The sequence below is a fragment of the Mesorhizobium sp. P2_F8 genome (assembly GCF_056403655.1).
Genome location: NZ_JBFUFB010000002.1, coordinates 618773 through 676443, shown reverse-complemented (window position 1 = coordinate 676443; position 57671 = coordinate 618773). Strand labels below are relative to the sequence as shown.

Annotated in this window: 43 protein-coding genes (2 of these 43 running past the window's edge); 20 read left to right on the top strand and 23 right to left on the bottom strand. The window is 60.7% G+C overall.

The window, feature by feature from the left end:
* The 3 genes in view from AC1DZP_RS06860 to AC1DZP_RS06850 are tightly spaced (at most 13 nt apart) and all read right to left on the bottom strand, a layout consistent with a single transcriptional unit that may run on beyond the window.
* Positions 1 to 168, bottom strand: partial view of a WD40 repeat domain-containing protein gene (locus tag AC1DZP_RS06860; RefSeq protein ID WP_477225797.1) — the 5' end (the start) only. 957 nt of this gene lie to the left of the window's left edge; only the first 168 of its 1125 coding nucleotides appear in the window; it begins with the start codon at positions 166 to 168; its stop codon lies beyond the left edge, outside the window.
* Positions 169 to 181: 13 nt separating this feature from the next.
* A complete protein-coding gene (locus AC1DZP_RS06855; RefSeq protein WP_477225798.1) occupies positions 182 to 505 on the bottom strand; it encodes a hypothetical protein in 324 nt (107 codons plus the stop codon).
* On the bottom strand, positions 502 to 975 hold the full coding sequence (locus AC1DZP_RS06850; RefSeq protein WP_477301045.1) for a hypothetical protein: 474 nt from the start codon (positions 973 to 975) through the stop codon (positions 502 to 504). Before AC1DZP_RS06850 ends, AC1DZP_RS06855 begins: the two co-directional genes overlap by 4 nt.
* 555 nt (positions 976 to 1530) lie before the next feature.
* Here AC1DZP_RS06850 and AC1DZP_RS06845 point away from each other — a divergent pair.
* The 8 genes from AC1DZP_RS06845 (at position 1531) to AC1DZP_RS06810 (ending at position 10514) form a co-directional block, all read left to right on the top strand.
* Entirely contained in the window at positions 1531 to 3204 is a 1674-nt protein-coding gene (locus AC1DZP_RS06845) for an aromatic/alkene/methane monooxygenase hydroxylase/oxygenase subunit alpha (protein ID WP_202351141.1), read from the top strand.
* A gap of 56 nt (positions 3205 to 3260) precedes the next feature.
* A complete protein-coding gene (locus AC1DZP_RS06840) occupies positions 3261 to 4322 on the top strand; it encodes a 2Fe-2S iron-sulfur cluster-binding protein (RefSeq protein ID WP_477301043.1) in 1062 nt (353 codons plus the stop codon).
* A 47-nt stretch (positions 4323 to 4369) separates the two neighbouring features.
* Positions 4370 to 5428, top strand: coding sequence for an aromatic/alkene monooxygenase hydroxylase subunit beta (locus AC1DZP_RS06835; protein WP_477301041.1), 1059 nt, complete (start codon positions 4370 to 4372; stop codon positions 5426 to 5428).
* A gap of 16 nt (positions 5429 to 5444) precedes the next feature.
* Complete coding sequence (locus tag AC1DZP_RS06830) at positions 5445 to 5816, top strand: MmoB/DmpM family protein (RefSeq protein ID WP_095080699.1); 372 nt, start codon at positions 5445 to 5447, stop codon at positions 5814 to 5816.
* 74 nt (positions 5817 to 5890) lie between these two features.
* On the top strand, positions 5891 to 6913 hold the full coding sequence (locus AC1DZP_RS06825; RefSeq protein ID WP_477301039.1) for an amidohydrolase family protein: 1023 nt from the start codon (positions 5891 to 5893) through the stop codon (positions 6911 to 6913).
* A 5-nt stretch (positions 6914 to 6918) separates the two neighbouring features.
* Entirely contained in the window at positions 6919 to 7716 is a 798-nt protein-coding gene (locus AC1DZP_RS06820) for an iron-sulfur cluster assembly protein (RefSeq protein WP_477301037.1), read from the top strand.
* Positions 7717 to 7793: 77 nt separating this feature from the next.
* The gene (gene groEL / locus AC1DZP_RS06815; protein ID WP_477301035.1) at positions 7794 to 9425 is read left to right on the top strand and encodes a chaperonin GroEL; all 1632 of its coding nucleotides are present in this window, start codon (positions 7794 to 7796) and stop codon (positions 9423 to 9425) included.
* Between the two features lie 45 nt (positions 9426 to 9470).
* The gene (locus AC1DZP_RS06810) at positions 9471 to 10514 is read left to right on the top strand and encodes an NAD(P)-dependent alcohol dehydrogenase (RefSeq protein ID WP_095080707.1); all 1044 of its coding nucleotides are present in this window, start codon (positions 9471 to 9473) and stop codon (positions 10512 to 10514) included.
* Positions 10515 to 10623: 109 nt separating this feature from the next.
* Here AC1DZP_RS06810 and AC1DZP_RS06805 read toward each other — a convergent pair whose 3' ends face one another.
* The 3 genes from AC1DZP_RS06805 to AC1DZP_RS06795 all read right to left on the bottom strand — a co-directional run bounded on the left by AC1DZP_RS06805 (position 10624) and on the right by AC1DZP_RS06795 (position 14216).
* The gene (locus AC1DZP_RS06805; protein WP_477301033.1) at positions 10624 to 12702 is read right to left on the bottom strand and encodes a sigma-54-dependent Fis family transcriptional regulator; all 2079 of its coding nucleotides are present in this window, start codon (positions 12700 to 12702) and stop codon (positions 10624 to 10626) included.
* Positions 12703 to 12786: 84 nt separating this feature from the next.
* Positions 12787 to 13260 (bottom strand): hypothetical protein, encoded by a 474-nt coding sequence (locus tag AC1DZP_RS06800; protein WP_477301031.1) that lies wholly within the window; start codon positions 13258 to 13260, stop codon positions 12787 to 12789.
* 239 nt (positions 13261 to 13499) lie between these two features.
* Complete coding sequence (locus tag AC1DZP_RS06795; RefSeq protein ID WP_167391939.1) at positions 13500 to 14216, bottom strand: class I SAM-dependent methyltransferase; 717 nt, start codon at positions 14214 to 14216, stop codon at positions 13500 to 13502.
* A 253-nt stretch (positions 14217 to 14469) separates the two neighbouring features.
* On the opposite strand from AC1DZP_RS06795, the gene AC1DZP_RS06790 reads away from it, so the two are divergent.
* On the top strand, positions 14470 to 16440 hold the full coding sequence (locus AC1DZP_RS06790; protein WP_477301029.1) for a sulfotransferase family protein: 1971 nt from the start codon (positions 14470 to 14472) through the stop codon (positions 16438 to 16440).
* 48 nt (positions 16441 to 16488) lie between these two features.
* On the opposite strand, the gene AC1DZP_RS06785 is transcribed toward AC1DZP_RS06790, so the two are convergent.
* From AC1DZP_RS06785 to AC1DZP_RS06775, 3 genes are read right to left on the bottom strand one after another with little or no spacing between them, the layout of a single operon-like run.
* The gene (locus tag AC1DZP_RS06785) at positions 16489 to 17259 is read right to left on the bottom strand and encodes a glycosyltransferase family 2 protein (RefSeq protein WP_477301027.1); all 771 of its coding nucleotides are present in this window, start codon (positions 17257 to 17259) and stop codon (positions 16489 to 16491) included.
* 51 nt (positions 17260 to 17310) lie between these two features.
* On the bottom strand, positions 17311 to 18222 hold the full coding sequence (locus AC1DZP_RS06780) for a UbiA family prenyltransferase (protein ID WP_477301025.1): 912 nt from the start codon (positions 18220 to 18222) through the stop codon (positions 17311 to 17313).
* Positions 18219 to 20972 carry a hypothetical protein gene (locus AC1DZP_RS06775; protein ID WP_477301023.1) on the bottom strand — a complete coding sequence of 918 codons (2754 nt, stop codon included), beginning with the start codon at positions 20970 to 20972 and terminating at the stop codon, positions 18219 to 18221. The genes AC1DZP_RS06780 and AC1DZP_RS06775 overlap by 4 nt, the downstream gene beginning before the upstream one ends.
* 227 nt (positions 20973 to 21199) lie before the next feature.
* Between AC1DZP_RS06775 and AC1DZP_RS06770 the strand changes: the two genes are divergently transcribed.
* On the top strand, positions 21200 to 21904 hold the full coding sequence (locus tag AC1DZP_RS06770) for a sulfotransferase (RefSeq protein WP_477301021.1): 705 nt from the start codon (positions 21200 to 21202) through the stop codon (positions 21902 to 21904).
* 16 nt (positions 21905 to 21920) lie between these two features.
* Here the strand turns inward: AC1DZP_RS06770 and gmd are convergent, their stop codons facing one another.
* On the bottom strand, positions 21921 to 22961 hold the full coding sequence (gene gmd / locus AC1DZP_RS06765; RefSeq protein ID WP_477225808.1) for a GDP-mannose 4,6-dehydratase: 1041 nt from the start codon (positions 22959 to 22961) through the stop codon (positions 21921 to 21923).
* Between the two features lie 86 nt (positions 22962 to 23047).
* Here gmd and AC1DZP_RS06760 point away from each other — a divergent pair, with 86 nt between their 5' ends.
* Together AC1DZP_RS06760 and eglC are read left to right on the top strand one after the other, a co-directional pair.
* On the top strand, positions 23048 to 25624 hold the full coding sequence (locus AC1DZP_RS06760; RefSeq protein ID WP_477225809.1) for a glycosyltransferase: 2577 nt from the start codon (positions 23048 to 23050) through the stop codon (positions 25622 to 25624).
* Positions 25625 to 25856: 232 nt separating this feature from the next.
* Positions 25857 to 27248 carry an endo-1,3-1,4-beta-glycanase EglC gene (gene eglC / locus AC1DZP_RS06755; protein ID WP_457154574.1) on the top strand — a complete coding sequence of 464 codons (1392 nt, stop codon included), beginning with the start codon at positions 25857 to 25859 and terminating at the stop codon, positions 27246 to 27248.
* Positions 27249 to 27313: 65 nt separating this feature from the next.
* Here eglC and AC1DZP_RS06750 read toward each other — a convergent pair whose 3' ends face one another.
* On the bottom strand, positions 27314 to 28774 hold the full coding sequence (locus AC1DZP_RS06750; RefSeq protein WP_457154575.1) for a caspase family protein: 1461 nt from the start codon (positions 28772 to 28774) through the stop codon (positions 27314 to 27316).
* 191 nt (positions 28775 to 28965) lie between these two features.
* Here AC1DZP_RS06750 and AC1DZP_RS06745 point away from each other — a divergent pair, with 191 nt between their 5' ends.
* The 4 genes from AC1DZP_RS06745 (at position 28966) to AC1DZP_RS06730 (ending at position 36059) form a co-directional block, all read left to right on the top strand.
* Positions 28966 to 29691, top strand: coding sequence for a hypothetical protein (locus AC1DZP_RS06745; protein ID WP_477225811.1), 726 nt, complete (start codon positions 28966 to 28968; stop codon positions 29689 to 29691).
* Positions 29692 to 29932: 241 nt separating this feature from the next.
* Positions 29933 to 33430, top strand: coding sequence for an autotransporter (locus tag AC1DZP_RS06740; RefSeq protein ID WP_477301019.1), 3498 nt, complete (start codon positions 29933 to 29935; stop codon positions 33428 to 33430).
* Positions 33431 to 33685: 255 nt separating this feature from the next.
* The gene (locus AC1DZP_RS06735; RefSeq protein WP_477301017.1) at positions 33686 to 34795 is read left to right on the top strand and encodes an OmpA family protein; all 1110 of its coding nucleotides are present in this window, start codon (positions 33686 to 33688) and stop codon (positions 34793 to 34795) included.
* Positions 34796 to 34814: 19 nt separating this feature from the next.
* Positions 34815 to 36059, top strand: a complete 1245-nt coding sequence (locus tag AC1DZP_RS06730; protein WP_477301015.1) for a caspase family protein — start codon at positions 34815 to 34817, stop codon at positions 36057 to 36059.
* Between the two features lie 30 nt (positions 36060 to 36089).
* On the opposite strand, the gene AC1DZP_RS06725 is transcribed toward AC1DZP_RS06730, so the two are convergent.
* Positions 36090 to 36668: a DUF6931 family protein gene (locus AC1DZP_RS06725; protein WP_477301013.1), complete on the bottom strand. Its 579-nt coding sequence runs from the start codon at positions 36666 to 36668 to the stop codon at positions 36090 to 36092.
* Between the two features lie 191 nt (positions 36669 to 36859).
* Here AC1DZP_RS06725 and AC1DZP_RS06720 point away from each other — a divergent pair, with 191 nt between their 5' ends.
* Complete coding sequence (locus AC1DZP_RS06720; RefSeq protein WP_095080743.1) at positions 36860 to 37396, top strand: OmpA family protein; 537 nt, start codon at positions 36860 to 36862, stop codon at positions 37394 to 37396.
* Positions 37397 to 37432: 36 nt separating this feature from the next.
* Here AC1DZP_RS06720 and AC1DZP_RS06715 read toward each other — a convergent pair whose 3' ends face one another.
* The 8 genes from AC1DZP_RS06715 to tagH all read right to left on the bottom strand — a co-directional run bounded on the left by AC1DZP_RS06715 (position 37433) and on the right by tagH (position 52001).
* A complete protein-coding gene (locus AC1DZP_RS06715; protein WP_477301011.1) occupies positions 37433 to 39079 on the bottom strand; it encodes a caspase family protein in 1647 nt (548 codons plus the stop codon).
* A 205-nt stretch (positions 39080 to 39284) separates the two neighbouring features.
* A complete protein-coding gene (locus AC1DZP_RS06710; protein ID WP_477301009.1) occupies positions 39285 to 41615 on the bottom strand; it encodes a M23 family metallopeptidase in 2331 nt (776 codons plus the stop codon).
* A complete protein-coding gene (locus AC1DZP_RS06705; RefSeq protein ID WP_167391941.1) occupies positions 41612 to 42022 on the bottom strand; it encodes a DUF1036 domain-containing protein in 411 nt (136 codons plus the stop codon). Before AC1DZP_RS06705 ends, AC1DZP_RS06710 begins: the two co-directional genes overlap by 4 nt.
* Positions 42023 to 42130: 108 nt before the next feature.
* The gene (locus AC1DZP_RS06700) at positions 42131 to 44602 is read right to left on the bottom strand and encodes a serine/threonine-protein kinase (RefSeq protein WP_477301007.1); all 2472 of its coding nucleotides are present in this window, start codon (positions 44600 to 44602) and stop codon (positions 42131 to 42133) included.
* Between the two features lie 5 nt (positions 44603 to 44607).
* On the bottom strand, positions 44608 to 45381 hold the full coding sequence (locus AC1DZP_RS06695; RefSeq protein ID WP_477301005.1) for a PP2C family protein-serine/threonine phosphatase: 774 nt from the start codon (positions 45379 to 45381) through the stop codon (positions 44608 to 44610).
* A gap of 130 nt (positions 45382 to 45511) precedes the next feature.
* Positions 45512 to 49072 (bottom strand): type VI secretion system membrane subunit TssM, encoded by a 3561-nt coding sequence (tssM, locus tag AC1DZP_RS06690; protein ID WP_477301004.1) that lies wholly within the window; start codon positions 49070 to 49072, stop codon positions 45512 to 45514.
* Positions 49073 to 49094: 22 nt separating this feature from the next.
* A complete protein-coding gene (gene tssL / locus AC1DZP_RS06685; RefSeq protein WP_477301002.1) occupies positions 49095 to 50606 on the bottom strand; it encodes a type VI secretion system protein TssL, long form in 1512 nt (503 codons plus the stop codon).
* Positions 50607 to 50939: 333 nt separating this feature from the next.
* Positions 50940 to 52001: a type VI secretion system-associated FHA domain protein TagH gene (gene tagH, locus AC1DZP_RS06680; RefSeq protein WP_477301000.1), complete on the bottom strand. Its 1062-nt coding sequence runs from the start codon at positions 51999 to 52001 to the stop codon at positions 50940 to 50942.
* A 249-nt stretch (positions 52002 to 52250) separates the two neighbouring features.
* Here tagH and AC1DZP_RS06675 point away from each other — a divergent pair, with 249 nt between their 5' ends.
* The 3 genes from AC1DZP_RS06675 to AC1DZP_RS06665 are packed head-to-tail and all read left to right on the top strand — an operon-like array spanning position 52251 to position 56126.
* A complete protein-coding gene (locus AC1DZP_RS06675) occupies positions 52251 to 54578 on the top strand; it encodes a type VI secretion system Vgr family protein (RefSeq protein ID WP_477300998.1) in 2328 nt (775 codons plus the stop codon).
* Between the two features lie 10 nt (positions 54579 to 54588).
* Positions 54589 to 55017: a DUF6484 domain-containing protein gene (locus tag AC1DZP_RS06670; protein ID WP_457155069.1), complete on the top strand. Its 429-nt coding sequence runs from the start codon at positions 54589 to 54591 to the stop codon at positions 55015 to 55017.
* Positions 55017 to 56126: a HEAT repeat domain-containing protein gene (locus tag AC1DZP_RS06665; RefSeq protein WP_477300996.1), complete on the top strand. Its 1110-nt coding sequence runs from the start codon at positions 55017 to 55019 to the stop codon at positions 56124 to 56126. Before AC1DZP_RS06670 ends, AC1DZP_RS06665 begins: the two co-directional genes overlap by 1 nt.
* On the opposite strand, the gene AC1DZP_RS06660 is transcribed toward AC1DZP_RS06665, so the two are convergent.
* The 3 genes in view from AC1DZP_RS06660 to AC1DZP_RS06650 are tightly spaced (at most 22 nt apart) and all read right to left on the bottom strand, a layout consistent with a single transcriptional unit that may run on beyond the window.
* Positions 56104 to 57066 (bottom strand): type VI immunity family protein, encoded by a 963-nt coding sequence (locus AC1DZP_RS06660; RefSeq protein WP_477300992.1) that lies wholly within the window; start codon positions 57064 to 57066, stop codon positions 56104 to 56106. The genes AC1DZP_RS06665 and AC1DZP_RS06660 overlap by 23 nt on opposite strands.
* Positions 57067 to 57088: 22 nt before the next feature.
* Positions 57089 to 57640: an SMI1/KNR4 family protein gene (locus tag AC1DZP_RS06655; RefSeq protein WP_477225824.1), complete on the bottom strand. Its 552-nt coding sequence runs from the start codon at positions 57638 to 57640 to the stop codon at positions 57089 to 57091.
* Positions 57633 to 57671, bottom strand: the end of a protein-coding gene (locus AC1DZP_RS06650; RefSeq protein ID WP_457155189.1) for a DUF4150 domain-containing protein. It continues 906 nt past the right edge of the window; 39 of the gene's 945 nt are visible here — the last part of the coding sequence; its start codon lies beyond the right edge, outside the window; it ends in the stop codon at positions 57633 to 57635. Before AC1DZP_RS06650 ends, AC1DZP_RS06655 begins: the two co-directional genes overlap by 8 nt.

Here is a 57671-nt window from a genome sequence, read left to right as displayed (position 1 = left end):
CGGCTCGTGATCCGCGACCGCGGCAATGGCGACGGTGCCGTCGACGGAGGTGAAGGCGACAGCCGAACCGTCGGCGCTGAAGCGCAGATCGGCGATCGCCGACGGCCGCTGCCAGCCGCGGGCCAGAAGGTCGAACAAGGTCAGGTTCTGCATCGTCTGCTGGTTCATGCCATCTCTCCCGTCAGTTCTCGTTCGCCGTTGCGGCAAGCCGGCGATCAACGTCCTCGATGTCGCCTTCGGCCGCGACGATGCGGTCCTCGCAAGCCGTGCATGCCTGCATGATCACCGCAGCACTTCGCTCTGCCTCATGCAAATCCTGCACCAGTTGCGCGTTGGCGCCGCTTCTGCCGATTTCCAGCTCTAGGCGCAGTACGTCCATTTCGATGCCGGCGCGTTTCTGGTTGAGCCGCATCGCTTCGGCGGTGAGGGCGGAGACTCCGGCGACGAGATCAAGCCGGCGGGCAAGCAGCGCGTCACGCCTGGCAGTATCGGGTCCGCCGGTCATTTCTCGCTCCCCAAAGGCCCGGGTGGCTTTTCGAAAGCCGACAGCAATTTGGGCAATGCGCCGGCCTGTGATTGGAACTGTCTTTCGGCCGTCTCGATGTGGCTCTTGAGCTGGTCCCAGATATCGACGCGGATCATCGATGTCGTGTCGCCGGTCAGCCGCTCGATCTCGTCGACGCGGAACTGGCGTGTCAGCGAAACGCCGGAAAACACGAAGTCGCGCAGCAGGATCGCATGGTTTTCGATGAACAGATGGATCATCGGATGCGTCTCCGTGGTGACGCCGCCGGCGGCAAGCTCGGCCCGGATGAAGTCTTGGAAATGGCTCTGCAGGCGGTGCTGGCTCTCGCCCATGAAACGCATGACAAAGACCAGATCGCGGGGCATCAGCTTGACAAGATCGCCGGTGACGCCGTCGGCATGGCTGGACATCGGTCGAGGCGGCCCGCTCCTGTCCTTATCGTTCGGCATGGTCTCTCTCCAGCGCCAGGCCCGCACATGGGCCGTTGGCATCAAATAGTAGAGAAAGACGAAGAATTAAATAGTGACCTGAGATTTTTGGTATTTGTTGCAGCTGCTAACTAGATATATTGCAGTTGCGAATATATGATTAATATTACAGTCGTAAGTTACATCTGTAAAATAACGTTACAGTTTGCCGTCCGCTCATACGCCGAAAAGATGGCGATCTTGTTTTAGGCGCTGGCCGCCGACCTCGTTTTCAAACTGGCACGACGCTTGCTTTGATTATTTTCACAAGAAGCCCATCGCGCTTGGCGCGGTGCCAAAAGAACGAAGGAACGGAGGAAGCAGCGTTTCGATACGCCCATCGCACATGCGGTTGGCGTCGCGGGTCTCTGCCAAAACGCCTCGAAAACCTTTGCCGCGATCCACTTGAATGGCCGGACCATGAGTCGCGCCTGAATGCGCAACCCTTTGTCATGCCGTTCGCACTCTCACTGGCGGTGCTTTGTGCCGCTTCATGCCGGGGTCAAGGGACCCACGGCCCAAACCTGGTGGAGGCTTATGACCATGACGTCTCTGACGCTCAACAAGATTACCTCGCAACGCGGAATTTCCGTCGGCGAGGCGACCAAGAAGATTGCCGATCTCGGCTGGAATCCTTCCTACGTACAGGAAGCGATGACATTTCCGACCGACTACAAGATTAACAAGACGCCGCGCGATCCGATGAAGCAGGTCCTGCGGTCCTACTTCCCGATGCAGGAAGAGAAGGACAACCGCGTCTATGGCGCGCTCGATGCGGCATTGCGCGGCGACATGTTCCGCAACGTCGAACCGCGCTGGGTCGAGTGGATGAAGCTCTTCCTTGCCATCATTCCGTTCCCGGAAATCTCCGCCGCCCGCTCGATGGCGATGGTCGCCCGTATCGCACCCGGCGAGGAACTCCGAACCGGTTTCACCATGCAGATGATCGACGAGTTCCGTCACTCGACCATCCAGATGAACCTGAAGAAATGGTACATGGAGAACTACATCGATCCGGCTGGCTTCGACATCACCGAGGAAGCTTTCGGAAAGTGCTATGCCACCACCATCGGCCGCCAGTTCGCCGAAGGCTTCATCACCGGCGACACGATGACCGCCGCCTGCATGTACCTGACCGTGGTGGCCGAAACCGCCTTCACCAACACGCTGTTCGTTGCCATGCCTTCGGAGGCCGCCCGCAACGGTGACTATGCGCTTCCGACCGTCTTCCTGTCGGTGCAATCGGACGAGAGCCGGCATATCGGCAACGGCCACTCACTCTTGATGGCGGCGCTCAAGGAACCGGAAAACCACCTGCTGCTCGAGCGCGACCTGCGCTACGCCTTCTGGCAGAACCACGCGATCGTCGATGCCGCCATCGGCACCTTCATCGAATACGGCACCACCAACCGCGACAAGAACAAGGAGTCTTACGCGGAAATGTGGCACCGCTGGATCTATGAGGACTACTACCGCACCTACATGCTGCCGCTCGAGAAATACGGCATCAAGGTCCATCACGACGACGTCCAGGCCGCTTGGGAACGCATCACCAAGAAGAACTACGTCCACAAGGTCGGACAGTTCTTCGCGGTTGGCTGGCCGGTCAATTTCTGGCGCATCGAAGCCCAGACCGACAAGGACTTCGAGTGGTTCGAGCACAAATATCCCGGCTGGTACGCCGAGTTCGGCGACTTCTGGAAATGGTACGCCAAGCTCAGCCACAAGGGCGAGAAGGTGCTGCTGTTTAACAGCGACGTCGGCTACGTCTATCCGCACCGCTGCTGGTCCTGCCTCGTTCCCTGCCTGATCCGCGAGGACATGGTGGTCGGCGAGATCAACGGCGAACTCTACACCTTCGCCCACGAGCTCGATCGCTGGACCGCCACGGTCGCCTTCGCCGACGAGTATCAGGGCCGTCCGACACCCGCGATGGGCCGCTTCAGCGGCAAGCGCGAGTGGGAGACGCTCTATGACGGCTGGGATCTGGCCGATGCCATCAAGGACCTGAACTTCGTCCGCTCCGACGGCAAGACGCTGGTTCCGCAGCCGCATCTGCGCTTCGACGACAAGGAGATGTGGACGCTCGACGATGTGCGCGGCAACACGCTCGGGTCGCCGCTCAACGCGTTGCGTGCCATGTCGCCCGCGGACCGTGAGAAGCACCTGGCGGAATACCGGGCCGGCTTCACGATCAATCCCTGCAACTGATCAGGCCAAAGGGGGGGGCGGGTTCGTCCCGCCCCTACCTTTCACTGGAGGTCCGTATGTCGGAAACCCACACGGTCAGGCTCAGCCCAGTCGACGTCGAATTCGAGGTCGAGAATGGCGAGACGGTGCTCAACGCCGCATTCCGCCAGGGCATCGCCCTGCCGCACGGCTGCAAGGAAGGGCAATGCTCGGCCTGCAAAAGCGTGTTGCTCGAAGGCGAGGTCGACATGCTGAAATACTCGACCTTCGCACTGAACGAGATGGAGAAGGAGAGCGGGCACGTCCTGTTGTGCCGTTGCATCGCCTACTCCGACCTGGAAGTCGAGCTTCTCAACTACGACGAGGAGATTCTGGCGAAAGCGATCGCCGTGAAAACGTACAAGGGCCGGATTGCTCGCATCGAGCAGCTGACCCACGACATTCGCGGCATCGAAATCGAACTCGGCTCCCCGATGAAGTTTTGGGCGGGGCAATATGTCGACATCACGGTTACCACGCAAAAAGGGGAGACGATTACGCGCTCGTTCTCCATGGCAAATACGCCGGACCAAACCCAAAAACTCTCCTTCATCATCAAAAAATACCCTGAGGGAAAGTTTTCGGGAGAACTCGATTCCGGAGGCATTAGGGCCGGAGCCGAAGTCACCGTCGTCGGACCCTACGGAACCTGTTTCCGCCGCGACGAACGGCAAGGACCCCTGATCCTGGTCGGCGCCGGATCGGGCATGTCGCCGATCTGGTCGATCCTCAACGACCACCTGAAGAGCGGCGAGAAGCGTCCGGTCTATTTCTTCTACGGCGCCCGCACCCGCAACGACCTGTTCTATCTCGACAGGATCGCCGAGCTGGTCGGCAATCATTCCGACGTCACCTTCATTCCCGTGCTGTCGCACGCGAGTGACGACGCCGAATGGCAGGGCGAACGCGGCTTCGTGCACCAGAGCGTCGACGCCAAGCTCAAGCAACTGGCGGTCGACGGGCAGGGCGATGTCCATGCCTGTGGGCCGCCGCCAATGATCGATGCGCTGCAGCCGGTCCTGTTCATGAACGGGTTCGAAACGGAGCGGATCTTCTTCGACAAGTTCACCACATCGGCAGGTGCAACGCCGGCCCATTGAGGGCGGCCGTGCCAAGCCAACCACAACTGCAACAAGGGAGAGAGACTATGCCTGCAACCTCGAGTTCAGTCGGATCCGGAGCCGCCGGCGCGGCGATCTTCGCCGATTCAGATAGCCGGAAATACCGGTATTTCGACCCGAAAGGCCAGCGCGCCACCCACTACGAGGACATGACGGTCGACGTTCAGCCCGATCCGGAGCGCTACCTGATCCAGGACTGGATCATCTCCTTCGCCGACGGCAAGGGCGCCTATGTCAAGCAGAACACCGCCGCGCAGAGTTCCAACTGGCATGCCTTCCGCGCCCCCGACCAGGAATGGGAGCGCACGCACTACCAGCGCCAGTCGAAGATCGAGACGATGGTGCAGAGCGTCATCAACAATGCCCGCAAATCGGGCGCGCCGAAGACCTTCGACAAGGCGTGGGTCAAGATCCTGCAGACGCAGCTCGGCGCCTGGAAACACGCCGAATTCGGGCTCGGCACCTCGCTGATGCAGGCGCAGCGCTACGGCTACACCCAGATGATCAACAACGCGACGCTGACCAACTCGTCCTACAAGCTCAGGCTTGCCCAGGACATCACGCTCTACCTTGCCGAGATCGGCATGGACCTTCCCGGCTGGGACGACGAACTCGGCAAGAAGGCCTGGCTCGAGGACAAGAACTGGCAAGGCACGCGCGAAGCGGTCGAAACCATCATGGGCGCGACCGACTATCTCGAACAGTATTTCGCCATCAACATCGTCTTCGAGCCGCTGGTGGGCGAAGTGTTCCGCTCCGGCTTCCTGATGCAGATCGCCGCCGCCAACCACGACTTCATCACGCCGGCGGTGATTTCGGCCGCCGAGGCCGACTACGAGCGCAACCTCGCCAACACGATCGACCTCATCCACATGCTCGCCCATGACGAGAAGCATGGCGCGGCGAACAAGAAGCTCTTCCAGGGCTGGGTCAAGAAACACGGCGCGCTCGCCGACAAGGCAGCCACCGGCCTGCAGCCGATCTGGTCGATGCCGCATTCCAAGCCGGTTGCGTTCGCGGATGTCCGCGCCAAATCCGAGGAGCGGATTGGCCAGATCCTCGGCGAACTCGGCCTCAAGCGCTGAAACAGGAGAATTTGTCATGTCACTAGCAGCACGCGACGCAACCCATTCCAACATCTTCAAGTCGATGAAGGACATCACCTTCGAGCAGACGATTTCGCATCAGTGCGGCGTCACCATGAACGACTCGGTCGAGGCTCGCGCCATCGCCGAATTCATGGGCCAGAAGCCGGGGGTGACCATCACCTACCAGCCGGCGCTGATCCGCATCGACGGCGACGGCAAGCTGATCTTCAAGATGGACGCGATCGGCGAATATCTCGGCCGCGAGATTTCGGCCGAGACCTTCGAGGTCAACACCTCCACCCACTACGGCCGCATGGTTCGCGTCGACGACAACACCGTGATCCTGTTCGGCAACATGGACGAGATGTTCGAATACATCGAATAGCCGCTACGAAAATCCGGCGCGCCGCGCGAGTGCGGCGCGCCGAACCGATCAACGCGATTGCTGCGGAGGCAACAATGTACAGGACACCGGAAGGCAAGGACATTTTCGTGGTCGACGGCCACACTCATTTCTGGGACGGCAGCCCGGAGAACCAGAAGAATATCCACGGCAAGCAGTTCATCGAGTGCTTCTATGCCTATCACACGGGCCTGAGCCCGAAGGACCAGCTGTGGGAGAAGAGCAAGTTCGAGAAGTACAGCGCTGACGATCTCTATCGCGACCTGTTCATCGACGGTCCCGACGATGTGGCGATCGTCCAGTCGACCTATCTCAAGGACTTCTACAAGAACGGCTTCAACACGATCGAGCGCAACGCCGAGGTGGCCAAGCGCTATCCCGAGCGTTTCATAGTCAACGGCGCCTTCGATCCGCGCGACGGCGAGAAGGCGCTTGAATACATCCACTTCCTCAAGGAGACCTACAACGTCAAGGGCGTGAAGATGTACACGGCCGAATGGAACGGCGCTTCCAAGGGCTGGAAGCTCACCGATCCCGATGCCTACAAATGCTTCGAACTCTGCGACAAGCTCGGCATCAAGAACATCCACGTCCATAAGGGCCCGACGATCATCCCGCTCTCGAAGGACGCCTTCGACGTCCATGACGTCGACCACGCGGCGACGGATTTCCAGAACCTCAACTGGATTGTCGAGCATTGCGGCCTGCCGCGCCTCGACGATTTCTGCTGGATCGCGACGCAGGAAACCAACGTCTATGGCGGCTTGGCGGTTGCGTTGCCGTTCATCCATGCGCGCCCGCGCTATTTCGGCGAAGTCATTGCCGAGCTCTTGTTCTGGCTCGGGCCGGAGAAGATCCTGTTCGGTTCCGACTACGCGATCTGGACCCCGCGCTGGCTGGTCGACAAATTCTGGGCCTATCAGATCCCGCAGGACATCGCCGCCGAACGGGGCGTGCAGCTGACCGACGAGATCAAGGAGAAGATCCTCGGCCTCAACGCCGCGCGTCTTTACAACATCGACGTCGAAGCCAAGAAGAAGGCGCTGGCCAGCACGCCCTTCAGCATCGCTGCGGAGTAGGGGCCATGGCAACCGCCAGCGTTTCCGGCAGCCGCGAGAAGGAACTCTGGCGGCGCCTTGACGAAGTTAACGACCCGGAACTCGACGAAGCCATCACCGAGATGGGCTTCGTCGAGCGGGCAGAGGTGATGGGCGACGGCAGCGCCGAGGTCGACTTCCGCCTGCCGACCTACTGGTGTTCGCCCAACTTCGCGTTCCTGATGCTGGACGGCGTCCGCAAGGCGCTCGACCAGCTCTCCTGGGGGCCTTCCTATCGCGTCAAGCTGCACGACCACATGTTCGCGGAGGAGGTCAATCGCGGCATGGAAGCCGGCAAGACATTCGGCGACATCTTTGCCGTGCTTGCCGAGGACCAGGATCTCGGCGCCTTGCGCGAGACCTTCGGGATGAAGGCCTTCAAGCGGCGCCAGGAGGCGGTTTTGCGCGGCCTGCGGCTGCACGGCCTGACCGATCGGGAAATCCTCGGCATGGACCTGCCGGCATACGACGTCGCGCGGTTCGAGCCGGGCGAGGCGGCCAAGCAGAAGCCGAGATACAGGGCGGCCCTGCTCGAGCGGTTTCCCGATCGCCGGGCGGACGATCCCGTCTTCGTGACCTGGGAAGGGCAGCCCATACCGCCTGGCGCACTCGGTGCCCACCTCGACGAGCTGCGCGGTGTGCGCATCAACATGGAGTTCAACGGCGCGCTGTGCCGGGGGCTCAAGCAGACCAGATACAAGGAGCTGGATGTGGTCGACGGCGAACCGACGCTGGTTGATTTCATTCTGGATCGCGTGCCGGCCAGGACCGCACCGACCGCCTGAAGCAGAGCTGACAGCAACGGCCTCCCTTGCACGAGGCCCCTAACCAACAACCCGCCCGTAAGGCGGAAGGAGGAATCATGCCCAAGATAATGCTTCACAATTCCGAGGCCCGCCGTGCTCTCGCCCGTGGCGTCTTCCGGCTCGCCGCCGCCGTCGAGCCGACGCTCGGCCCCAAAGGCATGAACGCCATGATCGACCGGCCGATCGGCACGCCGATGGTGACCCGCGACGGTGTCAGCATCGCCTCCGAGATCGAACTGCACGACCGTTTCGAGAACATGGGGGCGCAGGTCGTCCGCGAAGTGTCGATGCAGACCAACGAGATCGCCGGCGACGGCACCACGACGGCCATCGTTCTGGCCAATGCACTGATCCAGGGCGGCGTCGAGGCGAATGAGCGCGGGGTGAAATCGGTCGATCTGTGCAAGGGTATCGACCTTGCCGTGGCGGCGGTGGTGGCGGCGCTCAAGGCTTCCGCCAAACCCGCCAAGGGCAACGGCATCCTGGCCTCGGTCGCCAACATCGCGGCGACCAATACCAAGCTTGGCGCGCTGGTGGCGGAAGCCCATCAGCGGGTGGGCGCCGAAGGCGTCATTACCACCGATTTCAGCGTCACCACCGAGACCACGCTCGATGTCGTCGAGGGCATGTCCTTCGAACGCGGCTACCTCTCGCATCACATGGTGACCGACCAGGAGAAGATGGAGGCGGTGCTAGAACGGCCCTACATCCTGATGACCGACCTCAAGATCAAGGAGCCCGGGCAGCTCGATGCGGTGCGCCGCATTGCCGACGCGGATGGCCGGCCGCTGCTGGTCGTGTCCGAGGAAATGTCGCCGGAAGTGGTGGTGACGCTGCTCGGCAAGCAGGGACCGGGACGGTACCTGGTCGTCCATCCGCCGGAATATGGCCACTGGCGCAAGGCGATGATGGAGGATCTGGCCATCATCACCGGCGGCAGGGTGATAGCCCGCGATCTCGGCGGCCGGCTCGAGGACGTCACCGCCGAGGATCTCGGGACGGCCGATCGGGTGAAGACCAGTTCGTCCTACACCTCGATCATTCGCGGCGGCGGCGACCCCGGCGCAATTGCTTCGCGCCGCGCCCAGGTGCAGCGTCAGTATGAAGCCTCCCAGCCCAACATCGACCAGGACAAGCTGCGCGAACGCCTGGCCAAGCTCTCCGGCGGCACCGCGATCCTTTACGCCGGCGGTGTCACGCCGGTCGAGCAGAAGCGGACCATCCAGCTGATCGAGGATTCCTTGAATGCGGTGCGCGCCGCGTCCGAGGAGGGCGTCGTCGCCGGCGGTGGTTCGGCGCTCGCGCAGATCGCGCCGTTGCTCGACAAGGTCGCGATCGGCGTCGATGGCGATGTCGCCGAGGGCGTGCGCCTGGTGCGCTCGGTCCTGTCGCGGCCGCTGTGGCGCATCGCCGCCAATGCCGGCGCCGATCCCGAAGCGGTGGTGGTCGAGGTCACCCGCATCAATGGCGGCTATGGCTACAACGCCTCGACCGGCGCGTATCAGAACATGTTCGAGGCAGGCATCATCGATCCGGTCCGCGTCACCTACACCGCGCTCGCCAACGCTGCTTCCGTGGCGACGCTGATCCTGACCACCGAAACGCTGATTGGCGATCTCGCCGAGGATGAGGATCCGACGGCCGGACCGGCGCGTGGCGGCGGCTCGGAAAAACTCGGCCGCGCCTGAAGCAACATTGCAACGCAACGATTTCGACGTTGAAAGGACACGACGATGAAAGCTGCCAGACTCTACGAATACGACCCGAAGATGAATGTTCGGCTCAAGATCGAGGAGGTCAAAGCGCCGACGATCACCGCGCCCGACGAGGTGATCGTGCGGGTCGGCGCCGCGGGCCTTTGCCGCACCGATTTGCACATCATCGAAGGGGTGTGGAAGCCAACGATGGACCCTGAAGGCACGCTGTTGCCCTATATCATGGGTCACGAAAATGCCGGCTGGGTCGAGGAGGTCGGCAGCGGCGTCCGATCGGTCAAGCGCGGCGACGCGGTGATCTGCCACCCCTTCCGCTCATGCGGCATCTGCCTCAACTGCCGCCATGGCGAGGACATGTACTGCGACAACGGCCAGTTCCCCGGCCTTGGCATGAATGGTGGCTTCGCCGAATATTTCATCACCAGCGAACGCTCGCTGATCAAGCTGAATGCCAACATCACGCCGATTGAGGTGGCGCCGCTGGCCGATGCCGGCATCACCGCCTACCGCGCCGCCAAGCGCGCCGCAAAACTGCTGCGGCCGGGGAGTTACTGCGTGCTCCTCGGCATAGGCGGGCTTGGCCATATCGCTCTGCAATCGCTGCACGCGATTTCGGGTTGCCGCATCATCGCCGTCGATCGCGAACCTGCAGCGCGGGTGCTGGCCAAGGACCTTGGCGCCGACTTCGTCCTCGATGGCGGCCCAAACATTGTCGAGGAAGTCAGCCAGATCACCGGCGGCGGCGCGCATGTGGTGATCGATTTCGTCGGTGAACTCGGTGTCGAGAACATCTGCTGGAAGATGGTGCGCAAGGGCGGGCAACTGTTCGTCGTCGGCTATGGCGGCAACATCAACGTACCGACCGCGCATCTCGTCATCGAGGAGATCAACATCGGCGGCAGCCTGGTCGGCAATTTCACCGAGCTTGTCGAACTGATGGAGCTCAACGCCGACGGCAAGGTGAAAATGCACTACACCGAATACAATCTCGCCAGCATCAACACAGCGCTCGACGATTTCAAGAACCGCCGATTCACCGGCCGTGGTGTCATCGTTCCCTGAAGGCGATTTCGGTCGCCGAACTTTCCCCGACCCGCGGCGCGAATGCCGCGGGTTTTTTGCCGATGATTGGATCTAGTGCATGTCGCCCAAAAGTGACCCGCGACGCGCTTTAGAGGAAACCGCGCCGGATGCCGTATTGGCCGAGTTTGCGATAAAGCGTCGGCCGTGAAATGCCGAGCCTCAGCGCGACCTTGCTGAGATTGCCGCCCTCCGAGACAAGCGCATTCTTGATCGCCTGGCGTTCTCCATCCTCGAATGTACACACGGGTGCTTCGAGCATGGTCGTGGGATGGTCGCTGTGCATGACCATTGCGTTGCGGTTGCCCGCACTGATTTCTTCGGGAAGGTCCTGGAGTCCGATCGTGCCGTCGCGCGCCAGTATGTGCAGGCGCTCGACCATGTTCTTCAATTCGCGCACATTTCCCGGCCAGCGATAGGCCAGCAGCGCGTCGAGTGCTTCATTTGAAAACTCCAGGGGATCAGTGCCCGCCAGTTTTGCGATCTGGCGATTGAAATGCTCGACCAGCAAGAGCACGTCGTCGCCGCGCTCACGCAGGGCGGGCACATGAATCGAGACCGCGCCGATGCGGTAATAGAGATCGCTGCGGAAGCGTCCGGCCGCGACTTCCTGCTTGAGATCGCGATTGGTCGAGGCGACCAGTCGCACGTCCACCGGCCGGCCCCTCGAGTCGCCGATGCGGTGAACCACGCGCTCCTCAAGGACACGCAACAGGAAGGGCTGGATTTCGAGCGGCAACTCGCCGATTTCGTCAAGGCTGAGCACACCGCCATTGGCGAGTTCGAAGATGCCCGGCTTGCCGTCCCGCGAAGCTCCGGTAAAGGCTCCGCCCACGTGACCGAACAATTCGCTGCCGAACAGCTCCTTGGTGATTGCGCCACAGTTCATGGCGATGAACGGGTCGTTTTCGGTGCGCCGGCTGCCGGCATGGACAAGCCGCGCAAACAGCTCTTTGCCTACACCGGTTTCGCCTTCTATCAACAGCGAGGTGACACCGTTCGATCCGGCCACCCGGGAAGCGACATCGACGGCGGCCAGCAATTTTTCGCTTTCGCCGATGATCATCGCCGCGGCTGCCCGCAGGTGTTTGTCCCCCTCCCGACGCATCACCGTCATGCTCGAGACGGCCGGTACGGAGGGAAACACCAGAGCCGCGCCACGAAGGTCGCCATCCAGCTTCAGCGGCGTGACATGGCAGGATCGCAGGTGCGCCGGCAGCGCGTTGGCAAGATCGGTCTCCGAGCCGGAGGCCGGCAGGTTCATGAGCCAACGTCCGCGGCCCGGCTCCATTGGGCCGTCCATCATCTCCGTCGCGTCACCGTTGGGCACGTTGTTGCAGAAGATCGCGCGGCCACGATGATCGACGATCACCAACCCGTCTTTCCGGCGGTAGCTGGGTGCCGAGGAAATAAACGCCTCGAGCAGGCGCGTGCGCTGCTCCTGTTGCTGTTCGGCGAGAGCCTTTTCGATTTGCCTGGCGGTGGCGGCGACGAGCGCCGTGTTATGCGGCCGGAAGATCGGCGAATAGCCCGACAGGTCGACAACGCCGATGATCTTGCCGTCCAGCGGATCGCGGATCGGCGCGCCGGCGCAGGTCCAGGATTTGATGCCGGCACAGAAATGTTCGGCCGCGTGAACGAAAATCGGTTCGCCGGTCCACAGCGCGGTCCCAATGCCGTTGGTTCCAACGGCATCCTCGTTCCATTTGCCGCCGACTGCCAGATGGATGTCCATGCCGTCATGCAGTGTCTTCTTGTCGCCGATGGCGTCGATCAGCACGCCATCGCTGTCGGCAAGCACCAGCATCGCTCCCGTTCCGTCAAGCAACTGGCCAAGCGACGCGAATGACCGCCTCGCCGCCGAGAGCAGTTCGGCATTGGCGCGGGTCAGATATTCGATCTCGTTCCGATCGCTGTTCAGCGGCGCTTCGATGCCCTGCGCATTGATGCCGCCGGTGGCGCTGCGGTACCAGGAATCGTGGATCAGCGAGCGGACGTGGACCGGATCGCGGGCGCATGTCGGCTCGTCGGAAAGAAAACTCTCCCAGGCGCGCATGGTGGCGCGCTCGTCATAGTCGATGTTGTCCAGGATCAATTGTCCGGTGGCCATTGAAGCGCGCGCCGGAAGTGCATCGGTCTTCATCTGATCGGGGCCGTTCGCGTGTCTCATTCAGCCATCACAGTACCTTTGAGGTATGCCATTTCTGTATGCTGTCGCGGATTGGACGTGCAGGGGACGCCCGAACGCCGGTCGTCAGTCGATGCCGAGTTTGGCACCGATGTCGGCGGCAAGCTGGTCTTCGGTGTAGGTCGCGGTGAGCCGGGATCCATCGAGCTCGGCTAGGACCTGGGCGATGGTTTCGTCGACGGGCGAGAAAAAGCCGTTCTGCTTCGTTGCCAGGACGAAGATCTGGTCTCCGTCCCGGTTGCGGATGTCGCCGATATGATGAAGCTGGCGGCCGGTGTTCTGATCCTTGGAGATCACGCGGCCGTTCATGGTGACACGGATGGACGGGCTCGCTTCGGAGGCGGTTGCCGCGCTGCCGCCGACATGGATGATCAGGCCTTCCGCCTTGGGTTGCTGGCGTGGCTGCCTGGAAGCTGAATAGCCGCCGCCGCTGATCTGGTCGGCAAGGCGAACGATGGTCGAGCGGTTCTGCTCGATCAGCCTTTTGACCTGGACGTCCTCGCGCCGCGGGCCATCCCGCTTGGAGATGATCTCAACCATGAATCCTCCCAGATTCGCTCGGGCTTGGCCGAGGGTACGGCTCACTTCTTGTTCTTTTGAGGTGAGCCTACACCGCCTCGGTGAGGTTCGCCATCGATAACATATAGCACCAGAGTTCCGGTCGCTGGTAGCAGGTGGCTGCTACACATTTGGAAGCGGACGACAAACGATAGATGACTTCAGGGTCGCCTGTGGGAGAGTCCGTGCGGCCGCACTGATCGATGTTGGCTGCCGATCCCTCAGGTGGGTACGAGCCCATAGGCAAGGCCCATCTTCGTCCTTGCCATGGTGGTTGATGACGCGTCCACCAGAAGGCGTTTGCCCCAGCTCTCGTCCCGATCGATTTGAAAGCCGACGTCGCGCAACATGGCAAACAGGCATTCCCTGTTGGGGACCCAGAAATTGGTGATGTCGCCGGCAAGTGTCCCTGCTTCGTAGTACTGCGCGACCGCGACGCCGGGCATCAGCTCCGGTTCGAACTGCGTTTCAACAAGCAGGCGGCTCCGACAAAGCTGCGCAACGATGTTCAGCGCGCGCATCATGTCGGGCAGATGGTAAAGAACACCCAGAAACAGCACGATATCGAACTCACCAATATCGGAGCCGGGGATGTCGTACAGGTTCATCTGCCTGTAATCGAATTCCAAACCGGTAAGTTGCTCCATGGCTTCGAATCCATGGCCATTCTTGGCCCGATAATCGACCACCGTTACCTGTGCTCCGCGGCGAGCCATGTTCATCGAAAAAAAGCCGTCCGACGGGCCTATGTCCAACACCTGCAGGCCGGTCATATCTTTAGGCAATCGCAGTTTTTCGAGCAGGAACTGGGGATCGTAGGAGCCCGGCGTGACCACGCCGGGGTACACTTCAAATTTGTGGTGCCAATGCGGCACCTTTGAAACGATCGCCCGGGCTCTGTCTTGGTCACCGGAGGTCACTGGTGCTCTGGAGTGCATCTCTCTAATCTCCAATCCAAGTCCTGCTTCTATCAGGAGACAAAAATTTGCCCCGAACATCACATGCCGGTTATGTGCGCCAGGCGGCGACTATGCATGCGGGGTCCATCGTTGCCAACAGTTCAACTGATGTCCCCGACGGCAATCGGGAGCACATGGCGCCGTCCCTCCGTAGGGTTCGATCGCCTTTAGGTGCCGGACGCGTATCCTTGGAACTCTTATGACCAGCAGAACCGCCATAGTTGTCGTCGGGATGCACCGCAGCGGCACATCCGCGCTGGCGCGCATGCTCAGCCTTCTCGGTGCCTCCCTGCCGCGCAACCTCAATCCAGCGGGACTGGGCAACGAGATCGGCCATTGGGAGCCGGAAGCCGCCGTGCGCCTCAACGACCAGATCCTGGACCTGGCGGAATCGCCCGTAAACGATGTCCAGGGACCGTACGGCGAATGGCTGCAACGGCCCGCGGCACAAGCCTTCATCGACAGGTTGAAAGATCTGATCGTCGATGAATATGGCGACGACCCGCTCTTCGTGCTGAAGGATCCGCGGATCTCGCTGCTGTTTCCCTTGTGGCGCGCCGCCCTGGCCAAACTGGGAATACGGTGCGTCGCGGTCGTCATCTCGCGCAATCCAATGGAAGTCGCGCTTTCGCTGGTGAAGCGACAGAGCCTGGCGGGTGACTGGCAATCCTGGCCTCTGGATCGGGGGGGCCTGCTGTGGTTGCGGTACAATCTGGCCGCCGAAGAACACACGCGCGACCTCGACAGGGCGTTCTGCGACTATTCGACGTTGCTGGACGACTGGAGCTCGGTCGCCCGCCGCCTCGGCGATGAACTCGAGATCGCGTGGCCGAAATCCATCCCGGATGCCGCTGCCGAGATCGACGGCTTTCTGTCGCGGGAGCTGCGGCACCATCAAGAACCGGAGGATCTGGATTGCCGTCAGGGCGTGTGGTCTGCATGGATCGCGCCGATCTTTTCCGAACTGCGTGGCGCTGCCGAAGGCCGCGAGCCTGATCCGGCCGTTTTCGGCGCGGTGAAGCAGTCATTCGACGATGTCTATGCCGGCATTCAGCATCCGCCTGCGCCGCCGCGATCGTCAGGCCGCCTACGCGTCATGCGTCGGGGCGCGGGCCAGCGAAAAATATGCCTTGTCGGCGACCTGTTTTGGAAGCCTGTCCAGGGTGACGGAGCGGCGAGAGCCGCGGTTGACGCTGCCATAGCCGCCGGCGTCGACGTTTCCATCGTCGACATCGGCGCGTTCACCGAGGCAGACGAGAATGCCTTCGCGGCCTTTGCCGAAAGCCATTCCTTCGACATCGAATATCTCGACGCAGACGGCCCGCTGGCCCAGCCGTCCTTTCTGGCTTCAACGATCCAGTTGTTGAAACACCTCCGCGCCAAGCATTTCGACGCCATTCTTTTTCAGGACCGGGATGGCCTTGGCCATGCCAGCGCCGTGGCGAAGCAGACCGGACTGACTTTCGACGATGCGTCCCTGGCCGTTGTGGCCGTGGGAAGCGCCGACTGGATCAGGCAGCAGGAAGGCGAATTTCCATCAAGCCTGGTGACGATTGGCATCGAGCATCTGGAAAAAATCGAACTCGAGCGAAGCACCGCCCAGGCGATCATCGCCGCCAACAGCAATGCCGTGAAGGGCGAGGTCGGTCGATATGTACACAGCTTGCAGGTCGCCCTGGAAGAGCGATCGAAAGATGCCAGGGAGGCAGCGCGTTACGCGAACTCCCTGGAAGACACATTGGCCCAGTTGCGGAAGGCGAACGAGGCCGCGGCCGAATACGCCAGAAGCCTCGAACAGTCCCGGGCCCAGGCCGAGGAGACCGCCAGCGGCGATGCCCTGAAGGGCGAGGTTGGCCGATATGTGCACAGCTTGCAGGTCGCCCTGGAAGAGCGGTCGAAAAATGCCGAGGAGGCGACGCGTTACGCGAGATCCCTGGAAGCGACGGTGGCTCAGCTGCGGGAGGCGAATGACGCCACGACCGAATACGCCAGAAGCCTAGAACAGTCGCGGGCTCAGACCGAGGAGGCGGCGCGTTACACGAGCTCCTTGGAAGACACAGTGGCCGAGTTGCGGCAGGCGAACAAAGCCGCGACCGAATACGCGAGAAGCCTCGAACAGTCGCGGGCTGAGACCCAGGAATATGCCACGACCCTTGCGGCAGAACTGGAGAAAATCAACTCGGCTGCCGAAAGCGGACGGTGAAGAGCTCAGCGTTTGCGGCGCATCTCTTGGTGCGCCGCCGTCGGTGGTTCAAGAAAAGAGCCGGAAGCGGGCGAGATACCAGATTGCCTTGACGCCATCGCGCCATCCGATTTTCTTGCCTTCCTCGTAGGTGCGGCCGAAATAGCTGATGCCGATCTCGTAGATCCGCCAGCGGCCGGCAAGCGCGATCTGGGCGCTGAGCTGAATTTCACAACCAAAGTCGTTGCAGGTCAGACGCAGCCGGCTCATGACGTCTCGCGTGAACATCTTGTAGCAGCACTCGATGTCCGTCAGCGTCTGGTTGTAGAGAAGATTGAACACCAGGGAGATGAAGCGATTGGCCAGATAATGGTGGAAATAGAGCGAGCGATGAGGCCGGCCGTAGAAGCGTGAGCCGTAGACGACATCTGCAACTTTTCGCCTGACGATAAGGTCATACATAACGGTCCAATCCGCAGGATCGTATTCAAGGTCTGCGTCCTGGATGACAATGACGTCGCCCTTGACGGCCGCCAGCCCGGTCTGCAGCGCGGCGCCTTTTCCGCTGTTTCTGTCGTGATGGAACACGCGCACCGTGACCGGGGCACCTCCCGGTTCCTCGGTGAAGACCAGACCTCCGTCGATGTCGACGGTCAGGGACGTGGCACGGCGAGAACCGGTTGGAAAATTGGCCTTGAGCCACTCAAGGGTGCCGTCGGAGGAGCCGTCATCCACGATGATGATTTCCTTCGCCACGGCGGGAAGTGCTGTGCTCACCATCGCCAACACGTGCGGCAATGTGACTGCTTCGTTGAAGACCGGTACGATTACGGAAAGCATGGAACCTCGAGGCCGGAAAGTCGCCTGTTGTGTGGAACCCGACACTGCCGGCTAGGACAAAGCGACCATCGCGATCATAACGATGCCAATGGTGGCGAAGAGCGCACGGTAACACCGTTGCAGTCGATAGAGGCTCTCGGGCGTCAGGCCGGCCAGCATCGCACGGCGCGAAGCCCACAGATGTACCGGAATGAATGCGGCGGCAAAGACGAGGCCGAACGGAACCAATCCGAGCACGGCCAGCGCGACCATGAGCGCATATGCCGAGATAAAAAGCACGAGGCCTGCGACAAAACTCCTGGTCTTGCCAAACGCCACGGCGTTCGTCCGTATGCCGTTGAGCAAGTCGACGTCATAGTCGCGCGCCTCATGCGTGAAATGACCGGCGGTGAATACCAGCCCAAAGAAACAACTGACGACGAGGCCCTGTGCGTTGATCGCGCCAAAAGCCGCATAGCCGAGCAGGAAATGCATGCAACCGCCGACAAAATGCAGAGCCGAGCTGAAGAGCGGCGCACCCTTCAGATGCAGGGGCGGGCTGGAATACAAGGCGCTTAGCCCTGCTACCGTTATTGCAACAACGAGTGCCCTCGTATTTATCAGCCCAAACAGGAGCAGACTGATAGCCAGCAATGAGCCGGCAAGATAGCCGACTTCCCTGCGCGTCAGGCCTTTTGCCGCGAATGTTCGGCTGGCTCGGTCCGGATCTTTGAGATCTCCGTCGATTCCCGACCAGTCGTTGAGGACGAACACGTGAGCCATCAGGCACAGGTTGCCGGCGATCAAAATGGCTACGGTCAGCGCATGGCTCGCTGACAGCGCTCCGATCGAAAGGACCGCACCGATGATCGGCGTGGCCTGAAGCGCAGCGACTTCATCGAAACGGATGCAAGAGAGCCAACGGGACAGCTGTGTCGCCCGGGGGCGACTTTGATCGACTGTGTCGCTCGCGATTTGCGTCACTTCTCACCACATTTTTGTTCCGGGCCGCCGGAACCACAAGGAAGCTTTGATAGCATACGTTCGTTCTCGAAATAGAGCCGCAACCACAGCGCATATCCGAAATCTTGCGACCAATAGAATCGTTTCACCGTCGCGGTAAGGTCATTGTGATACAGCAGCGGAGGCGTATCGCTCATCAAGGAAAAGTCATCCGCAGCGATATCGGCCAGCAGTTCGGCCGTACGCTGATAGGTAGCATATGAGCCGGCATGGCTTTCCATCTGCCGAAGCTGGTCGGCGGCGCGCAGCCAGATCTCTTGGCCGGGAATGTCGGTTCGCAATTGCGCCTGTGGGAATTGCGGCAAGCAGCCGGCCTTTTCCAGCTCCGCCAACCGCAGATTTATCATGAGCGGCGCACCGGCGTAGTAGACCCAGATATCGTCGTCGCCCTCCTTTTTCGAGAGCGCTTCGCACAGCGATCGCGCGGCCGGTTTGTCCACCTGTTCGAGAAACAGGAATATGTGCATCTGGATTCCAACATCCGCCGGATTGGCGTCGCGTCCGGGATCGAGGCATTGGTATTTGTCCCGTGGCGCAAGCCAGGTCTTGTAGAGTCCGTCAGGCCGTCTGAACTGGGTTATCGTGGCAAGCGCGGGTTGCAGCAGTTCGCTTTTTTCGCTCGGCGCGACCCGCCATGCCAGGGCGGTGTCATCGGAATCGGGCGTGATGGCGCAGCCAAGAGTGCCGATCGTCGGCGCATCTGGTCGACCGTGATATCGAACGAGACCGCTCGGCTCGATCTGAGCGGCCAGGAACTGGCGCGCCCTTGCAAGCATGTCGCTTGCGCCGGCGGCTTCGGCCACGGGGCCGGCGACATCAAGCATGACGGCGTTGAGATAGGTATTCATTTCCTGGCGCGGCTGCTCAAATCGCGTTGCGCTCGTATAGGAGGTCAGCCAATAGCCGCCGGCCTGCTGATGGCTTGCGAGCATTTGCCGGGCGCGCCGCGCCGCACTTGGAAGATCAGTCACATGCTCAAGCGCCTCATTGTCCGGCGCCAGGACGAAGGAGGTCTGCTTCATGAGACGCGGCTCGCCGCCCTCCGTGGCGCGCACCAGCACCGCCAACAGATGCTCACCCGGGCCTACCTGGTCGATTGGAATGGTAACGCGCCAGCCAGCCGGGCTCGCCTGGCCCATCGCCTTCTCGACATCGGTCCTGGCAAAGAATTCCTGCGTTGCGGCGCCCCATTGGCCATCGATCAGCACGGCGACGTCGCTGGGGGAGTGGTTGTTGGTGAGCGCCCATCCGAGGACCTCAAGCTGCCTGCCTGCTGCGCCGCCGGTGCCTTGACCGGCAGGCAGGACATTCACCGCATCGATGTTGCCATGCAGATCGACGATCAGGTCGGCCTGGACATGCGGGTGACGGAGTTCGGCGACAAACGCTGCGTTGTGGACGTCCCAGGCAGGTTGCATTCTGCCCGGTCCGTGAGCGGTGACGATGGGCGTGTCGGCGATGCCGGTATACCAGAAGGCGCCGATCGTCTGGATCGAGATCGCCACGAGCGATGCAAGTCCGAATGCCACACGCCCGTTCCGGGACAGAGCCTTCACGACAGGTGGAAGCATCCACATCAGCATGGGCAGCATGTCGGTGAGCCATCGGGGCCCCCAAGAGATGCCCTGCCGCCAATCGATCATGGCGTAGAACGACACTTGCACGATCATGGCGCAGCCAATGGCTATCGTCAGCCCTCGTCCTGAGCGCTCAAGCACGACGCGACGACAAAAAATGGGAACGAACAGCAGGAACGGGGAGAAGACGAAGAGCCCTCGGGTCGGACTGACAAGAAGGCCTGCGATGCCGCCCGCTATGTCGTGGTTGAAATCGCCGGGCCGAACATGCAGCGCGTAGGCCCCCGCGATATTGCCGACGATCATGAGATTATAGGCCAGGGCCAAAGCGACGGGGACCATGCCCGACAAGACGAAAAACGGTCTTATCCGGCCAGCCCACCACAGGCCGTAAATACCCAGACCTGCCGCCAATATGGCATCGGGCTGGCGGTTGGCCGCGATAAGCCCACAAAGCAGTCCTGCGAGAACGATCCGCAATGCCGTGGCCGGTCCGGTGAGCAAAAGCATGGTGGCCACGACCAGCAGCTGGGCGAGCCCATGCATCCAGAGGGCCTGGCTGCTGATGACCCATGTCGTCGTGCCAAATGCGTAAAGCAGGCTCAGAATGGCGGCCAACCCTTCATCGGTCCGCCGCCGCAGGAGCAAATAGAGCAAACCGACAGACACCGCCGCCAGCGAAGAAGCGCAGAGCTTTTCCATGATCCGGGCGACTTGGTCGAACAGCAGCGGATCGGCATCATGGTGGTTCAGATAGATGACTGCCGGCAGATAGAACGGGGAGAGGATGACAGGAACGACAATGGGAAATTTCGATACATATCGGTCTCCCCCAACCTTCAGGATCCAATGAGCAGTGCCATCCTTCTCTGGCGTTGCCGGAGGCTTTCGTCCTTGAGCCACCGTGGTTAGAATTGGATTCAATGTCAGGCTGTGATTCTGCCAGATTGAAAAGGGCAGGTAGCGCGCCGCATAGCTGTCCGCCGCTGTGATCGACCGCATATTTGCGTTGTAGACCAACAGGGAGAGGAGCCCAAGCACCAGCGCCATTGCGACATCGCGAGCGCGAATGCGCCGGAAAGCCGGCGTCGAAATTGCCTGGCTATGGACGTGGGCCGTAATTGCCGCGGTCACCAATAATTTTCCCCATCAGACTTTCCATCGAAGCTCATAGTGGCGCGCGCGGTGCTCGACAATGATCGCCATGGCGCGTCAACAGGAACATTAGGAATGTTGAAGCCAAGCCTGGTCGCCGGCTTTCCCGGGAGGCAAGATTGCCAGCGTTGAGGACGCCCACGTCGGGGCGGGCAAACCTGATTGGTATCGGCGCGCCGCGCACTGCCACCAGCAGCCTTGCAAGGATGCTCGGCGCCACGCGAGACGTCTTTGTCCCCGAGGAGAAGGAAATCAACGGCTTCGGTATCGACGATGACGTAACCGAGGCCCGATACGATACGCACTTCGCTGAGGCGGCGGTCGACCACCGCTATCTCGCCGACATTTCGCCCGTCTATCTCTCAAGCGCGCAGGTGGCGGAGCGCATAAGATCTTACAATCCGCAAGCAAAGATCATAGCGACTCTGAGAGAGCCGGTCAGCCGTGTGATCTCGCAGTACCGGCACATGAAGGGAAAGATCGACGCATCGCTGGGGCCGGAACTAAGCCTGGACATAAATTCGTATATCAGGAATGGCTTGATTGGGTTCGCCAGTCATAGAGCGCAGGATAATTCCTGGTATTCTGCGTCCATGAACATCGAACATTCTTTCTACGGCAGGCATCTGCGCCGCTATTATCAATCCTTTCCGCGCAAGCAAATACTGGTCTTGATCTATGAGGACCTGATCCGCCCGCACCCGGTCCGCGAGAAGGGGGCATGGGAGCAGCAATTGCAGCAATTCCTCGGCGTCAGGGTGAGCCAGAAGTACTGGGACAATCGCGCGGAAGGCTTCGAAACGGAAATCGCCGACGACGTTGCAGGCGATCTGAAAAAGCTGTTCGCGACCGAAGTTTCCATGGCCAGCGACCTGACCGGTCGCGATCTGGTTGGGCTATGGGGGTACTAGAGCGTCCCCCGGTCTCCTAAAACCCGGAAACGTGGTTCGAGGAGACCCGATGCATATCGACCTCCACCATCTCGGCGACCAGATCCTCCAGTCCAACCGTGGGACTCCAGTCCAGAACTTCTTTCGCAAGAGAAGGGTCGCCGACAAGAAGGTCGACTTCCGAGGGTCTGTAGAAAGCCGGATCGACGGATACAACGACGTTCCCGGTGGCTCGGTCTATGGCCATCTCGTTGTGCCCCGTTCCTTGCCAGTCCAGGGAGATGCCGCAGGCGCTCGCGGCCAATTCGACAAAATCGCGAACGGTGTGCGTTCTTCCGGTCGCCACCACGAAATCCATCACAGTCGTCGTTTGCAGCATCCTCCACATCGCGTCGACGTAGTCCCTGGCGTGGCCCCAATCTCTTTTCGCCTCCAGATTTCCGACCCGCAGCGGCCCTTCGCCCCTCAATGCGTATTTGGCCATGCCAAGCGTCACTTTTCGAGGGAGAAACTCCACGCCCCTTAAAGGCGACTCGTGATTGAAGAGGATGCCGCTGCAGCAATGCAGCCCGTATGCTTCCCGGTAGTTCACGACAGTCCAATGCGCGAACAGTTTGGCGATGCCGTAGGGACTGCGCGGATAGAAAGCGGTTTTTTCGGACTGCGGAACCTCTTGCACTTTTCCGAACATTTCGGACGTTGAAGCCTGATAGAATTTCGCCGTGGGGACAACGGTCCTGACGCCTTCAAGCAATCTCAATGCACCGATCCCGGTGACCTGGGTTGTGTAGATGGGCTGTGTAAAGGAATCGCCCACAAAGCTTTGAGCCGCGAGATTGTAAATTTCGTCGGGCTTGATCTTCTCCAGCACCGCACGCACGTTTGAATCTTCGGTCAGTTCCATCGATGCGAATTCGATATCGTCCAGAATCTGCAGATCTTGCAGGCGCCATGTGCCGATGCCGGACGTACGGCGCATGGAGCCGACCACACGGTATCCCTTGTCAAGCAGCAGCTTTGACAGGTAGGCGCCATCCTGCCCGGTGATGCCCGTTATCAACGCAGTCTTATTTGCCACAGCCTGTCCCTTGCGATTGTGGATTGCCCTTGACGTGCGCTATGGCAACGTTTTGACGCGAAGGCAAAGGAAGATTCGGGCTAAGCATGAGGAATGCGTTTTTTACGATTTCGTCCTGGAATTATCTCCACTATTCCCGGGCGCTTGCGTCTTCGTTTGCTCGCCACCATCCAGACTTCTCCTGCATACTTGCCATCGCTGACACACGTCGGCAAGACCTGGAAAAGGATGCCTTTCCCGAGTTCGACGCTCATGTCTTCTTCGACGATCTCGATCTGCCCGATCGTCGCGCCTTCAGTTTTCGTTACGACGTCATGGAGCTCAACACGGCGATCAAGCCGACTGTATTCCGGCGGCTTTTCGCCGAGGGTTTTGACCGCGTCATTTACCTGGATCCGGACATCCTTGCCTATCGCCGTTTCGACGAGATCTTGCAGGCGTTCGATGAGGGGGCGACGTCCGTCCTGACGCCGCATGCGCTGGCTCCCAACCTCCATCCCGAAGGCCCAAACGACCTGACCTTCATGCAAGCCGGGATTTACAATCTGGGATTTCTGGCCCTGGCCAGGACGGACGAGACGTCAGCCTTGCTGGAATGGTGGGAGACGCGCCTGCGAAACGAGTGTGTCGCCAATCGCCTGAGCGACGGGATTTTCGTCGACCAGAAGTTCATGGACCTGTGGCCGGCCTATTGCTCGGGCACGCACATCTTGCGCGATCCAGCCTACAACGTGGCGTACTGGAACCTCGATACCCGCACGATCAAAAAGACGAGTGAACGATACGAGGTCAACGGCTCGCCACTCGCCTTCTTTCATTTTAGCGGGATCACTCCCGGCGACCAGAGTGTCCTTTCAAAGCACCAGCAGCGGTGGAAGCCAACGTCGACCAAGGAGTTGGAAAACCTGTTGGCCGATTATCACGACCAGTTGGAGGCCTATGGGGCAAGCAGGTTCTCTGCAGTGCCTTATGGCTTCGGGACGTTTTCCGATGGCACCGACATTCCGAGCCTGGCGCGAATTGTCTATCGCGAGAAGCTCGAACCTTTCGAGGGCGATCCCTTCGCCTTGATGCCCGACAATCTCGACCGTCCAGCCGACATCAGGCCCAACCCCGGTGGCGTGGTCACGCAGCTTGCGCACGCACTCTGGACGACGAGGCGCGACCTGCAATCTTACTTCCCCCTCCAGGAGGGACGATCCCAGATCAACTATGCCGACTGGTATATGTCCGGCGGCGCGACGTCGGCCGGAATCCCTCCCAGGTTCACGAAAACGGTCGCCGAAAGAATGAGCCAACTTGGATCTGCGAAGACCGGCCCAAACGCAGTGGCGGACGTTTCCGCCAAACAAGCCTCGATGATCGCGGCGCGTGTCGCGCGTCGTGCTTATCGAACTCTCGTAAGAGCCCAACCTCACATTCGCTGGCTCTACAGAATGGTGCCGCCGGCCAGGCGAAAACAATTTCTCGATGCGATGTTCAGGCGTGCCTGGCCCACGAATTTCGATACGACAACCCAGGCTACGCTTGCGCCTGGTCTATCCCTCATCGGTTACCCTTTTTCAGAGACGGGCGTCGGTGAAGCCATGCGTTCGCTCGCCCGATCGATTGAGAGCGCGGGCATCAATTACGATGTCACGAATTTTGACGAGCAGGTTCTTTCGTCGCACAGGGACAGAGCCCTGACGCACCGCATCGCTGCGCGGCCGTCCAAAATGGTGAACGTTTTCTGCGTAAACGCCGACATGCTGGGGTCAACCATTCAGGGCGTCGGCGTCGGTGTTCTGCACAACAGATACAATATCGTCCGGCCTTTCTGGGAACTGCCTCTGATCCACCCGCAATGGCTGACCAGCTTGCAGCATGTGGACGAGATTTGGGCCCCGACGGCCTTCGTCCGCGACGCGTTCATAGCCGGTACGGACCGTCCCGTCGTGCACGTTCCAGTGGCCATATCCGTTCCGCCCAACATCGAGGCGAACCGGGAACGCTTCCAGATTCCAAAGGATTCCACGGCATTCTTGTTTGCATTCGATTTTTCGTCCTACCCGGACCGAAAGAACCCGGATGCCGTTTTGCAGGCCTATCTTCGCGCGTTCGGACAGGACCGCGATCGGCGGGTTTCCTTGATCATCAAGACAATGGGCAATAGCCCGCACAAACGAGCAATTCTGAATTCAATTCGTGGCCTGGCGCAGACCGACAAGCGGGTTGTCTTGATTGACGAAATTCTGACTCGTGCCGAAACCTATTGCCTGACGAAATCATGCGATGTCTTCATCTCGTTGCATCGCTCGGAAGGTTTTGGATTGGGAATTGCCGAAGCCATGGCCATGGGCAAAGCGGTCATTGCAACGGACTTTTCGGGAAGCAAGGACTTTGTCAGCACGCAGACTGGTTTTCCAATTCCATACCGTTTGATCGGCGTGGAGCCCGATCAATACCCGTATTTCATCGAGGGGCAGAAATGGGCCGATCCAGACATAGACGAAGCTGCTCGGGTCATGGTGCAACTTGCGGATAATATTGAGGCCGTCACCGCGGTCGGCGAGCGCGCCCGGACTTACATGGCTCAAGTGCACAGCCCGGAGGCGGTCGGCAAGGTGATCGCAAATCGCCTTCAAGACGTCCAAGGATACAGGAATTCCATCCTGAATACCTAGAGCAGGCGAGGGCGCCGCACCGAGACGAGTGGGGTGAGCCGCGTGCGGCCGCAACTCGATCCAGCGGGCAGGGCTTTGTGGGCTTGGGATGGTGATCGCGCGTTTGCGGAACAGCAGTGAGCTGGCGTTAAGCTTTCGGTAACCCTCCTAAGTCGAAGACCAAAAAAGACATTGGCTTCTCGTCCCCTCCATAGATGCTGGGGCTGGCATCGAGTCGAGGAGCAAGACCACAATGACCACCGTCCTGAACGCCTATGGCGTTCCACTCGCCTACAGCGGATCCTCGACAAAATGGTACTCGGCCACGAATTCCGGCCCGGCGCTTTATGGCAGCATCTACAACGACTCGCTCTATGGCGACGGCAACGTCAGCGTCACGATGTATGGCGGCAAGGGCGATGATATCTACTATCTGTATTCCACGAAGAACAAGGCGGTCGAGCTGGCCAACGAGGGCGTCGACACCATCTCGACCTGGATGAATTACAGGCTCCCGGCGCATTTCGAAAACCTGACTGTCACGGGCGACAAGCAATATGCTTTCGGAAACGAGCTGAACAACATCATCACCGGCGGTTCCGGCCAACAGACGCTCGACGGTTTGAAGGGCGACGACGTTCTCAAGGGCGGCTCCGGGGCGGACATTTTCATCGTCGCCCCCGGCAACGGCAGTGACCTGATCCTGGACTTCAGCGCCGACGATACGGTGCGCGTCGGGAGCTACGGCTTCACCTCCTTCGACCAGGTGCACGCCAATATGGTCCAGTCGGGAGCGAATGTCCGACTTGATCTATCCGGCAACGAGTTTCTCGTCTTCGCCAACAAGACGATCGACCAGTTCGCCGCGAGCCAGTTCGATCTCGCCTTGGACAGGTCGCATCTGCAACTCACCTTCGCGGACGAGTTCAACACACTGAACCTGCGGAATGGCTCGAGTGGCACCTGGAACACGAACTTCTGGTGGGGAGGCGCCAACGGCAGCTCGCTCACCGGCAACGGCGAGCTTCAATGGTATATCGATGCCAACTATGCCCCGACGAGTTCCGTCAAGCCGTTCAATATCCAGAACGGTGTTCTCACGATTACCGCCGCCAAGGCCCCAGACGCTATCAAACCCTACATAAACAACTACCAATACACGTCAGGTTTGCTGACGACGCACGACTCCTTCGCGCAGACCTACGGTTATTTCGAAATTCGGGCCGACATGCCCGAAAAACAGGGCGCATGGCCGGCCTTCTGGCTTCTGCCGGCGGACGGCTCCTGGCCACCGGAGTTGGACGCCATAGAGATGACCGGTCAGGATCCAAACAAGCTCCTTTTGACAAGCCACACGAACGAGACGGGAACGCACACAACAGTATCCTCCACGCCCTATGTCGCCGATACCGGAGGGTTCCACAAATACGGGGTGCTGTGGACGGAAAACGAACTCGTCTGGTATTTCGACAACGTCGAAGTGGCGCATGCCGCAACGCCTGCCGACATGCACGAGCCGATGTATATGCTGGTCGATCTCGCGGTTGGCGGCATCGCGGGAACGCCCGCCGACGGGCTTGCGACACCTGCGGAGATGCAGATCGACTACATCCATGCCTACTCGTTGCACGATTGGATTGTCTAGGCGCAACCTGACGGTGGATGGTGGGTCGGTCAGGAAATCAAGGGCGCGCCTGACCGCCAATATCCCTAGAACACGCCACCAATGCCTATGCCCGCACCAATGTCCGGCGGGGGCGCTGCGGGGCGTTGCGGGGCGGCCTGTGACCGTTTCGCGGCCTTGCGGCCGGAGCTGGTTTGCGAGGGGTCGGCTTCCGACGCAACTTTAGCCGGCTTGGCCTTTACGATGACCGGCTGCTTGCAGATTCTGCCGGAGCGCAGGAAGAGATCGCCGAGCAAGCCGACGGTCGGCTCGGTCGTCGATGCGACCTGTTTGGTGTTTCTGTAGTAGTCGGTAAGGGCGCGGATGGAGCCGGTGCCCCAATCGCCGTCAACCTGCATCCGGTAGCAACCCACGCGACGAAGTTCCGTCTGGATGCTGCGCGCAAGATCGCCAGCCTTGTCCTTTTCCGCTTCGCCCGGCGATGCGCCGACAATGAGGGTTTCGAGGCCGGAGACGACGTTTTGGCGAGCATCTTCAACACTTTCAGCTGGCGACAGATTGGCGACCTGAGTGCCGACCGGCTCGGGTGCACCGGTTGACGGTGCCGGAATCTCGACCGACCGCAACGTCTGCCCGACGACGAGCACGGCAGTTTGCAGGTCGCTGGAGGCAAGCTCGACCTGCAATCTCTTCTTGGCGATGGGGTCGGCCAGAATTCGCGAAAGGCTTGCGCTCAACTGTGCCGGATCGAGTGCCTGCTGCTCCGTGAAATAGAACTGCTCGCGCAGGTTCGATTGATCCCACGGCACTTGACGGCCAACTGTCAATGCTTCGGTTTCGTTTCGGACGCGGATCATCATGTCGGAGACGCTCAGTCCGGGGATTTCGAGATTCTTCAGCAACGCAACGGTGAACGGGCTGTTCTCGCCGCCGCCATCGGCCGTGACATTGCCGGGCTGCGTGGCAAAGGCAACGAACGTGTTTTCACCGACGTCGACTTGCGCCAGACCATTGCCCGCGCCGGCGCCGGGACCGAGCGGATTGTTGCGGCACGCGTCCAGGAATATGAATGTCTGGCGGTCCCGGCGCGCGAACCTGGCGATGACGTCATTCAGCTTGATGGCGCTGGCCACCAGTTTTTCGAGGCTTTCGGGGTCGGGCGTATCGACCGGGAGCAGGTAGTTTTCACCATTCAACTGCACGCCATGGCCGGCATAGAAAATCAAGACTGCACTGGCGGTCGGCAACTTTGCATCCGCGTCTCGAAGCAGTTTGGTGAAACCCTCGGTCGAGAGATCGGTTCCCGTCAGGACTTCAAAATTCAGCCGCTTCAGGCTCTCCGAAAGTCGCGTGGCATCGTTTGCCGCATTGGGGAGATGCTCTAGCCGGGTGCTTTGATAGTTCGAATTGCCGATGACGATCGCCAGCCGGTTGCGCGGCTGCGGCGACGGGTTCTGCTCGACCGCGGCGCGAGCGCCAGCTGAGCCAAAAAGCACGAGAAGCAGAAGCAGCGGGATGCGAAGCAGGAGTTTGTGGCAATGGGTCATATCAGTATGCCCGTTCCGGTCTGCGTCAATCCTGGTCTTGCAACCTTCGAAGCGCACCCCACGCAAATACAGTCATGCCTGAGCGTATGGACCCCGTGCCGCCAAAGGCCTGCAAAAATTTATACCAAGAATCATGTCAAAGATAGGGAAAACGGGTTTCTATGCTCAGTCACGGGACTGTGGAGGACACGATGCCGATCAAGATCAACCTTGCGCTGCCGGTTTATGGAGCAGCCTACAAAAGCGTGTTCGTTCGCAGCCTCTTCGCGGCCCTGACCCACAAGAGCCTGTCCAGCTACGCCTTCTCGCTGTCGGAAATCGAGTACACGGATATCCCGTTTTCCCGGAACTACCTGCTGACGAATTTCTACTACAACAAGCCGGATTGCAGCCACATCCTGATGATCGACAGCGACATGGGCTTTGCGCCTGAACTCATCGCGGCGATGCTGGCGCTGGACAAGCCGGTGGTCGGCACTTTGTATCCCCGGCGCCTGGTCGATCTTCGCAAGCTCCACTCGCTGTCGAAACTGCCCTTCGACAAGGCCTTCGCGCGGAGTCTGGAGTTCCTCGGAACCATCATCGAACCGCGCGAAGAGATGGGCGGCTTTGTCAGGGTATCGCTATGTGGCACGGGCATCTTCTTGGTTTCCCGCGACTGTGTGACGACGATAATTGAGAAACTGCCCGAAACGGTGAACCGGTCGCGCTACAGAAACAACAAATACACCGCACAGTTCGAGAGCTTTCTGACGCCTTTTTCAAAGATCGTGACGCCGGACGTGGATTTGCCCACCGATTTTTCTTTCTGTCACCGCTGGGCGCAGCAATGTGGCGGCGAAATATGGGCAAGCTACAATCGCAAGGTTGCTCATGCGGGAGACCTGACCGTTTCCGCGGCCTATTCTGATCTCTAAGATGTGCCCTTTGAACTGTGAACATGGGTGTAAACAGCTCACTTCGAGCTTTTCTATAGTGACCTTCTCGCCACAGATGGCCTTATAGTGGTCCGAGGGCGAACGTCTAACCATTGCCGCAGAGCAGCCCGCCACGTACACTCAAGGTCAAGCAAGTCGACGAGCCCCATCAGATGGGTCGGGGACCTATCTTAATTGCCTTAATTTGTGACGGTATCGATTTCTCGTAAGGTGGAGTCGAATGAGAGTGCCGCGCGAGGCCTATCAGTTGGCAGGTGTTTCGCTGCTCGCGTTGGCGGCCGCATCCACTTTCCAAATATCCGGCGCGGCAGCCTGCTCCGCTGCCGCGAGCGGCACCGCGACAACGGTTGGCTCAGGCATCTCGGCCGTGACGACGTTCGAAACGACGTCGGTCACGGTCAAGTGCACAACAACGGGAAATGTCCAGGACATCAACGGCGCATTCGCGACAGGGTTCAAGGGTTACCAAGGGCAAGACAACAGCTCGTCGACTGTCATCGTCAACAATTATGACGGCAATGGCGACGACATTGTAAGCATCGTTGGCGGCATCCTGGACAACATTACGGCTACGCCCAACGTAAGTGGCCTGCCGCCGATAACGTCGGAGGTTACGACCACCTTGGAGCCGGGAGCGGGGATCGTCCAACTCCTTGGCGGCAACGACCAGTTTGAGATGTCATATGGGGATTTCGACGGCGAGCCATTCGGCCCCAACGTCATGGCCAATCTCAATACCGGGGCGGGCGATGACAAGGTCGTCATCCAGGCCGGCAGCATTCAGGACATCGACCTTGGCGAAGGCAATAATTCGCTGGAGATGACCGGCGGTCAAATCAACGGTTCAGTCTTCGGCGGAGATGGCATCGACACCATCACCATTGGCAGCGATACAAGCGTCGTCGATGGCGCCGGCGGCGTTGTCACCGGATCTGTTTTCACCAATGGCGGCGCCGATATCGTCACCATCAAGAACGGCGCCATAGTTTATGGCGACTCGGAAGGAGGAGGTTCTATCGGGCTTGGCGACGGCGACGACCATTTCACCATGACCGGTGGCATCCTCGAAGGTAGTCTGAGCGGCGACGGTGGCAACGACACGCTGGTTGTCAGCGGTGGCGCGATCCACAGCTACGTGACCGGAAACGCAGGCGACGACCAGATCACGATCAACGGCAATGCCGCGATCGATCTCTACGTTGATGGAGATATCGGAAACGACACGATAACGGTCGGCGGCAGAGCCACCATCGGCGGCAGCATATTCGGCAACGAAGGCAACGACACCGTCAACATCAACGGCGGCACCATCGGGACGACCGCGGCTCCGGGCATCGTCGACCTCGGCGACGGCGCCGATATTTTCAACATGACCGCGGGCCGTGTGACCGGTTCGGTTTTCGGCGACGGCGGCGGCGACACCTATGACGTGAGCGGCGGTAGGATTGACGGTTCGATTTTCGCCGGCAGCCAGAACGACAACGTCACGATCTCGGGCAACGCCAGTATCGGGATCGATCTTGGTGAGGGTGGGGACGGCGTCGATTCTGTCGGCCTGGAAGATGGCAACGACAGCTTCCTGATGACCGGCGGCACGCTCGGCGGCGCCGTGAGCGGCGGCGCGGGCAATGATACGATCGATCTGCGCGGCGGCACGATAAACAGTTTTATCGAAGGCAATGATGGCAACGACCGGATTTTTGTATCCGGTGGCGTAGTAACCGGTGAAATCATCGGTGATCTCGGCAACGATACAATCACCATCAGCGGCGGAACGATCGCTGGGTCGGTTTCCGGCAATGACGGCGATGACCACATCAGCATCTCGGGCGGCACCATCGCCAGTTCGGTCAACGGCGGCACCGGCAACGATACGATAACCGTCAGCGGCGGCGCCATCACTGGGAACGTAACTGGCGACGACGGTGATGATACCGTAGCCGTCTCCGGCGGAACCATCCACGGCAGTGTCAGCGGCGGTGCCGGATTCGACCAGGTTTCAGTTTCGGGCGGCACCATCGAGGGTGGCATCGACGCAGACCACGTCCATCTCTCCGGCGGCACGATTGGCGGCAGCATCACCGGAATCGGCGCCAACACGCTGATCATCGATAATGTGGGCACGGTCGATCCGCTCAACCTAGCCGACGGGGTCCTGTTCAGCGGCACGGGAGCCAACGGCACCGTCACAGGCACCGACCTCGCTGCCGGCGGCAAGAGCCAGAACTTCACCGGCTTCGACAATTTTTCGGCCAACGCCTCCACGCTCCGCTTCAGCGGTGGCACGCAAGGCATCAACCAGCTCAATCTCGGCAACGGTTCGACGCTTTTCATCAACGGCAACGTCAACATGCCAGGTTCGATCATCGCGACGAATTCGCTGATCAACATGACGGACGGTGCAGCCAACGACGTGTTGACGCTCGGCGGCCTTACGCTCAACGGCGCCAGGATCAGCCTCGACATCAACCAGCAGACGTTGCAGTCGGATCAACTGGTTGCCAGCGCGTTTTCCGCCACAGGCGCCAACACCATCATCGTCAATCTGCTGGGCACGCCGCAATTCGCCCAAGCGACCGATATCCCGCTCATCGTCTCGACCGGCGGACCGATTGCCGGAACCTTCAGCGTCGTGGGCATTCCCGGCACGCCGGGTTCGCTTTTCACCTATGAGGTCGTAACTGGCCCGAATGGCGGCTTGTTCCTGCGTGCTACTCCGGCCAATTTTGGTATTGCCGCGGCGCCCACCAGCGCCACCAACGCCGGCGCGGTCACGGTGGCAATCGACGCCCTCTACGGCATAAACCGTGATGCGATCGATGCTGACCTCAACCTCTCGCCCGCAACCGGGGGGGCAATGGTGCCGGTTTCGTCCAGCTTCGGCGTCTTCGCCTCCGGCCAGTTCGCCCATACCGAGCATGACGGCTACGACATCAGTGGCGGCGGTTTGAATGGCCCCGGCCCGAGCTTCGATGCCAATGATTTTTCGGCCGCCATCAGCCTGGATTTCAATGCCGCCAAACACTTCCAGTTCGACAATGAGTATGGCCTGAACCTCGGCGTTTTCGCCGGTTATGCCTCGACCGATGTCAACCTCGGCGGGTTCCGGGGATTTGACGCCATCGGAGAAGGCACCAACAAGGCCGGCATGTTCGGCGGCTACGCGCTGTTTCGCAAGAACTACGACTACGCGCTGGTCTCCGCCTCCGGCTTCATTGGCGGAAGCGATGTGACGAGCGGCGTGCTCGGCACCTCGGGCAGCTATGACACCGAGGGCTATGCGGTTACGGCATCGGTCGGCCACATCTTCAAGCTGAGCGAGCGCACCCGTTTCGATCTGCGCGGCGGCCTGCTTGGCGTTTCGTTCCGTGGCGATCCCTACACCGACAGCGGCGGCAACGAGTTCGGCAAGAGCCGGCTTTCTTTTGGCGCGATCAAGTTCGAGCCCGGCATCTATGGCGATTACACGCTAAGCAACGGCATGGTGATCAGCCCGTATGCGCGGGGCGAATTGCAGCAGCGTTTCGGCTACAAGAACACGACCGAAATCGACACCAGGGAGATCGACTTCGACGATGCCGATTTTTCCGCCGCGCTGTCGACCGGCTTCAACCTGAAGGTGTCGGAGTTGACCACCGTCAACGGCGAAGTCCGTGGCAAGGCGTCGTCCGACAGTTCCACCGTCGGCGCCAAACTCGGAGTGAAAATCGCCTTCTAGCTAATGCATGTCGCCCAAAAGTGGCCCGGTTTGGGAGAACGACATGCATAAAACAGAGACCTAAAGCGCGTCGTCTGAATCCATTCAGACGACGCGCTTTAGTGTGGCGGATCCGAAATTCGTGTCACCTGGAAATGGCGCACCGCGCAATCAGCAGATGCTCGCCAAGCGAGAGCAAGTGTTCTATGCTCTCCATCGACACCGCATGGTCGTGATGTCGATACGGAAGTCTGTTGTCATAGGCAGGGGGGTTCCATGTTCGAAGTCGTCGGATTCTGGTGGAAGTCACGGTCAAGAAGCTGGCTCGCCATAGAGACGCTTGGCTTGATCGTTGCGCTTTCCGTGTTGCTTTTGCCCGGCCTTGGAAGCGCGAACGCACAGCCGAACTGGACGCTCGATCCGACCGCTTCGGTACTCACCTATCAGTCGGTCAAGAAGAACACGATCGTCGAAACCAACAAGATCAGGAATATCTCCGGCAGCCTCAGTTCGGCCGGTGATGCCAAAGTCTCCTTCGACCTCAACTCGGTCGATACGGGGGTCGACCTTCGCAATGTCCGCATGCGGTTCCTTTTCTTCGAGACATTCAAGTTTCCGACCGCTGAATTGACCGCAAAGGTGGATCCCGCGGCATTTGCCGACCTGGCGACTAAGCGGCGTGTGAAAGCCGTTCTTCCATTCCGTCTCAACCTTCACGGGGTCGACAAGGATCTCTCGGCCAACATCGTGGTGACCATGATCAGCGACAACATGGTGTCGGTCGCGTCGGAGGCTCCTGTTGCCGTGCATGTGGAAGATTTCGGGCTGCTGCCGAACGTCGACAAACTCCAGCAGGCGGCCAATGTGACCAATATTGTTCCGACGGCTTCGGTGTCGTTCGATTTCGTGTTCACCGCTGACGGCAGCAAACCTGCCACTGTGCAAACCGTCGTGGCGAGTGCTGCCGACGTCGGCCCTGTCGCCACCGATGCGGCGAAGACCAACTTCAGCGACGAGGAGTGCCTCAACAGGTTCGCGGTGCTGTCGCGCACCGGAGCTATCTATTTTCGAACGGCGAGCGCGCGGCTCGACAGCCAAAGCCGCCCGCTGCTTGCGGAGGTCGTCGGCGTCGTTGGCAAGTGCCCGGGCCTCAAGGTCGAGGTTTCCGGACACACCGATTCCGATGGGTCGCCTGTCGAGAACAAGCTCTTGTCGGAGCGCAGGGCTCAAGCCGTTGCCGACGCCATTGTCGCCGCGGGCATTCCTCGCACGCAGATCACGGCGACCGGCTACGGTGAGGATCATCCGGTTGCCGCCAACGACACGCCGAAGAACAAGGCGCTCAATCGGCGGATCGAGTTTTCCGCCACCAAGCTCGTCAACTGAGGAAGGATCTGTTGTCCCGGTGAGTTTCGATCTGATTGCCCGTTGCGGTGGCCTTATGCGCGGCATCGGGCTTGTCGCGCTGGCACTGCTTTTGACGTTGTCGGCCGCCAGTGCCGAACGCCGTGTTGCGCTGGTCCTTGGCAATTCCCAGTATCAGCATGCCCCGGCGCTGACCAATCCGGTACGCGACGCCCAGGCCATGGCCGAACGCCTGAAGAGCCTGGACTTTGAAGTCGTTTCCGGCTTCGACCTGACCAAATTGCAGACCCAGACGACGATTGCACAGTTCGCAAAGCAGGTTCGCGGCGCCGACATCGCCCTTTTCTTCTATGCCGGCCACGGGTTGCAGGTTTCAGGCAGCAATTACCTTCTTCCGGTCGATGCAGCGCTTGAGGACGAGACCTCGCTCGATTTCGAGGCGGTGCCGGTGGATTTCGTTCTGCGGCAGATGTCGCGCGAGACCAGCATAAGGCTGATCTTCCTCGATGCCTGTCGTGACAACCCGCTTGCCGAGGTGTTGGCAAAGACCGCCGGCGTCAAGGGAGCAAAAAGCGGCCTTGCCGAAATCCCGATCGAGAACGGTGGCGCCGGCACGCTTGTCGCGTTCGCCACCAGTCCTAGCCAGGTCGCCTATGACGGATCGGGCGAACACTCGCCGTTCGCTTCGGCGCTGCTCGCGCATATGGGCGAAACCAATGTTTCCATCACCGAAGCGATGAACCGCGTTACCGCCGATGTCTTCAAGGCAACCGCCGGCAAGCAGCGTCCCTGGATCAATGTCTCGCTGACCACCGAGGTCGTCCTGCACAAGATCGATCTCAACGCGCCGCTGATCGTGGGCGAGGCGACCGCTCCGCAACCTGAAGGCGGCTCGGAGGTGCGCAACGCCACGGCAAATCCGTCGGGCTCCGGTGACGACGCCCAGCTGGCACTCAATGTGCTGCGTCAGAAAATCCCGAAACTTGCCTCGGACGACCCCATCTTTTTCAACCACCCTATCGATTTCGGTGATCCGGAAATCGACGGCAAAAGCATTGCCGAGCTCATCAAGAGCAAGCCGCGCTTCAGTCCGGTGGAGGGATTGGACAAGTCGGTATGGGAAGGCAAGCACTGTGATGGCTGCCATCAATGGAACGAGGAGCGGCTGTGCGAACAGGCGAAAAATTTCGCCGCCAACGATGTCTCTGTCTTGCGCCTGCAGCATCCGCTTGGAACGCGCTTCAAGGTGGCGCTGGCCAAATGGGCTCAAGGCGGCTGCAAGTAAGGCAGGATGGGTGACGGACGCTGTGACGCTCTAATATGCATCCGCTGATTGGCGCAGCGCCTCGATCTCTGCCATCTGGATGCCCATTTCGACAAATGCCGAAAGAACGGAAAAGCGGTCCGCGAGCGCGACACGTGCCAGTCCGGCCAGAATCCCGGCATTGACTGCATGGGCGGCAGGAAAGGGTTGCAAGGCCGATGCCATCGTCGCGGCCCTGGCCGAACCATTGTCGCGCCATCCCGCCGCCAGGGCAATCCAGCCGACTGGCGTTGTTGGCGGTGTCGCCGCGGCTGTGCTGACGGCTGCCCGAAGGTGGGGACTGTCCGGTTCACCCACCCAGTCGCGGACAAGCGCGAGCAATTCGTGATCGCTCTCGTCGAACAGGTCGGTCAGGTGGCTCAGGCATTCATGGGCCCACCAGACCGCGGCCCGCTCGGGAAGCAGGTAGGCACAGAATGTAATCGCTTCCTCGGGAACGCGTCCGGCGAGGAGGCCGCGGCAAAACTCGATCGGTTGCTGTTCGGTTGGAGGGGTTCTCATGTCCCGGGCAATAGCGGGACAAGCCGTGAAAAGATCCCGTGCCGTTTTGAATCGGAGCCCATTGGCCATGACCGCCGCGCTTTCATCGAGGAACTCCGGCCACTCAAGCCCCAGGCGCGGCGCGGGTCAAGTCTCAACCCGTGACACGGCAACAACTCTCGGCATTGTCGTGCCCCCAGCGTTTGTCGACAGACAATTGCCTGGGAATTTGGTATGATCACAGTCGCTCGAAATCTGGTGCTCAAACAGGAGGAGCCGCTATGCAGTGGAGCAGTTCAGCCTTTGTGTTGGCGGTCGTGTTTTGCTCGACCCACGCTTTCGCCGACCCCGTTCAGAAATCAGAAGACATTGTGAAGTTTTTTGCCGGTGCGGCCGATCTCGGCAAGTCGCGAGGAATTTGTGTCGGCTCCGAGGAGGAGTGCAAAAGCAAGAGCAAGGCAGGCGACGCGCCGGGAGAAAAAACCGGCCTCGACATGATGATCAATTTCGGCCTGGATTCGGCCGAACTCAACCCGACTGCGCGCGCTGAACTCGACGAGTTCGCCAAGGCCCTGAAGGACAACCGGTTGAGCAAGTTCAACTTCGTCGTCGAAGGCTACACCGACGCCACTGGCACGGTGCACTACAATGAGGGTCTGTCACAACGACGAGCGCAATCGGTGGCAGCATTCCTGACGGCCAGCGGCATCGACACAGCACGCCTAAACGCGATCGGCATGGGCGAAAAGAATCCGCGCAGCCCCAATCCGTACGATCCGGTGAACCGCCGCGTGGAAATGCGGATAAAGACGCAATAGCCGCCCAAACCACGGCGGTTCTTCGAATGTCGGCTGTCAGTTCTTGAGCACGCCACCCACGACCACACCGGTGCCGAAGATCAGCGCCTTGGTGAGGAAGTCGTTGTTGTCCTGGCGCGGCGGAAGATAATCCTCTCGCGCTACGGTCTCACGGTTGCGCCGCTTCTGAACAACCTTCTGTTGTTTGCGAGGTTTCTGTGCCACCGGCCGCGACGTGCTGACCTTCTGCACCATCTGCTTTTTCGGCTGCGCCGCACGGTCTTGATCGGCGGCGTATCTGGCGCGCACGCCTTCCATCATCGGATCTGTCTGGATCACGAGGAACGCAAGTTGCTCGCGCGTCAAATAGCTGGTCTGCGGGAGACCGTTCTTCGCTTGCCAGATGCCGATCGCCTGTCGGGTCTGAGGGCCCATGTTTCCGTCGATGCGCCCAAGCTCATTGCCCAACGCTTCGATGCGCAATTGCAGGTCGATGCGCCCCTGGCGATCGAGGCCGATCGCACTTTCCGTCAACTCGGTGCCCGGTGTCTGCTCCATCGCGTCCGGAACGCCGACCGAGGTGCGCACGGTAGAACCGGAACTGGCGTTCGCCTGGTCCGCATCGAGTGCCGCGACCTGCCGATTTTGGGCCTTCGGGTCGTTCAATTCGTTGATGCTCAACCGCGCCACGGTGGCGAAGCGACCGTTCGGAAACTGGTCGAGATAGGCCTCGTAGAACGGAATGGAACTGCGCTTGGAAGCCTCGTCCCAAAGGCGTTGCTCGACTTCCCACGAAGGGGCATCACTGGCAGCAGGGACAGCAGCGGATGTCGCCGCGGCGTTCGATACCCCGGCCACGGGATTTGCGGCAGGCGCGGCTGGCGCGACGGGTTTGCCCAGGAAAACCTCGCGTCCGAGCGATGCGTTGTGCCAGGGCCTCTGGCGACCTTGCGTGGTCTCGGTCACTTCGCCGCGCACGCGCGTCAGCGCGCCCTGGATTTCGACGCCGGGTTCGGTCAGATGCCTGGCGAGCGCCGTTGAGTACGGACTGTCGGCCCCGTTGCCGTCGAAAGCGATGGCGCCGGGATCCGTTGCGTAGGCAATCAGGAGGCCGCCGGTTCCGATGCCCTCCGATCTTGCTTCGACCGGCGCCAAACCGGTGCCCAACGAGGTGGAACGGCTCTTCGGCATCGAGGCGGCCAACGTTCTTGCCAGCGGATTGTCGCGGCATGCATCGAGGATGATGACGCCGACCGCCGGGTCGGGCGGCAACGCAGCCATGAAGTCGTCGATCTGAATGGTACGGGTCTTGAGATAGGCCGGCGACGTCAGGTCGGCGTCGACCGGTATCAGGTAGTTCTTGCCGTCGACCTGCATGCCGTGACCGGCATAGAAAATGACCGCGAGGTCCGCGTCATAGGATTGTTCGGTAAACCGGCTGATCAGACTGTGCATACCTTGATTGTCCTGGTCGACCCCTTCGATCACCTCGAACCCGGCATTGCGCAGCGTCGATGCGATGAGATGGGCATCGTTGGCGGGGTTGGGCAAGGTAACCGCATGGACATAATTGCTGTTGCCGATCACCAGCGCGACGCGCTTGGCGTTGGGCGCGGCAGCCTCGGCGCCGGCGGCAGCCTGGGCGCCGAATGCGGCAAGGAAAAGCAGGACAATCCCGCTCAGAGAGACGGCGAACGCTTTCATGGATCAGCCCTCCGCCCACCGGGGCGCGCTGTTGATGTCTGCACATGCCAGGTTTCGTCAGCGACTGAGTCGCCTCTGCCAAAAAATGGCTCCTGGGCGTATGTGATCTTGACCGCAGTCCTGGTTCACAAACGGCCCGAAAAAAATGTCCATGGTATCAATTGGCAGCACGAACACCTGAGAGGCTCGTGCCGCGCCGGCAGGTTCAAAGCGTATTCTGTGCCGAGCTTATAAGGGCCGTGATGGCCTGCTTGTATTTTTCGAACTCCGGCGATGTCTGGCGGATCTCGGTGGTCGTTGTCTGTGGGCCGGCGTCGGTGGCCACGCGGCTCAGCCTTTGGCCCATTTTCCTTTCGGCCCAGTCCACCACGTAACTGGCTGTCTTGCCGGTGAGGAACGGGTTGGCCTGGATGACGGCTGATCCGAGCACAGCGCTCAGCTGCGCCGAACCCGTCGCCGACAGCACCTGATGCGCGCCTTCCATGCCCAGGAAATGACAGAGATACAGCCGGCCGGCGGTGATCTGGTGACCGCGCGCCCGAAGATAGGCCTCGCCTTCGCGCGCCAGATTGCGCACCATCTCACGCGAGATCGTGGCGTCGTAGCGCAGAGCGAGCAGGTCGGCGGTCGACAGCGTGCGCGCCAGTTCCGGGCGGTAGGTATTCATCATCCTGATCCAGGTCTTGGTTATGAACTGGCCGGCGCCGGTCGCTGAAGAATTTGGATTCTTGGCGCGAGCGCTGCCACCACTTTCGACATGGACGATACGGTCGGTGAGCGTTTCGACGGCGGAATCGTCCGACGCGATCGCGGTAACCGTGCCCAGGGGGTCGATGGCCTCGCCGTTCTGATAAAGTTCGAAATGCAGGTGAGGCCCGGTCGAGAGGCCGGTGGTGCCGATGTAGCCAATGATGTCGCCGGCTTTCACCTTGGTGCCGACACCGGCCGCGATGGCAAATTTCTGCATGTGCGCATAGCGCGTCTCGCGCCCGTTTCCATGCGAGATCTTCACCAGATTGCCATAGCTGCCGCCATCGCCCTGGAAAGTGATCTCGCCATCGAAGGCCGCTTCGATCGGCGTGCCGACGGGCGCCGCCCAGTCGACGCCCTTGTGGATGCGAACGGTCCCGAGGATTGGGTGCTTGCGTGGCCCGAAGGTGGAGGTCATGACCCCGTTGACCGGCGTGACCATGCCGTTGGTGACTGTCAGCGAACGAACCAGATCGTCACCCGTGACGCACGCAAACTGGCCGTCGCTCTGCCGGAAGACGAAACAGTCCAGGCTCTTTTCGGTGCCCTGGACGCCCACATACAGCACTCGCCCGGCACCTTCCTCCTTGCCGCGCGGCGTCTGCGAATAGATCAGCACAAGACGCTGGTCCTCGCTTGCAAAGGCGTCCAGGTCCTGTCCTCTCGAGAGATACATGATCGCTTCGCCGATCACCCCGGTCGGAACACTGTTGCGGGCTGCTGTCGAGTAGATCGCGTCAAGCAGACGGTACTGCCTTTTGTGCGTGCCTTCCGCCTGTGCGCCCGAATAGTTGAACAGATCCTCGCGGACCCAGGGATCGACGCCCGACACGAACGCGCCCGCGGCATTGCGCGTCAGCGTGCCGACAAACACGTTCTTGGCATAGATCGAAACCTGCATGAGGGACATCGTGGTCGTCTCGCGCGTCGGCCTGAAACCGCGCATGGCAACGACATAACCCGGTTCCAGACCGTCCCGGTTGAAAAGCGCCTTCAAGGCCTCGCCTGCGAGCTTGGCATCGTCGGCGGAGAAATGTGCATCGAGCGCAACGCTGTCCAGGCTGCGGTCGTTGAGGATCTTCACGAACGTGTCTTCGGTCGCCTCGAACCGTTGATACTCATTGGTGACGACTGCCACGCTTGTGTTGTTTTCGATCTGGGTCTTCTGGAATGCGGGAAGGGCGGCGTCGCCCGCATCGATCGTTTCACCCCAGCCGGCTTCGGGATCGTCGGCATCCGCCTTCTGGTCCGAAGCTGGCGCGGGTTCCCCCGCCGCGGGCGATGGCTCAAGATCGTTTTGCAGATCGCCGGTTGGCGCGGCAGTGGTCTTTCTCTGCGCCTGGAAGAAGGCAAAATCCTCCTGCGTCGACGGTATCGTCGTCATGAATTTTTCGCTGGCGCTAAGCATGACGTCGGACAGGATTTCGATCTGGGGCGAAACGTCGGATTGATCGAGTTCCGCCGGGCGCGGGATCACGCGGCCCTTCGTTGCGGCGCCGGCATCGGGCGCGAGCGTGATCCACATCGGGTCCCCGGCCAGGTCGATAATGGCGGGCACGTAGACAGACGCATCGGCCGGCACATCGTCCACGCCTTCGACCGCGTGCAACTCCTCGTCTTCGTCGCCGAACGACCAATAGTCCGCGGTGAGATAGAAACCGGCGGCGATCGAAAACAGGACAACCACCGCGAGGCCGGCCAGGAGCCTGCGCCAAAGCGTGCGCCTGCGAAGGGCAGCGCGCGCCTGCTTTTTCTGCCTGAAACTCGTGTCGATATTGTGCGTCACGGATTACTTCCAGTCAGGAAGAAGGTCCACCGCACCTGTTCAAGCGTGTCGACTTCGAGAAATTGCGCCGCTATGTGGCCGCGCTGCCAGCATTCGTCGATGCCGCGTATCGAGAAACGTCTTCGCTCGATGCACATTTCGGTCGATCCGGTGAGGATCGCATGGCCGAACACGTCCGTTGCATAGATGTAGATGTAGCGGTTCGTCAGTTCCTCGCGGATGACGTTCACGCATTGATTTGCGCCGATGGTCCACCAGCCGTCGGTCTGGTCCGCATTGTCGACCTTCTGGCCGACGGCGAGATTGACGACATCGAGCGTCTGGTTGCAGACCGTGAATTCGGCGCGCGCCTCGCCGGATGACAGCACGGCCAGCAGTGCGGCGCCTGACAAGACCGCAAGCCTCATGCGGCCCGTCAGGGCGAGCAGGGTGGCTCGAATCGGACCACGCTGCTTTATCGGCAGGTCGGCAGACGATTGCGGCAAACACGAGCGGGGTTCCATCGGGCGCCCATGCTATCCGCCGAGCCGGAAATACTTGGCCGTGGCTGAGAACTGAGATCCGTCGGTCTCGATTTCTTCGAGAATCTTGGGGAGCAGCACCGAAGCTGGTGTGGGCGTGGAGAACGCAGCCGCCCGAATATCCTTGGGGCCGGTGATCACCATTATGATCTGCGGCACCGCCTTTCCGGCGGCCTGGTCGGCGGCGCCGAGACCGATCGGGATTCTGAAGGTGACCTTGTCCGGTTTTACGACGACGCGCTCGTCGAGATTGAACACCATGCCTTTGTGATCGATCAGCAGCACGCTGGAAATGAGCCCGCCACGCGTCACCAGCGTGCCGCTGATCGGCGTACCGTTCGGCACCGACGTCCGATCGAGAACAAGCTGCGGCTTGTCGGCCGCGGTCTGCCCCAAAAAGCGCAGAAAGTTGGTGACTTCGCATTGGCTTGGTTCAATGAGGCGGACGCTGATATCCGGCTCGACATGGAATCTTGCCTGGAAATCGCCAAGCATCCGCTCGAATGGCTGAACCTCCGTTCCAAATCCTTCGATCGCGGCGGCCTTGTCGGTTGCCGACGTCATGGTGGCATAAAAACAGTCGCCGCCGCCGAAGTCGCGAACCCAGGAGACTCGTTGCGCGATGTCATCGACGATCGGAGGAACCTCCGGCTTGGGCACGTTCAACCCGACGACAGGCTGGTCAGGCTGTTTGGCTACCGGTGGCGCAGGTTTTTGGCTCTCGGTGTTCGCGACATCCGGCTGGCTTGCCGTGGGTTTGGGCGCCGGCACGGTCGCCTCGGGTGCCGGCACGGTCGCCTTGGGCGCTGCCGGCTGGCTGATCTGTGGCTCAGGCTTTTGGCTCTCGACAACCTCTAGCTGGGCCGGCGGCGGCGTCGAGACCTTCTCGGCTGCTGGCGGGGCTGGAGCAGTCGAGACCGGCGGCGGAGCCGACGTTTGACTGTCGCTGGCCATCGTATCGGGCTGGACTGCCGGCGACACCTTTTCGGGTGGCGGCTGCGCCGCCGTTGCGGATGGCTTCGGGGGTTCTTCGGTCTGCGAGGGGACTTCGGCGGGCTTGGCCGGCTGCGGCTTTTGGGCTGCGGTAGCATCTTGCTGGTTTTCAGCCGGTGGTGCGCTAGACTCCGGTTGCACGGGCGGAACTGGTTTTGCCGGCTCAGGGGCGGTCCCGGCATTGTCCGTGGGTGCCGGCTTTGACGTTTCTGGTGCGGGCTTTGATGGCTCTGGTGCCGAAAGCGATGGCTTGCCGGCCGTCGGCATCGCTGGCGTCATGAAGCCGCTGAGATACAGGCCCGCGCCGGACGCGACAGCCAGCGTCGCCAAGGCAGCGATCGCGATGGTTCGGGTCTTTGTGGATTTTCCAGGGACATCAGCCGTGACCGGACGTGGTGAGCCGGCGAGCGCCGGAGACCGCGGTTGGGACAAATGCGCGGGCCGCACATGCGGGACGAAGGGCTGCCCACCTGAACCTGTTGCCGTTTCGGTGTCGTGCCTCTCGACGTGGGATGGCCGGCCCTGGGTCTTGGTGTCGGGCGAAAGGGCTTCCCCGGTTCGCGGCAAAGCCGGCCGATCGCGGGGTGTGATCGAAGTCGGCGGCGTTGTCTCCTCACTGTCGTCACGGGTCATCCTGGCGATTTCCGCCATGCTGATCGGCCGGTCTTGCGGATCCGGTTGCAGCATGGCTTCGACAATGTCGCGAAAATCATCGTCGATGTCGGAGAGATCAGGCACGGTCCGACGCTTTTCGATGACCTCGAACTGCGACCCGCTCATGTCGATCGGTTTGCCGCGCAAGGCGGCCACCAGCACCAGCCCCAGGCTGTAGATGTCGGACTGCTCGCTGACGTCGCCGCTGTAGAGCCCGAGCTGTTCGGGTGAAACGTAGTTGTACTTTCCCGCGAATTTTCCGCCGATCAAGGTCTCGCCGCCCACGGTCGCCGATCGTGCGATACCGAAATCGATGATCTTTGCGCGGTCGACCCGGCCCCCCGGCAGGATGATGTTGTCAGGAGACAGGTCGCGGTGTATCGCGCCCGCCTGATGCACCGCGCTCAGACCGGACGCGAGGCGATGGCAGAGCTTGCGCACCTCTGCCGTCGGCATCGCGCCACGTCGCATGATGTCGAACAGCGACTCGCCGTCGACGAATTCCATCGCAAGGTAGGGACGGCCGATCCCGGGATCGATCGTGAAGACGTGATACCGCACGACCGCATCATGGGACAGGCGATTGAGGATCAATGCCTCCTTGCGGAACAGGGACAGGATCGTCTGGTCACGGGCGAACTCGGGCAGGACGATCTTGATCGCGACGTGGTCGCCGGTCTGGATGTTATGACCGCGGTAGACCTCCCCCATGCCACCGAATGCGATCCGCTCATCAAGCTCGTAGATGCCGCTGAGTTGCGTGCCTACGGCGGTGTTGGCCATGCCTCCCGATATTCGCGTCTTGTCGTCGGCGCTCATCGGCCTCAACCTCCCGCTTTGTAGAGATCTGGACGTGACGATTGCCCATCGCGCCCGTCGCCGATCTTCACAAGCACGATCGTCACATTGTCAGTGCCGCCACGCGCCAGCACCGTTTCCAACAGTTTTTCGCAGGCCGCCTGAGGTGTCGCGGACACGGTCGCCGCCTCGATCTCGGCGTCGGTGACATGCGCCGTCAGCCCATCGGTGTTCAGCACAAAAATGTCCCCCGGCATGATTTCGCCTTGCTGGAAATCGATGACGATCTCGTCGCTGACGCCGACCGCATGCGTGATGACATTGCGGCGCGGCCAGGTGCGCGCTTCGCTTTCGCTGATCATGCCTCTGTCCACGAGCTCCTGAACTTCGGTATGATCCTTCGAGATCTGCGAGATCGAGGCGTTGCGGATCAGATAGACGCGGCTGTCACCCGCCCACAGGCAGGCAAACCGCCCATCCATCGCCAGCAGGGCGGCAACAGTCGAGCCGATGGTTATGCCGCGGGATTCGGATATCCCGCGGATCTCGGCATTGGCCCTGCTCAGCCTGTCCTCGAAGCGCGCCCGAAGATCAGGTGCGGAGCTGGCAATGCCGATCGTTGCCAGATGATCGACGATACTGGCCGAAGCGACCTCTCCCGCGTCATGTCCACCCATTCCGTCGGCTACCACCCAGAGACCAGTTTGTGGCTCGACCAGATAGTTGTCTTCATTGAGCTCACGGACACAGCCTTTGTGGCTTACCCCGAAGCTCTCAAAGGGAAGGGCGACAGTGTTCACTTTGCCACCAAGCGCTTCTCAAGCGTCCTCTGCGGCGCACTTTCAGGCGCTCGCTAGTGTTACTTTGCCACAGGCTCGAACATTAAAGTATCGAAAACTAAGATCTCTGCGTGGTCTGCGGATCCCCATCTCAAAACGCTTTCGGACAGCTGAACCCGGAAAGCGCGGGGAGCAAGAAGGGGTTGGTGCCGGAGCCTGCCTGGATCGTATAGGTAACGTCGCGGCCGCCGATCACGAAGCGTGCCTGCATATTGCTGTCGCTGCCGATGACGGCAGCCTTGTCCAGAAGCCGCTTCAGCGCCCACGGCCCTTCGAACTTGATGGCGGATTCGCGGCCTGGCATTTCCGGCGTCAGGCTTAGACTGGCGGACGCGGACGATGTACCGATCGGCCAGGTCACGGTGCTTGGCGCGTTACCTGTCTGGTTGCTCTGGACGATCTGACCATCGACATCGAGTATCGCCGTATCGGCGTCGCCATGCAGCGAGAATGGGGTGAAGGTGACGCTGACCAAGGGCACCGAACCGCCCGATGGAAAGAAGGCGCTGCGGATGTCCGCCGCCAGTTGGAAGTCTTTCAGGGTCGATTTCGACAGGTCGCGTCCAAAGCGCGCATCCTGTTTCCAGCTCCAGTCCTGGCCGGTCATGTCGATCAGCGATGCGAGGTTTTGTGCGAAGAACCGGTCCATCAGCCCGCCCGGCGCGAAAAGTTTCGCGAAATCCGCCATGGCAACATCCTCGGTGCCGTCGCCGGCGAAGGGATACCGGCCGTTGATCGCCGCCTCACAGGGAGCCGTCACCGTCTGGTCGAGCATCTGGTTCAAGTTTGCCACCGACGTTTCGGCGACGTTGCCTTCAAACTCATCCGCCGTTGCGTTGACCATCCGGCCAAGTTGCTTGGGCAGACGCGAGACATTGGCGCGAAGGGTGGCTATCTGCAGCTGCAGGTTCGTATTGACGCGCTCCGTCTGCGAAGGAACTTCGGCCGCCAGTTGCAGGCTCTGATAGATATCGCTGAAGTTCTGGGTCAGGGCATCGATTGGGCGGTGTCCGGCAGGGCCGTTCACCAGGGCCTGGAAGGGTCTGAACTGCGCTTCAATGTTCGCACCTGGATTCGGGTTCTGTGTGTCGGCCGCCCTTGTGCCGGCGCGACTTTGCGATTTGCCGGTCGCGATTTGTATGCCGATGCGGGCCAGACCCTTGCCCAGATCTGCGGCGTGCCCCGGCTGGTTTTGAGCCGTACCTGCTTCTTCGGCGCCAGGACCGTTGCCGTCACCAGGGTCTCGCGTCAGCGCTGTTTCGTTGGCGATCGCCGCAAAGAGCTGGTTTATCGGCGAGGTCGGGGAGGCAGCGGCAGAAAGCGCGATGTAGTGCGGCTTGTCCGTCAGCATCGCTTTGAACTTCAACTGGTCGAGGACGCTGTTCCACGCGGCTGCGAACTCCTTCCCGTAGCGATCGAGAAGTTCGGGGCCGAGCTTGAGCAATTGCTGATCGATGTCGCCTTGCTCACCGCCTCCGCCGAGAACCCATTGCTCGTCGACAAGCATCTGCGCAATGCGCGAAAGTTGCGGGAGATAGAAGGTGTGGAAGCCGGCATAGGTGTAGATACCGGGAACACGAAGGCCTGACAGATCGCTGCCGTTGATGCGCTCGAACAGCACTTGCGCTTCCGGGCCGCCTTTCAGGGAAACAGAAAAGTCGTCCAGTGCTGCCGCGTATATCGCTGACCGGATCAATGCGGACGCTCGATCGGCAAGGCTCATGCGCCCGAGAGAACGTTGGGCGGCTTCGACAAGCGGCTGGTTGAGTTCGAAAACCGGATCATAGGCGTCGTCCAATGCCAGCATGGCGCGCAGGTGCTTTTCGAGTTGCTCCCGTCCTTCTCGGTTGTTTTCGCCTGGATATCGGTTCTGCTCCCAATCCTGCTTCATCCAGGAAACGATCAACGCGTCATCGACCTTCGGCGCCTTGCCGCCAAGCATCAGATAGATTTTCAACGGTTCGTAGAGCGCGACGGGATCAGCCATCTTGGCCTGGATCGTCCGCTCGGCCTGGATCAGCAGGCGTGATCGGAACATTCGTTCCAGCCCTTGCCGATAAGCCGTTTTGGATGCCGAAAGAAGTCTCTCCCGCTGACTGAGGCCGAACGTCTCCTCGATCGGAGTCGGCAAGTCACCGGTTTCGAACCCGGCCGGCAGATCGCGCAACTGGTCGAGCGGCCCGATGACGTTTTCGAGGTCGACATCGGTCACCGTCGTGCTTTCGAGCAAGGGTGCCGCCGTCTGGCGGTACTGGCCCATGGCCAGACTTGTGGAGGCGATCAGCGACCGGTTGGCCGCGACGCTCAGGCCGAGCGTACCCAGTGCAGCAGCAGCGACCAAAGCTATTGCGCCGAGGCCGCCAAATCTGGCGATCGCTGCGCGCCTTGCAGCCGCTTTGTCGTACGAAACCCATCCGGATTCGGCAAAAATGACGTTCGTCAGCAGATCATGCAGAAAGAAGCTTTTGCCGGTCCCGGAAAGGTGAGGGCGGGCGTTGCTGCCGAAATCGCGGCCGATTGCGCCCAGCACCTGATCGATCGGCGTTCCCTCTTGCGTGCCTGACGAAAAATAGAGTCCACGCAGGCTCACATTCACCTGGCTGCGCGCCGGATCGAACAGGCCGGCGACAAAACTGGTAATTCGCCCCCGCAGCGCGCCGAACTGCGCCGGAAAGCCAAAGATGGAGATGCGCGTGAGCGGATCGGCCTCGTCCTGGAGGCGGTCGGCCATCTCGTCTGCCAGTCGGTTTGCCAGCACGTCGAATTCGGCAGGAGCCTCGGCGGCCATGTTCCTGTCGCGCTCCGCCGTCTGGAACGTCGCGCCCCACACTTTTCGCCTGCGCGGTTCGTCGAAATCGCCGAAGTAATCCATGAACCCGGAAACAAGATCGGCCTTGGTGAAAAGCAGGTAGACTGGAAACTGGATTTTCAGCGTCTCGTGGATTTCCCTCAGGCGGCTGCGTATCTCGACGATGTGGGCGTCGAGCTGCTGATCGTCGAAGCTCATAAGATCGGCAAGGCTGATGGCCAGGATGACGCCGTTTATCGGTTGTCTGGTGCGGTATTTCTTGAGCAGCGACAAAAAGGCGAGCCAGCTCTTCCTGTCGCTCTCGGCATGGGAGTCCTGCGTCGTGTAGCGTCCGGCGGTGTCGATCAGCACGGCCTGGTCGGTAAACCACCAGTCGCAGGAGCGTGTTCCGCCAACGCCAGCCACCGGCTGGGCGTCCCCCGAACCGGCAAGCGGAAAGTTCAGACCCGAATTGACCAGGGCCGTTGTCTTGCCGGCACCCGGCGGGCCTATGACGACGTACCACGGGATCTCATAGAGGAAGTTGCGCTTGCCACTCGACCGCTTGAGCGCCGCCACGGCCTCATTCATGCGAGCTTCCAGCACCCGCGAATCGTCATCGCGGTCATCATTGTGAGCGACGACGGTCTCGAGTGCCTTTTGCGCCTTTCTCGCTTGCCAGAAGCGCAGCCCGTAGAACAGCGCCGGCGCCGCCACGATCACGCCAATGATGGTTGCGCGCAGCCAGGCGGGCCCCAGTGGCCGGGTATCTGCGAAGCGGATCAATGGCCCGCCAAACCACACTGCCGCCGCGAAGCCGGCCAGCGCGATAACGCTGAACATCCGCAGCAGCCAACGCGTCATGGGCGCTTCCAACAGGCCGTGCTCACAATGTTTCCTCCCTGGGGATCATCACATCGACACGGCGGTTCTTGGCGCGGCCTTCCGGCGTCGCATTGTCGGCGATCGGTTCGTCCTCGCCCTTGCCATCGACCGTCAGTCGCGAGGGATCGCTGAATTTCGGTGCCATCATCGTTTCGACAGCCTTCGCCCGGGCGACGGAAAGGTCGAAGTTGGATTTGAACGGGCTCGACTTTCGCGGTTTCACATTGTCCGTGTGGCCGACGATCCGGATTTGCCCGGGCTCGGGCTGCAGGGCCGCGGCGATGTCGGTGGCAATGGGCTGGAACTCCGGCTTCGCCTCGGCCCTGCCGGACTGGAACAGCAGGACATTGTTGATTTCCACCACGATGAAGTTGCCCTTCGTGCCGATGGTCAGCCCGCCGCCTTCGACTTCCTTGGCCAGTGCCGAACGAATGCGATCAATCTGCGCGGTGGCTGCAGGTGGGGTGGCTTTCACCGGCTCGGCCAACGGCGCCACGCTGGCGCGCTCGATGGCGACCGGTGTCGACGGGTTGAGTGCCAGCAATTCACCGGCGGTGGCGTCGCCCTCATTGGTGATGAAGACCCGCAATGCAAAAAATGCCGCTGTCAGCAGCGCCGTCGCCGCTGCCGCAACGACCCAGAGCGGCAGGCGGGCCGACGGCTGCGCCATGGTCGCCGCCAGGCCCTGCCAGCGCGGCGAGATGTCCTCGCCTGCACGCGCCCTGAAATAGCGAAGCGTCTCGTAGACGTCGCGTCGAACGCGTTCGAGATTGTTGTCTTCGCGCCTCACGCCCCGGTACTGGCCTTCGAAACCCAGCGACAGGCAGGCATGCATCAGTTCGAGCAGATCGTAGTGCGTCTCGGGATTGGCCAGTATCGTGTTCAGGGCTTCGTAGAAGCCTGTGCCGGTGATCTCGGTGTGAAAGAACTGCCGCAGCATGCCGTTTTGAGCCCAGTCGTCGCTCTTGGGCCAAGGCAGGTTGCCTATGAGATCGTCGGCGGTTTCGCACAGAGCAAATTTCGCGATCCGAGCATCCTCTTCGGGAACGCCGGTCTTCTCCATCGTTCGGTCGAATTTTTCGATCGCGTCGGCGACATGTTGCGCCAGTGGCTCCGCTTGTCTTTCGACGGGCATGATCCTGAGCTGCCCGAACAGGATCAGCAAAGGTGCCGCCGCCGCGAGAATAGGGTTTGCCGCGGCGTATTTGACCGTGTCCGCGGCGCCGAACAGGATCGCCTGCTCGACCGCCCGGGCCGGCGCGGCGGCGGAAGAGGCAGCACCGGCCGCGGCGCCCAAAGCCGCACCTTGATAAATCACGGTTCCGGATGCCCAGCCCGGCGGTGTATGCCGCCCGACCCCAGGATCGAACACCGTTGAATCCTTGACCGGAGAGGGTTGGCCTCCGTCAGCGGCAGGTAGCTCGGGAACTGGTGGCGATTTTTTCTCGCGCCGTGGACTTGCGCGAATGACGGTCTTGCCCGCCAGGCCGAAGGGATCGTCCTTCGAGCTCATCGCCGACCGTCCGTGCAGGCGGTGTGGCCGCGATCGGGCGAGATGGGCGCAAAACGGTTGCTGGTCGGGTAATGGAAATACGACCCCCGCCGGCCGTGGCAGTGTCCGGAGGACGATTGACTGGAAAACGCTATCCCACCGTCACATGACATTTGCCGCAGACCCCCAGCTCAATGAGTCTTACCCGCTTGGCGAACTGTCGTACGTGATCGTAATCTCAGAAATCGTCGATTGGAACCGGATGCCAGGGGTCGAAGGGACTTTTCTTCGCCGACTGCTGTACCATGCGTTACTTGGCCTTCCGTTTCCTGGCCACGCGTTTCTTGGGGTCGCCTATTTTTGCTTGTCGGCTTTGGCGTACGCCTCGCTGAAATAGGCCAGGAATATATCCAGCATGCCGTTTTCGTGTGCTTCCTCCATGGTCCGCCATGTCGCGACATAGGCGTCCCAGGCCTGGCTCTTCTTCGACGTAAACGACGTAGGCGGGAGTTTCCTGCTGATCGCCTCGGGCGACAGGTCGTCAAGCAGCCGGGAGAGCGCGGTTTGCATGGCAGCATAGGTGGCAAATTCGTGCGTCTTGAGATCGCGGAATGCATCCTCGATGCTGCGCCTGGCATCAAGATAGCCGGCCCTGCGACGGGCGAACATGATTTCGAGGATGTCGTCGGTCCCCGGAACGAACTTCAGCGGATTGTTGTCCGCGGCGCTGATCATCGTTCGTTGTGTGCTCTTTGCTAACGTTTTCGCGGCCGCGCGGGCTTTCAGCAGCAAGGTCAGTTCTTCGACCACCGCCCGCAGGACCGCGCCGATTTCGGCGGCAACTTCATGCGGGTCGCGCAATTGAAGCAGTTCCGGCGAAATGCCGGCTCCGATTGCGATCTCCCGCAGCACCTCGTCCCTGGTCGAGGGCAGCGGTGTCGGGGTCGACGAGGACGCCGACGCTGGAATGCGCTGCCCGGACCGTTGCTGCGCAGGCTCGAAGAAAGCCCCGCCTCCGAATTCCAGCGGCCGGCCCGTCGCGACCGGCATTTCCCGCGGTGTCGAATTTTGGTTGGCTTGAGGATAGCCTGCCGTGGCGCGCTCCTCGTCGATCGACACGACGATGACATAACGGCCGATCAGTATCCTGTCGCCATGGCCCAGCCGATGCGGCCCGGTCATGCGCTGGCTCGACCCGTTGATGAAGGTCCCATTGCGCGAGACATCGTGCAGCCAGAACGCGCCTGCCTCGTACAGAACCTCGCAGTGCCGGCCCGAGATGAACTTGTCGGGATCTGGCAAGGTCCAGTCACAAGCATCGCGTCCGATTTCGAAGCCGCGATCGCGCGCTGCGTAGCCGGTCGGGATGCCGGCGGGCAGCGCGTCGACATTGCTGATTTGCAGACTGATGTACATCCAGGATCGCCGCGGATCGTTGATCGATACTGCACCATTCTAGCAGTTTGCGCGTAGAACAGCACAGCCGCGTTCCAAGCCGGAGCTTCGACAGGGCAAGTTTCAGGCGCCACCGGCCCTCTTTGGTCCGCAGGGCAACATGTGGTAGGCTCCTGATGGCCTGGTGCGGCGGGTCGAAAAAGTTCCTCAACAGAGTGCGGGAACTTCAATCCTTCGCGCCGGCGGCCGCGTCCAGGAGGGGCACGACCCATGCCGAACGAACGTGCCACGGTTGTGCAGACACCGGTTGGCGCCGACCTGTTGACCTTCACGCATCTCATCGGGCGCGATGAGATCAGCCGTTGTTTCGCCTATACGGCCGGGTTCGTAAGCACGGACCCCAATATCGATCCGCTCAAGATGCTGGGTGGTCCGGTTTCGGTCGAAGGTGAATCAGATCCGAAACGCTGGTTCAGCGGCATCGTGTCCGAGTTCCGGCTCACCCGCATCGAGGACCGGCTGGCCTACTACGAAGCGGTCGTCAGGCCGTGGCTCTGGTTTCTCGGCAACACCACCGATTGCCGTATTTTCCAGAACAAGAGCGTCGTCGACATCGTCAAGGACATCTTCAAGAAATACAGCGTGGCGGAATTCGATCTGCGACTGCAGGGATCCTACCCGCCGCGCGAATACTGCGTGCAGTATGACGAGACCGATCTGGATTTCGTGCAGCGACTGCTCGAGCATGAAGGCATCCTGTATTTCTTCGAGCATGACGAGGGCAAGCACACGCTTGTCCTGGTCGATGCGATGAGCAAGCTGAAGCCTGCGCCGGGCTACGAGAAAGTGCCCTATCATTTTGAAGGTCAGGGTTCCCGGCGCGATGTCGAATACATCACCGAATGGATACCGGGCAGTTCGGTGCGCCCGGGTGCCTACGCCCACACCGATTATGATTTCAAGAAGCCGGGCGCCGACCTCATGGCCAAGTCGACCCAGCCGTTCAGCCACAAGCTGGCGGCGGGCGAGAACTATCGCCAGCCCGGTGCGCATCTCGAAGTGGGCCGGGGCGACAGCCTGGCCGCGATCCGCCGCGAGGAAGTCCAGGCCGTGCACCAGCGCATCGCCGCTGTCGGCACCGTGCGCGGCCTCTATTCGGGCTGCAAGTTCACGCTGGACGGTTTTCCACGCGAGGACCAGAACCAGGAATATCTGGTGGTCAGCGCCGAATACAGGCTGTTCGACCCGGGCTATAGAGCCCTTGCTGACGTCGACAGCGAGAACTTCCAGGTGATCCTAGGCGTGGCGCCGACCGCCGTGGCCTATCGCCCGCCACGGATCACGCCACGGCCAATCATGCGCGGGCCGCAGACCGCGACGGTGGTCGGTCCATCCGGCGAGGAAATATTCACCGACAAATATGCCCGCGTGAAGGTCCAGTTCCATTGGGATCGTCTGGGCAAGAAGGATGAGAACAGTTCCTGCTTCGTGCGGGTGTCGCAGACCTGGGCCGGCAGCGGCTGGGGGTTCATCCAGATACCGCGCATCGGCCAGGAGGTGATCGTCGATTTCATCGAGGGTGACCCGGACCTGCCGATCATCACCGGTAGGGTCTACAACGCCTCCCAGATGCCGCCTTACGGGCTGCCGGGCAGCGCCACGCAGTCCGGCTGGAAGTCGGACTCCTCCAAAGGCGGCGGCGGCTACAACGAGCTGATGTTCGAGGACAAGGCCGGCTCGGAACTGGTCAATTTCCAGGCGCAGAAGGACCACAACCTTCTGATCAAGCACGACCGCACCAAGCTGGTCCAGCACGACCAGTCCGACCGCATCGACCACGATGCCAAGCACTCCGTCGGCCACAACCTCGACGAGGACGTCGGTAACAACAAGACGGTCAAGGTCGGCGTCGACCAGACCACCAACATCGGCTCCAACGACACCGAGACGGTGGGCGCCAACCGTTCGCTGACGGTCATGGCCAACGAGACCATCCATGTCGTGTCGAACTCGACGGAGAACATCGACGCCAATCACACGCAGACGGTGGGGATTGTCCAGACGATTACAGTGGGGGCGRCTCGCATCGATACGGTTGGCGCCGCCGAGACGCGAACAGTCGGCGCAGCACAGATGAACACCATCGGTGCCATACGGTCGGTCACTGTCGGTGCAGCGCAGAGCCACGATATCGGCGCGTCGGACAGTTGGAACATAGCGGCGGCGCAGAGCGTCAATGTTGGAGCGGATCAGAGCGTCACTATAGGCAGCGCCCAGTCTTTCAACGTTGGTGCCGCGCGCAGCGCCAGCATCGCGGCCGATGACACAACGACGGTTGGTGGAGGGAGTTCGCTGTCAGTGACCGGTGCGAGTTCAATCCAGATCGGGGAAGACAGTTCAATCAATGTCGGCAAAAAGCTGGTTATTACCGTTGGTGACGAAATTCTGATCAAGTGTGGTTCGGCCAAATTCATGATGAAGAAGGACGGTACCATTGCCCTGGAGGGGAAGGACATTTCGGTCAAAGCAAGCGGCAAGATTGGCATCAAGGCATCGAGTGACATAACGATCAAGGGCTCGAAGATCAGCGAGAATTGAGGATGCAGCGATGAGTGACGTTCGCGAACACATTGACGGTGTGGTGATCGGCATCTTTCTCGGTTTCGATGATGCGGCGTCACCGCTGGTGGTATTCCCCGGCAATCCGGAACAGACAGCCTTGCCCGCGCGCAGCTTGACCGGGCTGACGTCCGATATGATCGGCTCCGAGGTGGCTTTGCTCTTTCAAGAGGGCGATCCCGCCAGGCCGCTCATCGTTGGCCGCATCGTCGATCCGGCGCGCAAGACTGCGGCGCCACAGGTCGTGCGGGACGGCGAGCGCGTTCGCATTACCGGGGAAGAGCGCATCGAGCTGCGATGCGGCAAGGCGACGATCCTGATGGAAAAGGATGGCCGCATCACCATTCGCGGTACTTTCGTCACCAGCCAGGCGAGCGCCACCAATCGTATCCGTGGCGGTTCGATCGACCTCAATTGATGTTGGCGGCAAGCGACAAGTCGAAATCAGAAGGCACGCCCGGTCGGCGGATAGTGCCGGATGTCGTAAGGCAGCACGCCGAGCAGGTCGCATTCTTCTGGGCGCAACGCGACACTTTGATGGCGTCGGATCCGCCGAACCTGGATGTGGTCGCCGGTGTCGACCGGCGCCTGGAAGCCAACCTGGATGGCCTGCGTATCGCAGGGTCGGCCGCTTGGCCGTTCATCGTTGCGGTGTATGAGGATTTCCCCGAGAAAGGCGAGTTGTTTCTGTATGGATGGATGGCGATAGAATTGAACGACAGCCGCCGCATTGCCGAGGTTGTCGAGCATGGGAATCGAAGCGAGGACGATGCTTGCGGATTGGTCGGCGCGCTGGCGTGGCACCAGCCCGCAACGATCGCGCCGCTGGTGCGGGACTGGATCGGAGCGCAGGATGCGTTCAAGCGATATCTCGGCGTATCGGCTTGCCTTGGGCATGGCGTCGACCCGACGCAGATGCTGGTTCGACTTGTGCGCGATCCGGATGCACGAGTTCGCGCCGCGTCCCTGCGGCTTGCCGGAAAAATCGGACGAGCCGATCTCCTTCCGCAACTGAGCACTGCGTTGGATGATACCGAAGAGTTGCCACGCTTCTGGGCCGCCTGGTCACTGGCGGAACTCGGTTCAGGCGACCTGGCCAGCTCCGAACTTCGCAAGGTTGCCGTCAGCAGGAGCGCTGACGCAATGACGGCGTTGCGCGCCGCCGTCAAGGCCTCACCCGACAGGGATGTCCGCGCCTGGATGGGCGGACTGTTCAAATCGCCTGAAACCGCGCCTTTGGCCGTACGTGGCGCCGGCATGCTGGGCGACCGCAACATTCTGCATTGGCTGATCCACCAGATGCGCACACCTGCTCTGGTCGCCGCCGCCGGCATTTCCTTCCTGGAGCTTTTCCCCGAAGCCAAAGAGCATGACGAGCTTTTCTCAGTCGAACCCGACTTGCTGGGAGACAAGATTGCCGAACATTTCGACCAGGATCCTCCATATCTGCCGGTTGCCGACAGGGTCAAAGAATGGGCAATCGAGCGGCGCTTGCTTGCCGATCCTATCGCCAGCCCAAGGGATTGATGAACCTGTGGATCCACTCGACCGTGTTGTCGTTCTCGAAAAAAAGTCTGCCTGAAAATCTTGGGTGTTCCCGAAGGAAAAGAGGTTCCAGAAGGCGGCTTGCGTCGAAATAGGCATCATTGACCGTTTTCGGTCGGTTCATGTCTTCGACATTCGGCTCTGAGCCAAGTCGCATCAGGTAGCCTCGTCGTCCGCGCTCGATGTCGACGGAACTGAGGGACGCGCAGCTTTTCACCAGTCCCGCCCAAGAAGCGTCGATCGCTGACAGGCCCTCGCCGAGAAGTGTCAGCCAGCTCACCGTTTTGATCCCGAGGTTGCTGACAGGAAGCGTCAGGTTCAGATTCTCTATGTCTATTCCCCAGTATCGCTTCGCTTGAGCGTATATGTAGTCAAACGCCGGAAGTCGTTCCCATGGATCGTAGGCAAAAGTCAGCCCACCGTGACCAGAAATAAATTCAACATTGTCGACAATATTGCGGGCCAGGCCGACGAGTACGCCAACTTCTGTGTCAAGTGGAGCGAGGACACGGACAGCCGAATGCAGGCCGCTGTCACGTCTATGAATACGGTTACACGAAAAACTCCAGCTGCCTCTCGGATCGTCAATCGAAATGTGATCCCAATAGCGAAGCTCGAACGCTCTGCCTTCACGAATGCGTCTGTAAACCGGTTGAAGATACGGCTCCGGAAGACCGTTCCTTGCCGCAACGCGGCCACTCCTTGTCAACTCAGGCGCGGAAGCCAGCAGCCAATACGGAAACTCTGCAAGCCCGATCTTCTGAATCGAGCCTGGCGGAGAGGCCTGCCGGTAAAGCTCGATGAGGAAATCGAGCTCGGCCTGGGTGGGGCCTTTCAGGTAGACCGTCAGGTCGAGCATTACCTTGCACGCGATTTTGCCTTCGACGGAAAAGGGTCGAAGCAGTTGCGGAGGCAGCTTCATGAACCTGCACCCAATTTGACACCTATTCGTTGTCTTCGTCGCTTGATGTTCCGTTCACTTCCTCATCGATCATGTATTCGAGAGTCTCAAGCTTGAATACTAAGTAATCGGTAAAGTCCTTGTAGGCGTCACTCTGGTACATGTCCTCGAACTCGATGAAGTCGACTTTCCCATTCTTCTTAACGCGGGACGGATCAAGTACCAGGAAATGGCTCAGATCTTCGCCAAACATGACCGGGATCGCACCGTTGTCGAAAGGGTTGTCCTCGTCATCCGGCCACAGGTCGCCCCAGAACTCGATTTTGTCTTTTACCCATTTGCTGTCGTGATCCTGCGTGGACAGCAGCTTGCCGCCAGCATCGAAATCACTCCAGCCATTGTGGAGCTTCAGAAATTCGCGATATGATTCCGGCAGCGGTATGCCCAGCCGTTTCTCAAGCTTGGCGATCTCTTCATCGGTCGCCGGCCTGCCAAGTTCGTGTGGCAATTCCTCGTCGTATTTGAGCGAGTCATACTTCTGTTGGGCCTCAACGATCTTTTCGATCAGCTCCTTCAGTTCAGGTTTCTTAGGCACTTGCTGGCTCCTCCCATCCGCAACAATTGGG

What these genes read in the sequence shown, in the direction of transcription:
- AC1DZP_RS06845 (WP_202351141.1), top strand. Translation starts at nt 1,531, where the DNA reads ATGACCATGACGTCTCTGACGCTCAACAAGATTACCTCGCAACGCGGA.
- AC1DZP_RS06810 (WP_095080707.1), top strand. Translation starts at nt 9,471, where the DNA reads ATGAAAGCTGCCAGACTCTACGAATACGACCCGAAGATGAATGTTCGG.
- AC1DZP_RS06750 (WP_457154575.1), bottom strand. Translation starts at nt 28,774, where the DNA reads ATGACCCATTGCCACAAACTCCTGCTTCGCATCCCGCTGCTTCTGCTT.
- groEL (WP_477301035.1), top strand. Translation starts at nt 7,794, where the DNA reads ATGCCCAAGATAATGCTTCACAATTCCGAGGCCCGCCGTGCTCTCGCC.
- AC1DZP_RS06770 (WP_477301021.1), top strand. Translation starts at nt 21,200, where the DNA reads ATGCTCGGCGCCACGCGAGACGTCTTTGTCCCCGAGGAGAAGGAAATC.
- AC1DZP_RS06740 (WP_477301019.1), top strand. Translation starts at nt 29,933, where the DNA reads ATGAGAGTGCCGCGCGAGGCCTATCAGTTGGCAGGTGTTTCGCTGCTC.
- AC1DZP_RS06745 (WP_477225811.1), top strand. Translation starts at nt 28,966, where the DNA reads ATGCCGATCAAGATCAACCTTGCGCTGCCGGTTTATGGAGCAGCCTAC.
- tagH (WP_477301000.1), bottom strand. Translation starts at nt 52,001, where the DNA reads ATGTACATCAGTCTGCAAATCAGCAATGTCGACGCGCTGCCCGCCGGC.
- AC1DZP_RS06790 (WP_477301029.1), top strand. Translation starts at nt 14,470, where the DNA reads ATGCACCGCAGCGGCACATCCGCGCTGGCGCGCATGCTCAGCCTTCTC.
- AC1DZP_RS06835 (WP_477301041.1), top strand. Translation starts at nt 4,370, where the DNA reads ATGCCTGCAACCTCGAGTTCAGTCGGATCCGGAGCCGCCGGCGCGGCG.
- eglC (WP_457154574.1), top strand. Translation starts at nt 25,857, where the DNA reads ATGACCACCGTCCTGAACGCCTATGGCGTTCCACTCGCCTACAGCGGA.
- AC1DZP_RS06715 (WP_477301011.1), bottom strand. Translation starts at nt 39,079, where the DNA reads ATGAAAGCGTTCGCCGTCTCTCTGAGCGGGATTGTCCTGCTTTTCCTT.
- tssM (WP_477301004.1), bottom strand. Translation starts at nt 49,072, where the DNA reads ATGACGCGTTGGCTGCTGCGGATGTTCAGCGTTATCGCGCTGGCCGGC.
- AC1DZP_RS06795 (WP_167391939.1), bottom strand. Translation starts at nt 14,216, where the DNA reads ATGCACTCCAGAGCACCAGTGACCTCCGGTGACCAAGACAGAGCCCGG.
- tssL (WP_477301002.1), bottom strand. Translation starts at nt 50,606, where the DNA reads ATGAGCTCGAAGGACGATCCCTTCGGCCTGGCGGGCAAGACCGTCATT.
- AC1DZP_RS06705 (WP_167391941.1), bottom strand. Translation starts at nt 42,022, where the DNA reads ATGAGGCTTGCGGTCTTGTCAGGCGCCGCACTGCTGGCCGTGCTGTCA.
- AC1DZP_RS06665 (WP_477300996.1), top strand. Translation starts at nt 55,017, where the DNA reads ATGTTGGCGGCAAGCGACAAGTCGAAATCAGAAGGCACGCCCGGTCGG.
- AC1DZP_RS06670 (WP_457155069.1), top strand. Translation starts at nt 54,589, where the DNA reads ATGAGTGACGTTCGCGAACACATTGACGGTGTGGTGATCGGCATCTTT.
- AC1DZP_RS06840 (WP_477301043.1), top strand. Translation starts at nt 3,261, where the DNA reads ATGTCGGAAACCCACACGGTCAGGCTCAGCCCAGTCGACGTCGAATTC.
- AC1DZP_RS06735 (WP_477301017.1), top strand. Translation starts at nt 33,686, where the DNA reads ATGTTCGAAGTCGTCGGATTCTGGTGGAAGTCACGGTCAAGAAGCTGG.
- AC1DZP_RS06725 (WP_477301013.1), bottom strand. Translation starts at nt 36,668, where the DNA reads ATGGCCAATGGGCTCCGATTCAAAACGGCACGGGATCTTTTCACGGCT.
- AC1DZP_RS06800 (WP_477301031.1), bottom strand. Translation starts at nt 13,260, where the DNA reads ATGGTTGAGATCATCTCCAAGCGGGATGGCCCGCGGCGCGAGGACGTC.
- AC1DZP_RS06760 (WP_477225809.1), top strand. Translation starts at nt 23,048, where the DNA reads ATGAGGAATGCGTTTTTTACGATTTCGTCCTGGAATTATCTCCACTAT.
- AC1DZP_RS06805 (WP_477301033.1), bottom strand. Translation starts at nt 12,702, where the DNA reads ATGAGACACGCGAACGGCCCCGATCAGATGAAGACCGATGCACTTCCG.
- AC1DZP_RS06785 (WP_477301027.1), bottom strand. Translation starts at nt 17,259, where the DNA reads ATGCTTTCCGTAATCGTACCGGTCTTCAACGAAGCAGTCACATTGCCG.
- AC1DZP_RS06850 (WP_477301045.1), bottom strand. Translation starts at nt 975, where the DNA reads ATGCCGAACGATAAGGACAGGAGCGGGCCGCCTCGACCGATGTCCAGC.
- AC1DZP_RS06830 (WP_095080699.1), top strand. Translation starts at nt 5,445, where the DNA reads ATGTCACTAGCAGCACGCGACGCAACCCATTCCAACATCTTCAAGTCG.
- AC1DZP_RS06720 (WP_095080743.1), top strand. Translation starts at nt 36,860, where the DNA reads ATGCAGTGGAGCAGTTCAGCCTTTGTGTTGGCGGTCGTGTTTTGCTCG.
- AC1DZP_RS06825 (WP_477301039.1), top strand. Translation starts at nt 5,891, where the DNA reads ATGTACAGGACACCGGAAGGCAAGGACATTTTCGTGGTCGACGGCCAC.
- AC1DZP_RS06700 (WP_477301007.1), bottom strand. Translation starts at nt 44,602, where the DNA reads ATGAGCGCCGACGACAAGACGCGAATATCGGGAGGCATGGCCAACACC.
- AC1DZP_RS06855 (WP_477225798.1), bottom strand. Translation starts at nt 505, where the DNA reads ATGACCGGCGGACCCGATACTGCCAGGCGTGACGCGCTGCTTGCCCGC.
- AC1DZP_RS06660 (WP_477300992.1), bottom strand. Translation starts at nt 57,066, where the DNA reads ATGAAGCTGCCTCCGCAACTGCTTCGACCCTTTTCCGTCGAAGGCAAA.
- AC1DZP_RS06820 (WP_477301037.1), top strand. Translation starts at nt 6,919, where the DNA reads ATGGCAACCGCCAGCGTTTCCGGCAGCCGCGAGAAGGAACTCTGGCGG.